General features: G+C 42.4%; 52 protein-coding genes and 1 other annotated feature (2 of these 53 running past the window's edge). Of the genes, 45 read left to right on the top strand and 7 right to left on the bottom strand.

What is annotated here, in order from left to right; all coding sequences use genetic code 11:
• The 13 genes from pnpS to mqnC form a co-directional block, all read left to right on the top strand.
• A protein-coding gene (gene pnpS, locus BK582_RS10930) for a two-component system histidine kinase PnpS (RefSeq protein ID WP_078595067.1) crosses the window boundary here: on the top strand, positions 1 to 1,547 show its 3' portion. It extends 226 nt beyond the left edge of the window; only the last 1,547 of its 1,773 coding nucleotides appear in the window; the start codon falls outside the window, past its left edge; its stop codon occupies positions 1,545 to 1,547.
• Positions 1,548 to 1,706: 159 nt separating this feature from the next.
• A complete protein-coding gene (gene polA / locus BK582_RS10935; RefSeq protein ID WP_420841226.1) occupies positions 1,707 to 4,343 on the top strand; it encodes a DNA polymerase I in 2,637 nt (878 codons plus the stop codon).
• 54 nt (positions 4,344 to 4,397) lie between these two features.
• Positions 4,398 to 5,225: a DNA-formamidopyrimidine glycosylase gene (mutM, locus tag BK582_RS10940; RefSeq protein ID WP_078595069.1), complete on the top strand. Its 828-nt coding sequence runs from the start codon at positions 4,398 to 4,400 to the stop codon at positions 5,223 to 5,225.
• 102 nt (positions 5,226 to 5,327) lie between these two features.
• The gene (ytaF, locus tag BK582_RS10945) at positions 5,328 to 5,966 is read left to right on the top strand and encodes a sporulation membrane protein YtaF (protein WP_078595070.1); all 639 of its coding nucleotides are present in this window, start codon (positions 5,328 to 5,330) and stop codon (positions 5,964 to 5,966) included.
• Between the two features lie 53 nt (positions 5,967 to 6,019).
• Complete coding sequence (gene coaE, locus BK582_RS10950) at positions 6,020 to 6,616, top strand: dephospho-CoA kinase (RefSeq protein WP_078595071.1); 597 nt, start codon at positions 6,020 to 6,022, stop codon at positions 6,614 to 6,616.
• A 77-nt stretch (positions 6,617 to 6,693) separates the two neighbouring features.
• Positions 6,694 to 6,951, top strand: a complete 258-nt coding sequence (locus BK582_RS10955; protein WP_078595072.1) for a hypothetical protein — start codon at positions 6,694 to 6,696, stop codon at positions 6,949 to 6,951.
• A 315-nt stretch (positions 6,952 to 7,266) separates the two neighbouring features.
• Complete coding sequence (locus BK582_RS10960; RefSeq protein WP_078595073.1) at positions 7,267 to 8,292, top strand: glyceraldehyde-3-phosphate dehydrogenase; 1,026 nt, start codon at positions 7,267 to 7,269, stop codon at positions 8,290 to 8,292.
• A gap of 445 nt (positions 8,293 to 8,737) precedes the next feature.
• Positions 8,738 to 9,124 carry an adenosylmethionine decarboxylase gene (speD, locus tag BK582_RS10965; protein WP_078595074.1) on the top strand — a complete coding sequence of 129 codons (387 nt, stop codon included), beginning with the start codon at positions 8,738 to 8,740 and terminating at the stop codon, positions 9,122 to 9,124.
• Positions 9,125 to 9,372: 248 nt separating this feature from the next.
• Positions 9,373 to 9,786: a DUF1499 domain-containing protein gene (locus BK582_RS10970; protein ID WP_078595075.1), complete on the top strand. Its 414-nt coding sequence runs from the start codon at positions 9,373 to 9,375 to the stop codon at positions 9,784 to 9,786.
• 32 nt (positions 9,787 to 9,818) lie between these two features.
• Positions 9,819 to 10,283, top strand: a complete 465-nt coding sequence (nrdR, locus tag BK582_RS10975) for a transcriptional regulator NrdR (protein WP_078595076.1) — start codon at positions 9,819 to 9,821, stop codon at positions 10,281 to 10,283.
• Between the two features lie 124 nt (positions 10,284 to 10,407).
• Positions 10,408 to 11,814, top strand: a complete 1,407-nt coding sequence (locus BK582_RS10980) for a DnaD domain protein (protein WP_078595077.1) — start codon at positions 10,408 to 10,410, stop codon at positions 11,812 to 11,814.
• Positions 11,815 to 11,817: 3 nt separating this feature from the next.
• A complete protein-coding gene (gene dnaI / locus BK582_RS10985; protein ID WP_078595078.1) occupies positions 11,818 to 12,753 on the top strand; it encodes a primosomal protein DnaI in 936 nt (311 codons plus the stop codon).
• A 148-nt stretch (positions 12,754 to 12,901) separates the two neighbouring features.
• Positions 12,902 to 14,011 carry a cyclic dehypoxanthinyl futalosine synthase gene (gene mqnC, locus BK582_RS10990; RefSeq protein ID WP_078595079.1) on the top strand — a complete coding sequence of 370 codons (1,110 nt, stop codon included), beginning with the start codon at positions 12,902 to 12,904 and terminating at the stop codon, positions 14,009 to 14,011.
• Positions 14,012 to 14,877: 866 nt separating this feature from the next.
• Here mqnC and BK582_RS10995 read toward each other — a convergent pair.
• Positions 14,878 to 15,426: a transposase gene (locus BK582_RS10995; protein WP_078595080.1), complete on the bottom strand. Its 549-nt coding sequence runs from the start codon at positions 15,424 to 15,426 to the stop codon at positions 14,878 to 14,880.
• Between the two features lie 607 nt (positions 15,427 to 16,033).
• On the opposite strand from BK582_RS10995, the gene BK582_RS11000 reads away from it, so the two are divergent.
• The 8 genes from BK582_RS11000 (at position 16,034) to BK582_RS11040 (ending at position 24,648) form a co-directional block, all read left to right on the top strand.
• Entirely contained in the window at positions 16,034 to 16,912 is an 879-nt protein-coding gene (locus tag BK582_RS11000; RefSeq protein ID WP_078595081.1) for a putative sporulation protein YtxC, read from the top strand.
• Between the two features lie 521 nt (positions 16,913 to 17,433).
• Positions 17,434 to 19,383, top strand: a complete 1,950-nt coding sequence (gene thrS, locus BK582_RS11010; protein WP_078595083.1) for a threonine--tRNA ligase — start codon at positions 17,434 to 17,436, stop codon at positions 19,381 to 19,383.
• A 323-nt stretch (positions 19,384 to 19,706) separates the two neighbouring features.
• Complete coding sequence (locus BK582_RS11015) at positions 19,707 to 21,857, top strand: sensor domain-containing protein (protein WP_078595084.1); 2,151 nt, start codon at positions 19,707 to 19,709, stop codon at positions 21,855 to 21,857.
• Between the two features lie 113 nt (positions 21,858 to 21,970).
• Positions 21,971 to 22,093, top strand: a sequence feature (ribosomal protein L20 leader region).
• Positions 22,094 to 22,270: 177 nt separating this feature from the next.
• Positions 22,271 to 22,774 (top strand): translation initiation factor IF-3, encoded by a 504-nt coding sequence (gene infC / locus BK582_RS11020; protein ID WP_078595085.1) that lies wholly within the window; start codon positions 22,271 to 22,273, stop codon positions 22,772 to 22,774.
• Between the two features lie 112 nt (positions 22,775 to 22,886).
• Positions 22,887 to 23,075: a 50S ribosomal protein L35 gene (gene rpmI / locus BK582_RS11025; protein WP_078595086.1), complete on the top strand. Its 189-nt coding sequence runs from the start codon at positions 22,887 to 22,889 to the stop codon at positions 23,073 to 23,075.
• A gap of 100 nt (positions 23,076 to 23,175) precedes the next feature.
• Complete coding sequence (gene rplT, locus BK582_RS11030) at positions 23,176 to 23,532, top strand: 50S ribosomal protein L20 (protein WP_078595087.1); 357 nt, start codon at positions 23,176 to 23,178, stop codon at positions 23,530 to 23,532.
• 136 nt (positions 23,533 to 23,668) lie between these two features.
• The gene (locus BK582_RS11035) at positions 23,669 to 23,941 is read left to right on the top strand and encodes a DUF1294 domain-containing protein (RefSeq protein ID WP_078595088.1); all 273 of its coding nucleotides are present in this window, start codon (positions 23,669 to 23,671) and stop codon (positions 23,939 to 23,941) included.
• A gap of 125 nt (positions 23,942 to 24,066) precedes the next feature.
• Complete coding sequence (locus BK582_RS11040; protein ID WP_078595089.1) at positions 24,067 to 24,648, top strand: TVP38/TMEM64 family protein; 582 nt, start codon at positions 24,067 to 24,069, stop codon at positions 24,646 to 24,648.
• 179 nt (positions 24,649 to 24,827) lie between these two features.
• Here the strand turns inward: BK582_RS11040 and ligD are convergent, their stop codons facing one another.
• The 4 genes from ligD to BK582_RS11060 form a co-directional block, all read right to left on the bottom strand.
• Positions 24,828 to 26,084, bottom strand: a complete 1,257-nt coding sequence (gene ligD / locus BK582_RS11045; RefSeq protein ID WP_078597959.1) for a DNA ligase D — start codon at positions 26,082 to 26,084, stop codon at positions 24,828 to 24,830.
• Positions 26,085 to 26,098: 14 nt separating this feature from the next.
• A complete protein-coding gene (locus BK582_RS11050) occupies positions 26,099 to 27,070 on the bottom strand; it encodes an ATP-dependent DNA ligase (protein WP_078597961.1) in 972 nt (323 codons plus the stop codon).
• 11 nt (positions 27,071 to 27,081) lie between these two features.
• On the bottom strand, positions 27,082 to 27,963 hold the full coding sequence (gene ku / locus BK582_RS11055; protein ID WP_078595090.1) for a non-homologous end joining protein Ku: 882 nt from the start codon (positions 27,961 to 27,963) through the stop codon (positions 27,082 to 27,084).
• Between the two features lie 431 nt (positions 27,964 to 28,394).
• Positions 28,395 to 28,790, bottom strand: a complete 396-nt coding sequence (locus tag BK582_RS11060; protein WP_078595091.1) for a sigma-w pathway protein ysdB — start codon at positions 28,788 to 28,790, stop codon at positions 28,395 to 28,397.
• Positions 28,791 to 29,095: 305 nt separating this feature from the next.
• Here BK582_RS11060 and BK582_RS11065 point away from each other — a divergent pair, with 305 nt between their 5' ends.
• Together BK582_RS11065 and BK582_RS11070 are read left to right on the top strand one after the other, a co-directional pair.
• Complete coding sequence (locus tag BK582_RS11065) at positions 29,096 to 29,596, top strand: dUTP diphosphatase (protein WP_078595092.1); 501 nt, start codon at positions 29,096 to 29,098, stop codon at positions 29,594 to 29,596.
• A 117-nt stretch (positions 29,597 to 29,713) separates the two neighbouring features.
• Positions 29,714 to 30,790, top strand: coding sequence for a M42 family metallopeptidase (locus tag BK582_RS11070; protein ID WP_078595093.1), 1,077 nt, complete (start codon positions 29,714 to 29,716; stop codon positions 30,788 to 30,790).
• Between the two features lie 516 nt (positions 30,791 to 31,306).
• On the opposite strand, the gene sspI is transcribed toward BK582_RS11070, so the two are convergent.
• Positions 31,307 to 31,513: a small acid-soluble spore protein SspI gene (sspI, locus tag BK582_RS11075; protein WP_078595094.1), complete on the bottom strand. Its 207-nt coding sequence runs from the start codon at positions 31,511 to 31,513 to the stop codon at positions 31,307 to 31,309.
• Between the two features lie 328 nt (positions 31,514 to 31,841).
• Here sspI and BK582_RS11080 point away from each other — a divergent pair, with 328 nt between their 5' ends.
• From BK582_RS11080 to BK582_RS11120, 10 genes are all read left to right on the top strand, one after another.
• Complete coding sequence (locus tag BK582_RS11080; protein WP_078597963.1) at positions 31,842 to 32,594, top strand: TrmH family RNA methyltransferase; 753 nt, start codon at positions 31,842 to 31,844, stop codon at positions 32,592 to 32,594.
• A 163-nt stretch (positions 32,595 to 32,757) separates the two neighbouring features.
• Entirely contained in the window at positions 32,758 to 32,919 is a 162-nt protein-coding gene (locus BK582_RS26950; protein ID WP_169910958.1) for a hypothetical protein, read from the top strand.
• Between the two features lie 197 nt (positions 32,920 to 33,116).
• Positions 33,117 to 34,151 (top strand): phenylalanine--tRNA ligase subunit alpha, encoded by a 1,035-nt coding sequence (pheS, locus tag BK582_RS11085; protein WP_078595095.1) that lies wholly within the window; start codon positions 33,117 to 33,119, stop codon positions 34,149 to 34,151.
• A gap of 36 nt (positions 34,152 to 34,187) precedes the next feature.
• Positions 34,188 to 36,608: a phenylalanine--tRNA ligase subunit beta gene (gene pheT / locus BK582_RS11090; protein WP_078595096.1), complete on the top strand. Its 2,421-nt coding sequence runs from the start codon at positions 34,188 to 34,190 to the stop codon at positions 36,606 to 36,608.
• A 115-nt stretch (positions 36,609 to 36,723) separates the two neighbouring features.
• Positions 36,724 to 36,960, top strand: coding sequence for a hypothetical protein (locus BK582_RS26955; RefSeq protein ID WP_169910959.1), 237 nt, complete (start codon positions 36,724 to 36,726; stop codon positions 36,958 to 36,960).
• A gap of 66 nt (positions 36,961 to 37,026) precedes the next feature.
• The gene (locus tag BK582_RS11100) at positions 37,027 to 37,308 is read left to right on the top strand and encodes a hypothetical protein (RefSeq protein WP_078595098.1); all 282 of its coding nucleotides are present in this window, start codon (positions 37,027 to 37,029) and stop codon (positions 37,306 to 37,308) included.
• 5 nt (positions 37,309 to 37,313) lie between these two features.
• Positions 37,314 to 38,960, top strand: coding sequence for a solute symporter family protein (locus tag BK582_RS11105; RefSeq protein ID WP_078595099.1), 1,647 nt, complete (start codon positions 37,314 to 37,316; stop codon positions 38,958 to 38,960).
• Between the two features lie 20 nt (positions 38,961 to 38,980).
• Positions 38,981 to 39,526: a hypothetical protein gene (locus BK582_RS11110; RefSeq protein ID WP_078595100.1), complete on the top strand. Its 546-nt coding sequence runs from the start codon at positions 38,981 to 38,983 to the stop codon at positions 39,524 to 39,526.
• Between the two features lie 298 nt (positions 39,527 to 39,824).
• Positions 39,825 to 40,910 carry a glutamate 5-kinase gene (gene proB, locus BK582_RS11115; RefSeq protein WP_078595101.1) on the top strand — a complete coding sequence of 362 codons (1,086 nt, stop codon included), beginning with the start codon at positions 39,825 to 39,827 and terminating at the stop codon, positions 40,908 to 40,910.
• A gap of 20 nt (positions 40,911 to 40,930) precedes the next feature.
• Complete coding sequence (locus tag BK582_RS11120) at positions 40,931 to 42,199, top strand: glutamate-5-semialdehyde dehydrogenase (RefSeq protein WP_078595102.1); 1,269 nt, start codon at positions 40,931 to 40,933, stop codon at positions 42,197 to 42,199.
• A 608-nt stretch (positions 42,200 to 42,807) separates the two neighbouring features.
• Here BK582_RS11120 and rnhC read toward each other — a convergent pair.
• Entirely contained in the window at positions 42,808 to 43,758 is a 951-nt protein-coding gene (rnhC, locus tag BK582_RS11125; RefSeq protein WP_078595103.1) for a ribonuclease HIII, read from the bottom strand.
• A gap of 225 nt (positions 43,759 to 43,983) precedes the next feature.
• Between rnhC and zapA the strand changes: the two genes are divergently transcribed.
• The 12 genes from zapA to BK582_RS11190 form a co-directional block, all read left to right on the top strand.
• Positions 43,984 to 44,238 (top strand): cell division protein ZapA, encoded by a 255-nt coding sequence (gene zapA / locus BK582_RS11130; protein ID WP_078595104.1) that lies wholly within the window; start codon positions 43,984 to 43,986, stop codon positions 44,236 to 44,238.
• 2 nt (positions 44,239 to 44,240) lie between these two features.
• Positions 44,241 to 44,771 carry a CvpA family protein gene (locus tag BK582_RS11135; RefSeq protein ID WP_078595105.1) on the top strand — a complete coding sequence of 177 codons (531 nt, stop codon included), beginning with the start codon at positions 44,241 to 44,243 and terminating at the stop codon, positions 44,769 to 44,771.
• 292 nt (positions 44,772 to 45,063) lie between these two features.
• Complete coding sequence (polX, locus tag BK582_RS11140) at positions 45,064 to 46,788, top strand: DNA polymerase/3'-5' exonuclease PolX (RefSeq protein ID WP_078595106.1); 1,725 nt, start codon at positions 45,064 to 45,066, stop codon at positions 46,786 to 46,788.
• Positions 46,789 to 46,808: 20 nt separating this feature from the next.
• Positions 46,809 to 49,172 carry an endonuclease MutS2 gene (locus BK582_RS11145; protein ID WP_078595107.1) on the top strand — a complete coding sequence of 788 codons (2,364 nt, stop codon included), beginning with the start codon at positions 46,809 to 46,811 and terminating at the stop codon, positions 49,170 to 49,172.
• 12 nt (positions 49,173 to 49,184) lie between these two features.
• Entirely contained in the window at positions 49,185 to 49,592 is a 408-nt protein-coding gene (locus BK582_RS11150) for a DUF350 domain-containing protein (RefSeq protein WP_078595108.1), read from the top strand.
• Positions 49,593 to 50,080: 488 nt separating this feature from the next.
• A complete protein-coding gene (locus BK582_RS11155) occupies positions 50,081 to 51,799 on the top strand; it encodes a long-chain-fatty-acid--CoA ligase (protein ID WP_078595109.1) in 1,719 nt (572 codons plus the stop codon).
• Between the two features lie 218 nt (positions 51,800 to 52,017).
• The gene (locus BK582_RS27645; protein WP_139368201.1) at positions 52,018 to 52,326 is read left to right on the top strand and encodes a helix-turn-helix domain-containing protein; all 309 of its coding nucleotides are present in this window, start codon (positions 52,018 to 52,020) and stop codon (positions 52,324 to 52,326) included.
• Positions 52,327 to 52,355: 29 nt separating this feature from the next.
• The gene (locus BK582_RS11165; protein WP_078592736.1) at positions 52,356 to 53,264 is read left to right on the top strand and encodes an IS3 family transposase; all 909 of its coding nucleotides are present in this window, start codon (positions 52,356 to 52,358) and stop codon (positions 53,262 to 53,264) included.
• A gap of 454 nt (positions 53,265 to 53,718) precedes the next feature.
• Positions 53,719 to 55,434, top strand: coding sequence for an AMP-binding protein (locus BK582_RS11170; protein ID WP_078595110.1), 1,716 nt, complete (start codon positions 53,719 to 53,721; stop codon positions 55,432 to 55,434).
• A 208-nt stretch (positions 55,435 to 55,642) separates the two neighbouring features.
• Positions 55,643 to 56,230, top strand: a complete 588-nt coding sequence (locus tag BK582_RS11175) for a TetR/AcrR family transcriptional regulator (protein ID WP_078595111.1) — start codon at positions 55,643 to 55,645, stop codon at positions 56,228 to 56,230.
• 142 nt (positions 56,231 to 56,372) lie between these two features.
• Positions 56,373 to 57,161 carry an enoyl-CoA hydratase gene (locus tag BK582_RS11180; protein WP_236939142.1) on the top strand — a complete coding sequence of 263 codons (789 nt, stop codon included), beginning with the start codon at positions 56,373 to 56,375 and terminating at the stop codon, positions 57,159 to 57,161.
• Positions 57,162 to 57,643: 482 nt separating this feature from the next.
• Positions 57,644 to 57,671: the start of an electron transfer flavoprotein subunit beta/FixA family protein gene (locus BK582_RS11190; protein ID WP_078595114.1), read on the top strand. The gene runs 743 nt beyond the window's last position; only the first 28 of its 771 coding nucleotides appear in the window; its start codon is at positions 57,644 to 57,646; the stop codon falls past the right edge of the window.

Genomic DNA, 57,671 nt, shown 5'->3' on the forward strand with positions numbered 1-57,671 from the left:
TTGATTTAAGAATAAGTGTCGTTGGCCTTGATGGGACTGTAGTTGCGGACAGCGAAGGCGAGCCTGGGCAAATGGAAAATCATCTGGACCGGCCTGAAATACAAAATGCTGCAGAGCATGGGTCAGGCTTTGAAATCCGATACAGCAATACGCTGAATAACGAACTTATTTATTACGCCGTCCCCTATGTTCAGCAAGGAGAAACAGTCGCCTATTTACGGTTTGCAATGTCCATTCAGGAGTTTAACCATGTTTACAGAAGCATTTGGGTTATTTTAGCGGTCTGCTTTTTTCTTGCCTTCCTGATCATTGTGTTCGTGGCTGCTAAACTGGCAAATCAGCTTACTGAACCAATTGACGATGCGAGAAAAACTGCTATTCAGCTCGCAAAGGGGAACTACGCAGCAAGAGCATATACAGGGAACAGTAAGGAAGCAGGCCAGCTAAACCAGTCACTGAATGTACTGGCTGAAAACCTTGACCAAATTACAAAAACATATGAAAATCAGCAGGAACGATTAAAGGCATTGATTGAAAACATGGGTAGCGGACTGCTGTTAATTGATGAAAAAGGGTATATTACTCTCGTAAATCAGTCCTGTAAAGATATATTCCGGGAGGACACGGACGAGTGGCTGAATAAATTATATTACCAGGCAGTAAAATACAAAGAAGTCATTAAGGTTGTACAGGAAATTCTTCTGACGGAAACAAAGACAAGGAAGCAGGCGGCATTACATATGGATATTGAAACGAGGCATGTTGATATTCATGCAGCTCCTGTTATAGGCCAGGATGATAAGTTAAAAGGTGTAGTGCTCGTTTTTCATGACATTACCGAACTCATAAAACTTGAGCAGACGAGAAAGGATTTCGTTGCAAATGTCTCTCACGAACTGAAGACACCTGTTACTTCAATTAAAGGTTTTACTGAGACATTGATTGACGGAGCGATGGAAGACCCAGCATTAAGAGAGCGATTTCTCACTATAATTGCAAAAGAAAGCGAACGGCTGGAAAGTCTTATTTACGACTTGTTCGAACTGTCTAAAATTGAACAGGAAAGATTCCTCCTGAACTGGGAGCCTGTAGAGCTTAGCGCACTGGCAGAAGACGTGATTTTTATGCTCAGCGAAAAAGCAGCACAGAAAAATATACAGCTCGAAAACAAGGTGAAAGGCAATACTCTTATTGAAGGGGATCCATTCCGCCTGAAACAAATCCTCATAAACTTAATAAATAACGCAATTACGTATACGCCTGACGGAGGAACCGTATGTGTCCAGACGAAGGAACAGGCTGAAACAGTTGTTTTGAAGGTGAAGGACACAGGGATTGGAATAAACAAAAAAGAGCTGCCCCGTATATTTGAAAGGTTTTACAGAGTTGACAGAGCCAGAAGCAGAAACTCTGGAGGAACCGGCCTTGGACTCGCGATTGTTAAGCATTTAGTTGACGCCCACAAAGGGAGAATTACCGTGGAAAGTAAAGCAGGGAAAGGATCTTCCTTTCAAATTTCCTTTTACAAAAACAAGCCGGAAGACTAAATATAGAAAAAAATGTTTTTGCCTGGGTACTGGAAAGGCTCAGAAAAGCCCGGAAAGATCCCGGGCTTTTTCTTTCATTTTTCCTGGCATGCGATTCATTTGTACATTAAATCATTCATGATAAAATAAGCTTATCTTATGAAAACGAGGTGTTTAGTTTTGAGTAAACTCGTACTTGTGGACGGTAACAGTATTGCATACCGCGCTTTTTTTGCACTGCCCCTGTTAAATAACGAAAAAGGGGTCTATACGAATGCGGTTTATGGTTTTACAACAATGCTTCTGAAAATACTCGAAGAAGAGAAGCCAACACATATGCTTGTAGCATTTGATGCGGGGAAAACAACTTTCCGGCATGATACTTATAAAAAATATAAAGGGACAAGGCAGAAGACTCCGCCGGAATTATCTGAGCAGCTGCCGGTGATCAGAGATCTTCTGAAAGCATTTAACATTCCCCATTATGAAGTGGAGAACTACGAAGCGGATGACATTATCGGTACTCTGTCGAAAAGAGCAGCTGAGGAAAATTGGAATGTGAAAATCTACAGCGGAGATAAAGACCTGCTTCAGCTTGTTACGGATAAAGTTCACGTAGCCTTAACGAGAAAAGGTATTACGAATGTAGAGACATACGATCTTGCTATGATTGACGAAAAGTATGGGATCAAACCTGAGCAGATTATCGATATGAAAGGCCTTATGGGAGACTCTTCTGACAACATTCCCGGCGTTCCGGGAGTTGGTGAGAAAACAGCGCTCAAGCTGCTCAAACAGTACGGGACGGTCGAAGCTTTGTATGAATCCCTTGATGGCGTTTCGGGGAAAAAACTCAAAGAAAAGCTGGAAGAAAATAAAGACGATGCATTTATGAGCAAGAAGCTTGCGACAATTGAAGTAAATTCTCCAGTTGATATAGAGGTTCAGAAGCTTGAACTCGGCGAACATGACAACGAAAAAATCATAAAGCTATTTAAAGAGCTGGAATTCAATTCTCTCCTCGACCGTTTTGATGGAGCTGATGAATCAGCTGTAGAGGAAGAGATGGAGGATCTTGATATTCAGATTATTGACGAAGCGAGTATGAATGAAGATATTTTTACAAGCCCGTCAGCTGTTGTGGTGGAAGTGCTTGCGGAAAACTACCATCAGGCAGAAATAGCTGGGATTTCTGTTGTGAATGAAACAGGAAATTATTTCATCTCTACAGAAACAGCAATGAAAAGCGAAGCCTTCCGCAGCTGGGCGGCGGACGAAAATAAAGAAAAATGGATTTTTGGCGCAAAGAAAGCCGTTGTTGCTCTCGGCTGGGAAGGTGTGGAATTGAACGGGATTGCATTTGACGCTCAAATTGCATCCTATCTTATCGATCCTTCCGCAAGTTCTCATGAAATGGCCGATATTGCTAAACGGAATAAAGGGATGGCTGTACAGTCTGATGAAGCAGTATATGGGAAAGGTAAGAAGCAGCAGATCCCTGAAGAATCTGTACTTGCTCAGCATCTTGTCCGAAAAGCTGCTGCTATCAGAGAATTAAAAACAAACCTTGAAAAGCAGCTCCAGGATAATGAACAATTTGATCTGTTTAATGATCTGGAAATGCCTTTGTCCGTTATATTAGGGAAAATGGAAATGAACGGTGTCAGTATTGATACAGAAGAACTGAAAGAAATGGGAAGCAGCCTTGGCGAAAAACTTGCTGAAATGGAACAGCAAATCCATGAGCTTGCAGGGGTTGAGTTTAATATCAATTCCCCTAAACAGCTTGGAGAAGTCCTGTTTGAAAAACTTAACCTTCCTGTCATTAAGAAAACAAAAACAGGCTATTCCACTTCGGCGGATGTACTTGAGAAGCTGCAGGACAAGCATGAAATTATTGAAAAAATTCTGCATTACCGCCAGTTAGGAAAATTGAATTCCACCTATATAGAAGGACTGCTTAAAGTTGTCCATAAAAAAACTGGTAAAATCCATACGATCTTTAATCAGGCGATTACCCAGACAGGAAGACTCAGTTCCACTGAGCCGAACCTTCAGAACATCCCTATTCGTCTGGAAGAAGGAAGAAAAATTCGTCATGCTTTCATCCCGGAGCAGGAGGGATCCGTTATTTTTGCAGCGGACTATTCTCAGATCGAGTTACGGGTACTGGCTCATATATCCGGTGATGAAAACCTTATAAAAGCATTTAATGAAGGAATGGATATTCATACGAAAACAGCAATGGACGTTTTCCATGTGGATGAGGATAATGTTACCTCTGATATGAGGCGGACGGCTAAAGCTGTAAACTTCGGTATTGTATACGGAATCAGTGATTATGGTCTTTCTCAAAGCCTCGGCATAACAAGGAAGGAAGCTCAGAAATTTATCGACAGATACCTTGACAGCTACCCTGGGGTAAAGGAATATATGGATCGCTCTATAGAAGACGCCAGGGAAAATGGGTACGTAACAACAATGCTGCACAGGAGAAGGTATCTCCCGGAAATAACAAGCAGAAACTTTAATTTACGCAGCTTTGCAGAACGAACAGCAATGAATACACCAATTCAGGGAAGTGCTGCGGATGTAATAAAGAAAGCAATGGTGAACATGGCTGAGGAAATGGATAAACGGGAAATGAAATCCCGCCTCCTGCTTCAGGTGCACGATGAACTGATTTTTGAAGTAGTGGAAGAAGAGCTTGAAGAAATGAAGAAGCTTGTTCCTCAGGTAATGGAAAATGCCATTGAAATTGCCGTTCCCCTTAAAGTAGATTACTCATACGGGGACACATGGTACGATGCGAAATAGTTTTCCCGGGAGATGTTACCGGAGGACGCACAAAGAAACAGAAGGTGAAAAGCTATGCCTGAACTGCCAGAAGTAGAAACAGTCAGAAGAACACTGAAAGAACTTATACTGGGCGAAAAAATTAAAGATGTAATCGTCACATGGCCGAAGATGGTTAAACATCCGGATGATGTGGAGGAATTCCGGCTTCGTTTGACAGGCCAATCTTTCCGGGACATAAACAGAAGAGGGAAATTCCTCATTTTTGAACTGGATGATGATGCTCTCGTCTCCCACTTGCGAATGGAGGGGCGGTACGGTCTGTTTCCTGCAGAGGAAGATCCTGACAAACATACACATGTCCGTTTTCTTTTTGAGAACGGAAAAGAGCTGAGATACCGTGATGTAAGGAAGTTTGGCACCATGCACTTATATCCAAAAGAAGAAGTATTTAACCATCTTCCTTTATCCCAGCTCGGGATTGAACCGTTTTCCGATGAGTTTACAGCCGGGAATCTCAGGACTGTGCTCGGAAAAACAACCCGGAAAGTTAAACCTGCTTTACTTGACCAGTGCCTTGTTGTAGGGTTAGGAAATATTTATGTGGACGAAGCATTGTTCCGTGCAGGTATACACCCGGAAAAAAAGAGTGACGAACTCTCTGAAAAAGAAATCACCCGGCTTCATAACAGTATTATTGAAACACTTACAGAAGCAGTGAAAATGGGTGGTTCCTCGATAAAAACGTACGTGAACGGACAGGGTGAGATGGGGATGTTCCAACAGACCCTGTTTGTATACGGAAGACAGGGAGAAGCCTGCAGAAGATGCGGTTCTGAGATAGTCCGTACAGTAGTTGGAGGCAGAGGAACTCATACATGCCCCGAATGTCAGGACAGCTGAGGCTTTCTGAACAAAATTAGGCATACAACCATAAATTACGTACATTGGCCGGGCCCCTCCCATATAATATCTTATCATCAAGAATGGAAGGGGCTCTTGCCTGTGGCAGCTATCTTTTCACTATTATTATTGGCGTTTGCTGTCAGTATGGACAGTTTTGGGGTCGGTTTGACTTATGGCCTGAGAAAGATGAAGCTACCGTTATATTCTCTGCTGTTAATTGCAGGCTTTTCAGCAATATCCATCTTAGTTGCAATGGGGCTTGGAAGTCTTATACTGAACTGGCTGCCTGCTTCAAATGCAGAAACATTCGGAGGAATTATTCTTATCGGAATTGGAAGCTGGGCAATCTACCAGGCATACAGACCAGCCAGAACAGAACCAAAAACGGTAAAGGAAAGGGGAACTATTTTAAATTTAGAAATCAAAAAACTTGGTATTATCATAAAAATTTTGAGAAAACCAATGGTGGCAGACCTTGACAATTCCGGAGCAATCACAGGTAAGGAGGCTTTTTTATTAGGCTTTGCCCTTTCCCTTGATGCGTTTGGCGCAGGGATCGGCGCTGCTTTAATTGGCTTTTCTCCTTTGCTTATGGCAGTCAGTGTAGGAGTAATGTGCGGCTTGTTTCTAACTCTTGGAATGAGAAGCGGATTATTTTTTTCGGACACAAAGTGGATAAAACATTTTTCGTTTATACCAGGTTTACTGCTGATATTAATCGGGGTGTGGAAATTATAATTCCGCACCTTATGCTTACATATATTCTGAAAAGTACAGGAGGAGGACGCTATATGATTATAGGTCTTACAGGCGGGATAGCAAGCGGGAAATCCACCGTGTCAGCAATGCTGAAGGAAAGAGGATACCCCGTAATTGATGCAGATATTATTGCCCGTGAGGCAGTGGACCCAGGCCAGGAGGCATACGAAAAAATAGTCCAGGCTTTCGGGGAAGAAATTCTTCATGAAGATAAATCCATCGACCGAAAAAAATTGGGCTCCGTTATATTTAATGATAAAGCTAAAAGACAAATCTTAAATGAGATTGTCCACCCCGCTGTCCGGAAAGAAATGAAAAGGCAGGCTCACGAATATAAAGAGTCAGGCTATCAGACAGTAATCATGGATATCCCCCTGCTTATTGAAAGTAATCTCCTGCATATGGTGGATAAAGTTCTCCTCGTATATGTTCCAAGATCCCTCCAGCTGGAGAGGCTGATGAAGAGGGACGGAAGCCAAAGGGAGGAAGCGGAAAGCAGGATAGCTTCCCAGCTTCCTATTGACGAGAAGAAAAGTTATGCGGACGCAATTATTTATAATGAAGGGACCATTGAAAAAACGGAGCAGCAGCTGGATGCTCTGCTCGTTCAGCTGGGGGCTTCAAAATAATTTCATGTTTGAACACAGCATGTATAAGGGCGGGGGTTTTAAGGCAAAGTAGCTGTAAAAGATAAGGAGGAGCTGCTTTGTTTAACGAAGAACTGGAAGCATATGTTAATGAAGTTAAGGAGACGATCCAGAACGCTCAGGAAGCATTGCTTGAAATAAAGATAACCAGGGAAAATGATCCATCACATTATAGTTTTGCAATGAAAGAACTTCTGAGGCTTGAAGCTAACTTTCCGGGATACTATGCTAAGGCAGGCCCGGATGAAAAAGAAATACTGCTGGAAGCAAAAGAACAACTGGAGTATACAAAAGACGTTATGGATAAAGGAATATGACATACTCAAGAAAGGACGTATAGTTCTTTCTTTTTTTGTGGGCATGTACAAGACAAAAGTTAATATTAAAGGCTATGATAAAGAGAAATGAATCCCTTAATTGCAGTGAAAGGGGCGGGCGGACTGCCCCGTTTCCTTCCGAATCTTGCGGTATTAAAGCAAACTTCCAAACATAAATCAGGATGATTTAATTAGTGTGAAAAAATTAATTAAAAAACACGAAGTTTTTTCACCTTATTAACATATTATATGTTATACTAAATGACAGATTAGGGTATATGAGTATAACATATATAGATGGAAGGGGTATCTTTAATGACTAAAATAGGTATTAATGGGTTCGGGAGAATAGGGCGAATGGTTTTCAGAAAGGCAATGAACGATCCGGAGCTTCAAATCGCTGCTATTAATGCGAGCTACCCTGCGGAAACATTAGCACATTTGATTAAATATGATACAATTCACGGACCGTTTTTCGGAGATGTCAAAGTAGAAGACGAGAAACTGATTGTGAATGGTAAAACAATTGAGCTCTTTCGAACAAGAGATCCTAAAGAGCTGCCTTGGGGAAAAATTGGCGTTGAAATCGTCGTGGAGGCGACAGGCAAGTTCAACTCCAGAGATAAAGCTGCTCTCCATCTGGAGTCGGGAGCTAAGAAAGTTGTTATTACTGCCCCTGGGAAAGACGAAGATATCACAGTTGTGTACGGAGTGAACGAACAGGAATACGACCCTGAAAAGCACCACGTCATTTCCAATGCATCATGTACTACGAACTGCCTTGCTCCAGTAGCAAAAGTTCTTAACGATAAATTCGGAATTGAATCAGGTCTCATGACTACAGTGCATTCTTATACAAACGACCAGAAAAACATAGACAACCCGCATAAAGACCTCCGCCGTGCAAGAGCATGCGGCCAGTCAATCATCCCAACTACCACGGGTGCCGCGAAAGCGCTGTCAAAAGTACTTCCGGAAATGGAAGGGAAGCTTAACGGTATGGCATTAAGGGTGCCGACTCCTAATGTTTCATTAGTTGACCTTGTAGTTGACCTTGAAAAGGATGTTACAGCTGAAGAGGTTAATGAAGTATTAAAGCAAGCGGCTGAAACTGAAATGGCCGGCATCCTGGCTTATACGGAGGAACCTCTTGTATCCATTGATTTCAACGGAAACGAAAATTCCTCCATTATTGATGGGCAGTCTACAATGGTGATTAATGACCGCCAGGTGAAAGTTCTGGCCTGGTATGACAATGAATGGGGATATTCCTGCCGTGTGGTAAACCTTATTCAGCTTGTGGCACAAAACTTAAGAAATGAATCTGGTGTCAGGGCATAACTAATCTTCAGGGAATACGCTTTGCCGAATATCAGATTTAAGAATAGATACACATTAAGACTAAAAATCATGAACGGAGGCTTTCTGTCTCCGTTTTTATTTTTTTATTCTGAAGTAACCGTTCGGTAGACTACGCCGCCAGCCATGAATAAGAGCGAAGGTGTTCAGGAGGGAAATTACAGCCGGCAGCATATTGATTAGTTCAGCTAACAATCAGCGGGGGAGGCGCCTCACTGATGGAAGTTTCACTTTATATGAAAAAAATATTGCAAAACGCCCATATAGGAAGTATACTAATTTTCGTGAACTTCGATTAAAAGCAAAAGTAGGGATAACCATTATGTAAAGGGTTAGGACCTCTCTGGACTAACTTTCCCCCAGTAATGACTATTCCTCCATGCTTTAGAAGGCATGAAATTTAATTGTGGTAAAGGGGGATTTTTTAATGGATACTATGGGACGTCACGTAATTGCCGAACTTTGGGATTGTGACATTGACAAACTAAACGACATGGAGTACATTGAGAGACTATTTGTGGATGCAGCACTTGAAGCAGGTGCCGAGGTGAGAGAAGTAGCTTTTCATAAATTCGCGCCTCATGGTGTAAGCGGAGTTGTAATTATCAGCGAATCACACTTAACAATCCATAGTTTTCCGGAGCACGGTTATGCAAGTATTGACGTGTATACGTGCGGAGACCGGATTGATCCGAATGTAGCTTCAAACTTTATAGCAAAAGCCCTTTGTGCTAAGAAAACCGAAATTGTGGAACTTCCAAGAGGAATGGGCCCAATCAAAGTTGGCCAAAGTAAAATACTGACAAACGCATAATAATAAATTCAAAGGAGGTGAAATTCACCTCCTTTTCTTAATGGTTATGTTAAAAATAATGTTGATTTTTATTGAAGACTGAATTGGTTGAAGCGAAAATCAACCTTGAATTAACATAACCATCCTAAGGGAAAATAATAATGTTTGAAGCCAGAAAGGAAACTATCGCCATTTTTGCAGAATCCGTTTTTTAGATTGAAGAAAATGCCGTTTCTTGCTATTCTTAATAGTGGTAAGGTGGGATGAAAATGGGATTTAAAGAGACAGTCCAGACAATTATCAGTAAACATACAGAAACAAAAGAAAATCATACAGATAAAGAATTACGGACGCATTATTATAAATCAACGAAAGATAAAGTAATTAAAGAAATAGAAAGCATGTTAAACCAGCGGCCTGGTTTTTCCGTATCATCCGTTTCTGAGGAACGGGGCGAAATAATAGTAAATATAAACAAAGGCAAAAAAGCGATGATGGTGGTTACTGTCATAATGGTACGGCCCTTCAGAACCGCGGTTGATTTTTCGATTGCAACTGATACAATGCTTTTTTCTGACTTTGGATACAGCCGCAAGCTCGCAGCTGAATTATATAAGGAGTTAAATAAGCGTTTAACCTTTGTAGGTACCGGTCTCGGGGACGAACTGACAAAGTCGTGGTAGCCTGCCAGAAATCCGAATGGAGATGATCGTAAATGATATGCCCAAACTGCCAGCATAACGGGACCAGAGTTTTAGATTCCAGGCCAAGCGATGAGGGGCGGTCCATTCGCCGTCGCCGTGAGTGTGAAGAATGCGGGTATCGTTTCACTACGTTCGAACGTGTAGAAAAAACACCGCTTATTGTTGTTAAAAAAGGCGGAAACCGTGAAGAATTCAGCAGAGAAAAACTTCTGCGGGGGATTATCCGTGCCTGCGAAAAAAGACCTGTGCCATTAGAAAAGCTGGAAAACATTGTCGAAACGGTGGAGAAAGATATCCGAAGCCAGGGAACTTCCGAAGTGGAAAGCCATGATATTGGGGAACAGGTAATGGAGCATCTTGCCAGCCTCGATGATGTTGCTTACGTTCGTTTTGCCTCTGTTTATCGTCAGTTTAAAGACCTTAACGTATTCGTTGATGAACTAAAAGAACTTCTTGACCGGGAAAATAAAAAATAATGATTATACATTGTAACGAAGTGGGGCGGTAACCGCTCCATTTTTCCATATAAAGTATTTTTACTACTGGCTCCATCGTGTCCTTGAGATGGGACAGCCAGACAGAAAGTATAGGTGAAAAGCATTGCACTGGAAAGAAATATTACCATCTGACCAATACATTGCGTATATGAACAGGCGGCTTCACGAAACCGACCGGGATGTACTCACATTACTGTACCAGCCGCTTATCGGTGCGACTGCTTACAGCCTCTATATGACATTGACGAGTGATGTGAGCCGTCAGCCTGGAAAACGTATTGAGCGTACACACAAAGCCTTAATGGCTTATACAGAAAAACACCTTGATGAAATTTTTAAAGAACGGAAAAAACTGGAGGCTATTGGGCTGCTGAAAGTGTTCAGAAAAAAACAAGGTGAAGAATATATCCATTATTATGAACTACAGTCTCCCTTATCTCCTGAAGAATTTTTTAACGATGACATGCTCAGTGTTTTCTTATACAACAGGCTGGGAAGCAGGGAACACTATTTGCAGTTAAGAAACACATTTAAACTTGAACGTGAGAATGGGAATGACAGGGAAAATATTACAAGATCCTTTGATGAAGTGTTCACATCAGTCCATCCTTCGGAGATTACCATTAATCCGGAAACAGAAGAAGTACTGCTGAATAAAGACAGGCTTGAGGGTGCAGCGGAAAGGGAGAGCGGCTACAAACTGGAAGGCCATGACTTTGATTTTGAATCAATGCTGGCATTTTTGCCGCCATTCGTACCGAAGGATGAAGTGAAGAAGAAGGAGAACAAGACTCTCATTCAGAGAATGGCGTTCCTCTACAAGCTTTCCCCTTCAGAAGTAAGTAAAATCATTCAGGATGCCATGATCCATACAGATGAATTAAACGGCAGTATTCTTCGTGAGCAGGCAAAGCGCCGCTACAGAATGAATGAAAGTGACCAGCCGCCTCGTCTCCATACGAAAGTTCAGCCTGAAAATCTGAGAGTACAGAAAACAGAGCCAGTAACAGAAGAAGAGATGCAGATTCACTATTTCGAAACTACTTCTCCGCTGGAATATTTGCAGGAGCAGGCTAACGGAGCAAAGGTGTATCCTGGTGATCTGGATATAATCGATCAGCTTATGTTCGAATACAAGTTAGAGCCAGGCGTCGTTAATGTTCTTCTGGAATATATTTTCATCATGCATGGAAAAAAACTGACGCGGAATTTCACCTTTAAAATTGCCAGCCACTGGAGCAGGGAAGGTATCAGGACTGTAAAAGAGGCCATGGACTTTACGAGAAAGCAATATGAGCAGACTGAGCAGAATAAACAACAAAAAGATACATCGAAGAGTACTAAAAAGGGCGCAGCAAGAAATCAGGCTGTCCGGCAGGAGCCTCTTCCTAAATGGATGGCTGATGAAGAATGGAATAAATCCGGGGAGAAGCCTGAAGATCTGGAAGAGGCTAGAAAGAAAGCAGCTCAGTTAAAAGAGATGCTGAAGAAGAAAAAACAGGGGGGATAAAAGGTGGATTCAATAGATAAGGTTCTCAAAAGCTGGACAAGTGGTAATCTGGAAGATCGTCTTGCTCTTATGACCAGAGAAATATTAAAAGATGACAGAATTCAAGCCATTTTATCCGCGCATCCTGAACTTACCCAGGAACAGCTCGAACGTGGAATGAACGAGCTTTACCAGTATAAAAAACAGATGAAAAATTGCGATCTCTGTCCGGGACTCGATGCCTGTCCTAATTTACTAAAGGGTTACGAGCCAAAGCTTTCCTTATACAGAAATGATTTTCAGCTTGGCTATCAGCCCTGCAGGCTGAAGCGGAAAGAAGAAGAGAGAAAACGTCATGCTTCACTGGTAAAAAGCCTTTATATTCCAAAGGAAATGACGGAAGCTAACTTCGATGGTTTCCACGAGGATAACACCTCCAGAATAAATGCGATGGCTAAGGCAATGGAATTTATCGTAAACGTGCAGCCAGGTGAAAATGGCAGGGGATTGTATATTTACGGGCCGTTCGGTGTGGGGAAAACCTATCTTATGGGGGCAATTGCCAATGAACTTGCTGACAGAAACATAGAAACGATGATTGTTTACACTCCTGACTTTTTCCGGGAACTGAAAAATGGTATATCAGACGGCACTTACCAGGCGAAACTGGAGGAGGTCAAGCGGGCTCCGGTTCTTATTCTGGACGACATTGGAGCGGAAACAATGTCAAACTGGGTTCGTGATGATATACTTGGTGCGTTGCTTCAGTTCAGGATGATGGAGAAACTGCCTACTTTATTTACTTCTAATTTTGACTTAGACGAGCTGGAGTACCATCTTTCCTACACGCAGAAAGGCGGAATCGAAAAGATCGACAGCCTTAAGGCGAAACGCATTATGGAAAGGATCCGTCATCTGAGCGCAACTATCGACATGAAAGGGGATAATAAGCGGGATTAACGGAATATCTTCCGCTAATCTGCCGGATTCCCATGTTTTTTACAAGCAAAATTATCTTCTTGTATGTTACGATAGAATAAGTTTAAGTTTATTAGTTGTAAGAGTCTGTAAGTTTTCCGATACTAGTTTCAAAAATGGGGGAGAGGCAATGAGTATTGATGCGATTTTAGACCGTGCCCTTAATGGAGAGCGAATCTCTGTAGAGGATGCCGTTCGTTTATATGAAAGTGATGAAATTGAAAAAATGGGTGCTGTGGCTAATGAAATCATGAAAAAATGGCATCCGGAACCAGTGACTACGTTTGTTATAGGCAGAAATGTAAACTACACAAACTTCTGCGATACATACTGTCGTTTCTGTGCTTTTTACCGGCCGCCGGGACATGAAGAAGGCTATGTACTTGATAATGAAGAGATTTTCAAGAAAATCCAGGAAACAATTGATATAGGCGGAACAGAAATTTTAATGCAGGGCGGCACAAACCCTGATCTGCCATTCAGCTACTATACTGATCTTCTCAAAGATATTAAAAAACGTTTTCCAAATATAACAATGCATTCATTTTCACCTGCAGAAATATATAAAATGGCAGAAGTTTCCGGCCTGCCGCTGGAAGAAGTACTTCGCCAGCTTCATGAAGCAGGTCTTGATTCCCTGCCAGGCGGTGGTGCCGAGATCCTCGACAACCGTACAAGAAAACGAATCAGCCGCCTCAAAGGCACGTGGGAAGAATGGATTGACTGCATGAAAACAGCTAAAAAAGTAGGCATGCATGGTACAGCCACGATGGTTATCGGCTTCGGAGAAACTTTCGAAGAGCGTGCCCTGCACTTGCAGCGTGTTCGTGATGCTCAAGATGAAACTGGCTGTTTCCTTGCATATATTTCCTGGCTCTTCCAGCCGGATAACACAAATATGAAAGCTGAAAAACTTACGCCGGAAGACTATTTGAAGAACGTTGCTATTTCCAGAATATTTCTTGATAATATTCCTAACTTCCAGTCTTCATGGGTAACAATGGGACCAGAAGTAGGCAAAAAATCCCTTTCCTTCGGCTGTAACGATTTCGGAAGCACCATGATTGAAGAAAACGTTGTTTCCGCTGCCGGGGCAACACACAAGGTTAACACCAACCTTATTCTTCGCCTGCTCCGTGAAGCTGGTAAGGTACCAGCCCAGCGTGATACAAAATACAACATCATCCGCAAATTCGAGGACGAAGAAACAGCAGAAAAAGACTTCATCATGCAAAACTAGTATTAATACAGTGAAGAACCCCCGTGCCCCCGTTGGAGGCAACGGGGGTTTTTATATACAGGTGGATGTTCGGGTGAATTTGGAAGCTTGGGTTTGGTTCATGGAACGGGGGTTCCTGGAACCGAGGTGCCAGGATAAAAAACGTAGGAAACGGAAGTAAAAAGGAGCCAGCCAACGTGGCACCCGTGAACCGGGTACGAATGAACCCGGTCCATCGGTGCCAGGTTAAGAGAGCGAGAATAAAAGAGAAAACGGGAGTAAAAAGGAGCCATCCAACGTGGCACTTGTGAACCGGGTCCAAGTGAACCCGGTCCATTGGTGCCAGGTTAAGAGCACGAGAATAAGCAAGAAAACAGGAGTAAAAAGGAGCCAGCCAACGTGGCACTTGTGAACCGGGTACGAATGAACCCGGTCCATTGGTGCCAGGTTAAGAGCACGAGAATAAACGAGAAAACGGGAGTAAAAAGGAGCCATCCAACGTGGCACCCGTGAACCGGGTACGAATGAACCCGGTCCATCGGTGCCAGGTTAAGAGCACGAGAATTAGCGAGAAAAAGGGAGTAAAAAGGAGCCAGTCAACGTGGCACTTGTGAACCGGGTACGAATGAACCCGGTCCATCAGTGCCAGGATAAGCGAGTGAGAATAAGCAAGAAAACAGGAGTAAAAAGGAGCCAGCCAACGTGGCACCCGTGAACCGGGTACGAATGAACCCGGTCCATCGGTGCCAGGTTAAGAGAATGAGAATTAGCGAGAAAAACTGAGAAAGCTGAAACATTTCAACCTGGCATTTCAATTAACCGCCCAGTATTAACCATCAACAAGTCTGCTATTTCTAATTATAAAAGAGACTTCCTGAGCTACCTTTTTAATACATACACCATTCAACATATTTTTGTTTTTTCTGGTTTTCAGACCCTGGAAAATAGTTGAGTACCGGATTCATATTCAAAAATGAAGGAGGCGGAGGTGAGTTGAAATGAAAATAATAAGAATAACTGCTCCAAGGGTAGTTTTCAGGTTTTTTTGTTATGTTAGCGTGGATTGGATTAAAGTGGATGTAGCGGCTTAAATGGAGCATGCTTCGTTGATCCGTAATAGGTTTGGCTGAAAAACGGTTTTCAAAAACTGGGCCACGAAGATTGTAAGTTTTATTAAAATGAACAGCATATAATCTGTTTAAAAAACTCATAAATTCGGTGATCAGTACTTCTTTAGACTGGAGTTGAAAGTGATAGTGGGTTTTCATGAGGCAATAGGAGGTAATGGTGACAGGGTATTTGAGTGAGGAACGTTCGACGAGCTGAATAAAAAACTGATAGTCTTCGGGTTTCCTGAATAAGCCTTCTTTTCTGTTTCCCCGGTTGTAAATGTGGTAATAGGTGTGGGGATTCCAGGATCTTTTAATTCTTCCCATGTGGTCACTCCTTTATATTTAATAAACTAAGTATTCCACATGTAATCATGAAACCCTTTATATAAAAAAAATTTTCCTGTAAAGAAGAATCTTATAAATAAAACCGTCCGTAAAATCCCGCCTCACCTCCGACCTCCCGCACCAGCTTACAGAACTTCAGTCCCCAGGGTCCCAGCCTTCGGAGCCTCAGCTCCCAGAGCCCCCACCCCCAGTACCTAACTCAAAAACTCCGCCTCACATCAAAGTGCATGCGAAGATATTCGGGCGGGGGGTGTGAATTTCATTACTCTCCCCACTGATCGTTACCTGAACCACCCCGGATATTAGCGCTTCTCCACTGATCGTTACCTGAACTACCCCGGATATTAGCACTTTCCCACTGATCTTTATCTGAACAACTCCCGGATGTCCCCCCCACTGAGCCTCATACGAACCAACTCAGATATTAACACCCCCAACCAACTGAACTTTCACTTTATTTTAATAGCTAATCATAAATGCACAGCTCATCCATATATATGTATTAGATGTTTGCAAAGAGTTGAAGCTTAAGAATCAAGTCTTGCCGAGACTCTCAACTCGACTGCACGATTGGGAGGGGCTGCCGTTGTTAGTTATAGAATTTAAAAATATTTCACTATGTGAGGCCTTCTATTGTCAATTGCTCCGTTCAATGGATACATACGAAGGCGTCAGGAAAAGTATATTTACGAAACAGGAAGATGGGGAGACCAGGCTTTTTATTAATATGAATGTGCTGGACGGGGATAAGCCAGATAAAATGAAGGAAGTTGCGCTTATTTTAACAAATGTAACGATAAAAAATGTACTGCCTCTCTGGATGGAAGAGCTTCTGAGGGAAAGGTTTTATTATGAAGAGCAGTATGAAATCGATGCTATTATGGGCCATGCAAGAGATCTTTTTTTTAACCCTCCGGAGGATGTGCCTCTGGAAACTTCATTTCTGGACTGGCAGAAGGAAATGTTTCAGCTCTATCATCAGTTTATTCAAGCTTCTATCTGCTTTTCCTTTGAGTCGTTTTTAATGTTCCGGTTCAGGAAAAACAAAGAGCAGCTTGGGGAAATTGTTGAAAAAGCAATTGATGAATACAAGATGGAGTATGATTATCAGATTATGCTTCAGACATGCCGGGAATTTTTAAAAGATACAGTACCGAGGGTGGATACAGTCCAATTATTTCTGGAGGAAGAAGTTAAATTAGTGGATGGAAACGGAAGGCTGATCTCCAGTCAGCAAATACTCCGATGGCTCAGTGAAGAGATGTACTTTGATTCCCATCTGCCTCTTGCCAGGAGAGTTATTGGTCCTCTCGTGAGTATTTCACCCCGGAGGCTGATTATTCACCCGCGGACACATCATGAAGGATTGCTGCATACGCTCTTATCTATTTTTGAGGAGAGGGTGGAGCTGAAGAAAGAATTGGCGGGGAACAGGGGCATTGATATTCTGGCAGAAAATAATTAGCGAAAAACCCCGGGGGATAATCTCAAATGAAATAAAAGCAATAATTTGAAAACGGACAACAGTTCGGTGAAAACCTTCGTAAAAGGAGTTTATTTAAGCAAAGGCTTGATTTTCATCCGGGGGATTATTATAATACTATCCATAAGGAAATCAAGTAACCAGTGATGATGAGGACATGAGCTTTTTTAACCGGCTTACAGAGAGGGAAGCCACCGGCTGAAAACTTCCCAGTACGAAAATTTGCTTACCGCCTCTAAACTTCAGTTCGGAATAGGGATAAACCCCTTTAGTATGTACTGACGGCCCCGCCGTTACCGGGTCAAACGAAGCTGAACAGCCGTCTGGCACTTCTTCTCCAGAAGGTCGATGTACGGAAAATCTGTTCAGGAATTAGGGTGGAACCACGTGTGACACACTCGTCCCTTGTATAAGGGACGGGTGTTTTTTAATGCCTTGAAACCCGCCCGGTAACTTATCATTACGGAAGGTTATTCGATAAAAAGAGAAAAGGAGTGTCGAAAATGGCAGAAGCTGCTGAAAAAATTCTGATTGCTTTTCCGGACGGTAATAAAAAGGAGTACAGCAAAGGAACGACCACAGAAGAAATAGCTGCTTCTATTTCTCCAGGGCTTAAAAAGAACGCCCTTGCAGGTAAATTAAACGGAGAGCTTATTGATCTTCGCAAATCAATAGACGCAGATGGAGATATAGAAATAATTACTTATGACTCTGATGAGGGGCTTGAGGTTCTCCGCCACAGTACTGCTCATCTGATGGCTCAGGCTGTAAAACGTCTCTATGAAGATGTGAAGCTGGGCGTAGGCCCGGTCATTGAAGGGGGCTTTTATTACGACATAGATATGCCTCATTCCCTGACTCCGGAAGACTTAGAGAAAATTGAAAAAGAAATGAAAAGAATAGTAGATGAAAACCTTGAAATTAACAGGGTGGAAGTGAGCAGGGAGGAAGCTGTTCAGCGCTATGATGAGATCGGTGATGAACTGAAACTTGAACTTCTGGAAGATATTCCTGCAGGAGAAACAATCAGCATTTACGAACAAGGCGAATTTTTTGACCTTTGCCGCGGGGTTCATGTCCCGTCAACAAGCAAAATTAAAAAGTTCAAGCTTATGACTGTAAATGGGGCCTACTGGAGAGGCGACAGCAAAAATAAAATGCTTCAGCGTATTTATGGGACTGCTTTTCCAAAGCAAAGCCAGCTGGATGACCACCTGAAAATGCTTGAGGAAGCGAAAGAGCGGGATCACCGTAAACTTGGGAAAGAGCTGGGTATTTTTACAATTAACCAGAAAGTGGGACAAGGCCTCCCGTTATGGCTTCCAAAAGGTGCGACAATCCGCCGTACTATTGAACGTTATATTGTGGATCTGGAAGAACGTCTCGGCTATGACCATGTTTATACTCCGGTGCTTGGAAGTGTGGAACTTTATAAAACGTCCGGACACTGGGACCACTATCAGGAGGACATGTTCCCGGCAATGGGAATGGATAACGAAGATCTCGTTCTTCGCCCGATGAACTGTCCGCACCATATGATGATTTATAAAAATCAGCTGCACAGCTACCGTAATCTTCCTGTGCGTATTGCTGAGCTCGGTATGATGCACAGGCATGAAATGTCTGGTGCTCTTGCAGGATTACAGCGGGTAAGAGCGATGACTCTTAATGACGCGCATATTTTCTGCCGTCCGGATCAGCTGAAAGATGAGTTTATCCGCGTAGTAGATCTCGTGCAGAATGTTTATAAAGATTTCGGCATTGAAGATTATTACTTCCGCCTCTCTTACCGTGATCCTGCAGATAAAGAGAAATATGTGGATAACGATGAAATGTGGGAAAAAGCTCAGGCAATGCTTAAGGAAGCAATGGACGACATGGAAGTGGAATATGTGGAAGCGGAAGGCGAAGCAGCATTCTATGGTCCTAAGCTCGATGTTCAGGTGAAAACAGCGCTTGGAAAAGACGAAACTCTCTCCACTGTCCAGCTTGACTTCCACCTGCCGAACCGTTTTGAGCTTACTTATGTTGGAGAAGACGGTAAAGAGCATCGCCCTGTAGTCATCCACCGTGGAGTAGTTTCCACTATGGAACGTTTTGTAGCCTTCCTACTGGAAGAATACAAAGGTGCTTTCCCAACATGGCTTGCTCCGGTACAGGTTCAGGCTATCCCGGTAAGCGACGTGCATATGGACTATGTCCGCAAAGTGGAAGATGAACTGAAGCAGGCAGGGGTTCGTGTTAACGTGGATGTCCGTGACGAAAAGCTTGGTTATAAAATTCGGGAAGCACAAATGCAGAAGATTCCTTATATCCTTGTCCTTGGAGATAAAGAAATCGAGTCAGAAAGTGTCAATGTCCGGCGATATGGCCAAAAAGAAACAGATGTAGTAACACTGCAGGACTTTAAAGCTCTGATAAAGGAAGAAATAGAAAATCGCTCATCTAATTAAAACACCGTTACGGATAAATGGCCGGCAGCTAATAGCTGCCGGCTTTTTCTATATGGGTTCGCATCAACTTCCCTGTAATTAGAGTATTTCCCATGTAATAGAGTTAACTGCTTTCTCCATAGAGAAAGAGTCCAGAAAGTACGAGGGAAAAGTCAGGTTGTTTAACGACAGGAAACAAAGTAAAATGGAGATATTATACTAATTCTGTTTTTTTCGCCAGTTTTCTACAATTCTTACAGTGAATGAGTTAGAAATTTGTTGAAACAGCACTTCCCGAAAACAGCTTTGACATCGTACAGACTGCAGATAAGGACGTGGATGAAATGTTGGAATCGATTGTTTCAGTACATAAATGGACGGAAGAGTTCCACCAGCGGCTGAGAGAAGAGTACGGCAGGCTGTCTGATAATGTGGAAAATATGATCATTCAGCTTCAGGAAATGATAGAAGCTTTTAATCAGGCGTGTATGGTCGTTGTGACAGAAACGAACGGAAAAGTCATTGAAGTAAATGATGCTTTCTGTGATGTTTCGGGATACAGGAGAGAAGAACTAATAGGAGCACACCATAATATTCTCAAATCCGGACATTCCTCCTCAACTTTTTATGAAAAGATCTGGAAAGAACTTCAGAATGGCACAACCTGGACCGGGGAATTAAAACATAAACGGAAAGACGGAACATACTACTGGGTGAAAACTTCTTTTTTTCCGATTCCAGGGGAAGACGGTGTGCCGGAAAAGTTTATTTCTATTGGTTCTGAAATCACGGCTTTAAAATCCGAGGAAGAATTACGAACTGCTATTGAGCAGGATTATTCTGCCCTTATTAAAAATCTTCATAACTTTGTCATTCGCACAATTCAGGGGGATACAAACGGGCCCATTATTACTTTACTGGAAGGAAGGCTCGCAGAAAAAATCGGCATAACTACAGAGACTGTTAAATGGAAGCCTGTTTCCACTGTAATTGGAGACGGGAACCAGCAGCCTCTTATCCGGCAGAATTTTAAGAAAGCATATGCCGGGCAGCCGGTTAAATTCGAGTATAAGCAGGGTAATGGCTTCTTTCATGCCACATTGTCTCCTGTTACAGACAGAGATGGAACAGTAAAAGAAGTAGTAGCTTCAGTGAGTGATATTACGGAGCTGAAGAATTCGGAGCTTGCTGTAAGGAATATGGCGTTTCACGATCCTTTAACAGGGCTGCCTAATCGCAGGATGCTTGAAGAAGACCTGGCATACAGGCTGACAGATGCAAAATCGGCGGATAAAAGAGCAGCTATCATTCTTATTGATCTGGATCAGTTCAAAAATATAAATGACACCCTTGGCCACTCTGTTGGCGACAGATTTATTATGATGGCCGCTGAGCGGCTTCAGCATTTAAACCTTGAAGGATATGCAGATGATTTTCAGCTTTACCATATAGGCGGCGACGAATTTGTATGGTTTATTTTCGGTTCTGATGAACTGGAGCTGCTAAGAATTGTTGAATCTTCTTTAAAGGTATTTAATGAAAGGTTTCAATACAAACAGACTGAAATCCCTCAGAAAGCGAGCATAGGTGTGGCAGTCTTCCCTGATTCTGCAGATCATCCGGAAGAGCTTATGAAACATGCAGATATGGCTTTACTGGATGCAAAACACTCAGGAGGGGGGACGTACCGTTTTTTCAGCGCAGATATGAAAGGGGCGTTTCTCTCGAGGATTCGGCTTGAAAGCGACCTGAGGCAGGCAGTAGAACAGGAGCAGTTCCGGCTCGTATACCAGCCGGTAGTCCGTGCTGATGATAAAAAAATTATTTCCTGTGAAGCTCTCGTGCGCTGGGTTCATCCTGAAAAAGGAATGATCTCCCCGGCTGAATTTATCCCTGCGGCAGAAGAATCAGGGCTCATTATCCCCATTGGAGATTTCGTAGTAAAGCAGGCGTGCAGGGACTTGAAGAAATGGGATGAACTCCTTGGAAATGAGGACCTGATCATATCTGTTAATATATCTGCATCACAGCTTCAGCAGGCCGGATTTGTAAGAAGGCTGAAAAGTATTGTACAGGAATATAATGTCCGTCCCGGCAGAATCCAGCTGGAACTAACAGAAAACAGCGTAATGGAGAATACAGTTGATTCTATTAACACGCTGCAGAAACTAAGAGATTCAGGATTTACGATCGCAATTGATGACTTTGGTACTGGTTACTCCTCCCTGAGTTATTTAAAACAATTTCCTGTGAACTGTTTAAAGGTTGACAGGTCGTTTGTTAAAGACCTTCCAGGAGACAGAGCGGACAGAGCCATTGTTTCATCTACTATTAAGCTTGGTAAAGACCTGGGACTTTTTATGGTAGCTGAAGGAGTGGAGTGCCAGGAAGCATACGAGTATCTGAACTCCATTGGCTGCCCGTACGTACAAGGCTTTTATTTCAGTAAGCCTGTTCCTGCTGATAAATTTATCGGTCTGTTAATAAATAATTAATCTTCTGCGGCTGTCTGCGCCCCTAATTGCTTAACAGATCGATATTTTTAAAAACTAATTTGACAGAGACGAAAGCATGTGTTAATCTATTCTAGTGAACATCATATTGGAAACAAAGCAAGAAGAAGCGCCCGCTTCTCACCTGATTGACGCTTAGGCAGTTGACAGGTTACTACTGAGAACATACAGACAGGTAGAAGTGTGGGCGATTTATGCACCCATACTTTTTTTATTGTCATCAATACTTCCTGGCAGGTTGTGCTGATTGTAGCGAAAGGTGCGAGACGCCTTCGGGAATCGTCCTGTAGCGAAAATTATAAAACCTGTTTTTATTAACGGAAGTTTGACGGTGTTACGATAACAGCTTGCTTTGATCCGTAAAATTATGGAGGTGGCTCAATATTAGTAAGGATATGATCATTAACGACGCCATTCGCGCTCGCGAAGTGCGCTTGGTCGGAGCTAACGGTGACCAGATTGGGGTTAAATCAAAACAAGAGGCACTAGAAATGGCGCAAAATGCCAACCTTGACCTTGTAATGGTTGCGCCAAACGCTAAACCGCCAGTATGCCGGATCATGGACTACGGAAAATTCCGCTACGAGCAGCAGAAGAAAGATAAAGAAGCTCGTAAAAAGCAGAAGGTTATTAACGTAAAAGAAGTCCGTTTAAGTCCGAATATTGAAGAGCATGACTTTAACACAAAACTTCGCAATGCAAGAAAGTTCTTAACTAAGGGTGACAAAGTGAAAGCTGCAATCCGTTTCCGCGGACGCGCCATCACTCACTCTCAAATAGGTAAAGATGTTCTCGAGCGCCTGGCAAAAGAATGCGAGGATATCGCTACTGTAGAACAAAAGCCTAAAATGGAAGGACGCAGCATGTTCCTCGTCCTTGCGCCACAAGCTGAAAAATAAGCCTTTTTTCTATAAGACAACAACAACCGGCCATAAATTGCAGATGCTCAGGCATTTGTTAAAAGATTCACCATAACAGACAACGAATATGCAGATAGGGAGGAAACCCAAGATGCCAAAAATGAAAACTCACAGCGGCGCTGCAAAGCGTTTTAAAAAGACAGGAAGCGGCAAATTGAAGCGTTCCCATGCTTACACTAGCCACTTAGCTGCTAATAAATCACAAAAGCAGAAAAGAAAGCTTCGTAAAGGTGCACTGGTAAGCAAGAGCGATCAGAAGCGCATTGGAGAAATGATCTAATTTCAGATTGACTTAACATCGGCTGAAGAATGAGGGATATTCCCTGTCGGACAGCACGGTATTTATACTACACAGAATTGATTGAGAAGGAGGGATTACGATGGCTAGAGTAAAAGGCGGATTTGTTTCCCGTCGTCGTCGTAAAAAAGTATTAAAGCTTGCAAAAGGTTATGTAGGTTCAAAGCATAGATTATTTAAAACAGCCCAGGGACAGGTAATGAAATCTCACCTGTACGCATACCGTGACCGCAGACAGAAAAAGCGTGATTTCCGCAAACTCTGGATTGCACGTATTAACGCTGCAGCACGTATGAACGGCCTTTCTTACAACCGTTTCATGTTCGGTCTTAAGCAGGCTGGCGTGGAAATGAACCGTAAAATGCTTGCAGATATCGCTATCCATGACGAAAAAGCATTCTCTGATCTTGCTTCAAAAGCAAAAGAGAACTTAAAATAATCAAACTGAAAAGGCCGCTCTCATCCGGGAGTGGCTTTTCTTTATGAAGCGGTCTGTAATGTCCTGAGGTGTATACTAAAAATGTTATTGAACACTAATTCAAAAACAGTGAATATAATTTAGGAAAGGACAGAGTATGCGACCTGATTTTCTGATATATTATTTATTAATAATAAACATAATTGCTTATATAATCATGGCTCTGGATAAAAAAAGAGCGGTTTTGGGCAATAGGAGGATTCCGGAAAAAACACTAATGAAATGGGCTCTGTTCGGAGGGGCCGCCGGGATGCTGATTTCCTCCAGAGTTTTCAGGCACAAAACAAAGAAAAGATTGTTCAGTGCCGGACTGCCGGCAATTATTTTTTTGCATATATTAATCATTTCAGCTGCCTTTATATACTTGTGATGCACATTCAAGCACAGGTAAAAAAAGATTGCATGCTTAAATATGGTTAGTAAACACAATACAGCATAAAGAATAGATTGTTTAAATTCACATAGACATGATAGGAGAGAGGAGGATTCAGCAACATGGACGTATTCAGCGAAGCAATTCCTCGTGTCATTGAAGAAGCTGGCTGGCTTGCACCGGTTATATTTATTATTATTCATTTGATCAGGCCGTTTTTATTTCTTCCTGTAATTGTTATTTGTATTGCAGGCGGCTATTTATTTGGGTTTCTTCATGGTACTCTCTATTCTGTAATTGGCCTGTCTCTGATGAGTTTTTTCTTTTATAAGGTCGTTGATATTTTTCCTTCATTGAGGAACAGAATCACGAAACTGAAAGAGAAGATATTTAAAGACAGAATACTAACTCTTGGACAAGTGATGATTTTAAGAATGATGCCCTTTGTCCATTTTCACTTGTTATCCCTTTACTTGATGGAGATGACAAATTCATTTAAAGAATATATGCGTTATTCAGTAATGGGAGTTATACTTCCATCTGCTATTTATACAGCATTTGGCCAGGCAATAACGGAAATGCCTCTCTATCTTTCCCTTCTGTTTCTTGTTATGTTAACCGCACTTTTTTCTTATCTCGGAAAAAAAGGTACAGCTACCTACAAATGGGATCGGTTTTTCCCGCGAAAGCTGCCTTCTGAATAGATAATTAAAGCATGCTTGTTATAAGCATGCTTTTTTGTACTATAAGTAAGTATAAAATTTTAGCAAAGTAGCCGTCTCGACGCTGATAAAATTTTAAGGATTATAGTATAAGTGCAACTAAGGCAATCCTTCGCCTCTTTTAAGGCTTGGCTTGCCAAGTTTTCTTTACGACTGAAAAATCATGGGCTTTGTTTTTTTAATGAATCAATGACAGCCTTTAAAGCGGTATTTTCCTCGCCGAAGTACTTTTTGAAAGGACAGGGCTGTTTTTTCAGGCGCTCCCTCACTGTAAAAACAGAATAGTTTTCAGGCAGGAGTTCGTCGTTTATTTCTTCCCAGTGCAGAGGGGCAGCGACGGTGGCTCCCTTTCTCCCTCTTGATGAGTAAGGGGCGATAATAGTTTTCCCTCTCCAGTGCTGTACATAATCAATGTAGAGTTTATTCCCGCGTTTTTTTTTCATCCGCTCAACTGTGAAATCGTCTGGAAATAACTCAGTGAGATATTTTGCAATAAATTCAGTGAATAGACGTGTTTCTTCATACGTATAAGGGGAACCGGCAACAGGTATATGAATTTGCAAACCTTTTCCGCCGGACAGTTTAGGAAAGCTTTTAACTGCGAATTTATCAAACAGTTTTTTCATCTCTCTGGCCGCCTTTATTGCCAGAGGAAAATAGTCTTTACCTGGAGGGTCCAGGTCGAATACTATTTCTGATGGATTGTTTTCTCCGATAAAATTAAATGGAACGTGGAGCTCCAGAGCAGCCTGGTTGCCAAGCCAGAGAAGCGAAGATAAATTATCACAGACGATATAGTTAATATCTTCATCAAAATAGGAATGAATAAAGTCCGGAGTGTAATCAGGACGATTTTTTTGGTAGAAAGCTTCTTTTGTTATGCCATCCGGATAGCGGATTACGGTAACTGTTCTATTCTCCAGAAACGGGAGTATATGTGGTGCCGCCTCAAAAAGGTATGCTATATATTCATCCTTTGAAACAGGCGGTTCATCCCAAATAATTTTGTCAGGGTTGGTAATATTAACTCCATCGTCCACCGCACTGTTACGCAGCATTAAGTTAGCCAGAGTGCAGTCTTTCCAGTTGTATTTAAACTGGAATTGCAGGAAAACGGGCTTCACGAGTTTTCCGTTCTTAATACTGCTGAATTCCAATTCAACACATATCCCTGGTTCAACGGCTAAGAACATATTATCCCCAGGATCCGATGTCTTCTTTAAAGTCTCAAGAAGCGCAGTTTTTTCTTCCGCAGTCATCCCCTGAGAAAAAGCCCCCACAGTAATGGCATCATTGTTTCTGATCAGACCGGCGGAAAAAGTTTTTTTCTTCAGATCTGCTCCTGTAATGAAGAAGATTCCTATGAAATTTTTTTGTCTTTTTTTAAAGAATAATATATCCTGAATAGTTGATGTCATTAGCTGAACATCCTTTACAGTTTCTGTTTCTCCGGAATTTGCTCCTCCGGCAAAATGCATTCTTCCGGCGGGATATTCATGAAGCTCTGAATGCTTGGCTGTCGTACGGATCTTCCTTGAGGCCATTCAATATACTGTATTTTAACGGTGAGTTCTGGTTTAAGCCACTGTGTCTGTTTAATTCTCTCCGGCTTGTTGGAAAAAGGGGAAGCTTCTCTTTTCAGAGGCTCCACCAGTTTAGTTAATGAGACCCACTCTCCCCGTTTTAATTTTCCTGTTCCGGCGTGGCCGATATAGATGAAATTCCCCTCAGTGTCATACATGCCGAGAAGCAATGAATTAACGACATTATTCCGGTAAGTAACGCCGCCGACTGCTGCTATAATGTCCTGCATATTCTTTACCTTCTGCCAGTTGTTGTCTTTCCCTTCGATTTTATACTTGCTGTGTAAGTTCTTGACTACTATGCCTTCCATCCCTTGGTCTCTGGTCACTTCAAATAATGTGTCACCGTCTCCTTTTGACGTTGTCAGCTGTATTTGTTTACTTGGAACGATAATCTCTTCTAATAAAGAGATTCTCTCCTTTAACGGGAGTTCGTTTACCCATTTGCCGTTACAGTACACAATGTCAAAAATCATATAGTAAACAGGGACAGAAGTTCTCATATGCTCCACCCGGTCAAGACGGCGCAGTGCATCCCGGCGCATAACCTGGCGAAAAGATGGCCGTCCGTTTTCACCAAGGGCGATGACTTCTCCATCAAGAATGACAGATTCTGCTTTGCAGTAGGAAGAGACATCTGCTATTTCAGGGAAATGATTCGTCCGTTCGTTTTTCCGGCGGTTATACAACTTTGTTTCCTTTCCGTCATAATATACAAGAATGCGCACGCCGTCCCATTTTATCTGGGAGATCCATTCTTCACCTTCGGGGATGGACTCTGTGCTGACTGGTTCAAAAGGTTTAATTGGCTTCAGAATCATATCCATGCACATTAGGCTTCTTTCGCTGTTTTCTTCGTTTTCTTAGGTGTTTTTACCTTTTCTCCTGCAGTCTTTCCAGTTTTCTTAGCTGCTGTTTCTTTGCTTTTCGCCGCCCGTTTTGTTTTCTTCGGTTTCGCTTTTTCGATGCTCTTTTCAAGTGCTTCCATTAAATCGATAACATTTGTCTGTTCCTGTCTTGTAACACCTTTATCTTCTTCTACTTTCCCGCGAATCAGTTCCAATAGTTCCAGCCTGTAATCATCCGTGTACTTTTCAGGATCAAACTCTGCTGTCAGGTGCTCAATTAATGTTTTAGCAGTCGCAAGTTCTTTTTCCTGAATCTTCGTTTCGTCAGGCACGTTTGGAACCCCCTTAGCATCTCTTACCTCATCAGGAAAATGAAGTGTTTCCATAACGATTGTGTCCCCATAAACTCTTATAGCTGCAAGACTTTCCTTAGCTCTGATCGTAATTTTGGCAAGGCCGATTTTGTCAGTGTCCTTTAATGCTTTTCTGAGCAGAGCGTATGCCTTGGATCCACCTTCATTAGGGCTCATATAATAGGTCCGGTCGAAATAGATGGGATCGATTTCTTCCAGCATCACAAAATCGATGATCTCGACAGACTTGTCCTCCTGCTCTTTTTTCAGCTTTTCAAGTTCGTCATCATCAAGCACTACGTATTTTCCTTCGGTGTACTCATAGGCCTTAACAATATCATCTCCGGAAACTTCCGCACCGCATTCGGAACAAGTACGCTCGTATTTTATCGGAGCGTGGCAGTCTTTATGAAGATTACGGAGTTTTACATCTTTATTCTCCGTAGCAGCATGGAGTTTTATCGGGATGTTAACAAGGCCGAAAGATATGGTCCCTTTCCAGATTGTGTGCATAATTGGCTCTCCTTTTTCCTTGTCAGTTTTACGTTAGTATGCCCCGGGACATCTGGAAAATAAGAAAACATTTCAACAAAGCGTGATCCGGTTGTTTTTGTTTTAGATATAAGGCTTTGTAAAAGACGAATATGGGTTATTAAAGCATGTTGATTGTAGATAAAAGTGCGAGACGCCTTCGGGAATAACATTCGGCGAAGATCCCGCAGGGACGAGCGGCACCTCATGAATCCGCTGCGAGTTGTCTCGACGGATACACTTCAAAGGGATGCTCGCAGAGGAAGAGACGCTCTTTTTCCCGAGGAAGCTGAGGCAATGCCCGAGGCAAGTGAGCGTCTTTTATCGGAAATCAACACAGTATAATTTAACAAAGGTTAGTAATGAAAATTCCAACAAAAGAAAAACCAGCAAGCGGGTGCTTTGCTGGTTCATTAGCTTTTATTCATTTTTCTCAAAAGTTCTTTAATCGGGCTTTTCCATTCGATAACAGCTTTAGGATAGTTAATTAAGATTTCTTTTTCAATGAAGTGAAAGTCTTTTTTACTTAATCCTTTCAGGCCGTCTGTTTCTTCTGTCCAAACCATAATAGAAGTGACCTCAAATGAATCCTCAGCAGGCCCCAGGAATTTTTCTCCTTCAAACATAACTTTGCGATAAGTAAACAATAGGTTTTTACGAACATTTTCCGGTTCATCCAGAAGGAAGAATTCCCCTTGATTATGGGCACGCTCCAGCTTACGTCGGGGATCCAGCAAGTATTTTATAATACTGTAAATGATGATTCCTACAGCTAATAGGAGGAACAAACGAAATACGATCACTGTCATGATCCAATCTCTCCTTCAATGCCATTCTGCTACACTTTTCCCCAGATCTATATCATTTAAGCGGAAAATGGCTGTTTACTTTAGTATTTAATTAAGTATACGAGTGAAATTAAGGAAGGTTTCAAAACAAACGTATTCCTTTGTTATAATATTTGTTGGAATGGTATGTTATATGGGAGTGGATTTGATGTTTTTACAGCTTACCTGGCAGAATACTGCAGCAGCAACTGTTTTGTCTGCTTAAAAAACAATAGTGAGCCGTAATACGGAAAGAAAAAAAGAAATTATGGAGAAGGTGTTGTTAATTGGATTTTTCAGAGCTTTTTACAATGCAGAAAAAACTGGATGACTATATTGAAACAAAACATGGGCTTCAAAATGAACAGCTGCTGGAGAGAAAACTTCTTGCTTTCCATGTGGAGCTTGCTGAACTGGCGAATGAAACGCGATGTTTCAAATTCTGGAGTGAAAAAGGTCCTTCACCTGAAGATGTAATTCTTGAGGAATATGTGGACGGTATACACTTTATTTTATCTGTCGGTCTCGAGCAAGGGTTTCAGGAAGAGAATAATTACAACTTTCCAATTATAGAGAAGAAAGAGGGTGCTGAGCTTGTCCAGTATTTTTACAAGGTAATTGATGCAGTGTCCCGCCATCAGAAAGAGGCAACACGGCTGAGTTTTCGGGAATTATTTGATGCTTACCTGCATACAGGTGCTGCGCTTGGTTTTACAGAGGAGCAGATTCTTGCTGCCTATTATAATAAAAATGAGGTGAATCACGAGCGGCAGAATCAGGGATATTAACATTGCGGCTATGGTGGAAACCAGCCTTTTCTTTGAGTGGGACCAATTTTTTAGGTATAATAGATGAAGTGACATAATTTTTTTACTTTTCTATAAACCAAGGAGGTACATACTTATATGGATGATATGTTACGTATGCTCAAAGAGCTTACCGATGCAAACGGCATCCCGGGAAACGAACGTGAAGCAAGAGAGGTTATGAAAAAGCATATTGAACCTTTCGCTGATGAGATTGAAACGGACAATCTTGGCAGTTTGATTGCAAAGAAGGTTGGCGAGGAAAACGGGCCAAAAATTATGGTCGCCGGTCACCTGGACGAGATCGGATTTATGGTTACTCATATAGATGAGCGCGGCTTTATTAAATTTCAGCCTGTAGGCGGCTGGTGGGAGCAGGTAATGCTGGCACAGCGGGTGACCATTATGACAAGAAAGGGAGATATCCCTGGAGTAATTGGTTCCAAACCGCCGCATATTCTTCCTCCGGAAGCAAGGAAAAAGCCTGTTGATAAGAAAGATATGTTTATTGATATTGGAGCATCAAGCAGAGAAGAAGCAGAGGAGTTTGGTGTCCGTCCTGGAGATTCCATTGTTCCTGTATGTGAATTCACAGTAATGAAAAATGAAAAGATGCTCATGGCTAAAGCGTGGGATAACCGTATTGGCTGTGCCATTGCTATCGAAGTTCTCCGACGCCTGAAAGACGAAAAGCATCCGAACATCGTATATGGTGTTGGGACTGTCCAGGAGGAGGTTGGGCTGAGAGGTGCGAGAACTTCTGCTCACCAAATTCAGCCTGATATTGGCTTTGGTGTGGATGTGGGAATCGCTGGAGATACTCCGGGAGTCACTCCTAAAGATGCCCTTGCAAAAATGGGAGAAGGCCCGCAGATCCTTGTGTATGATGCATCTATGATTTCCCATAAAGGACTCCGTGATTTCGTAACAGATACAGCTGATGAAAAGGAAATTCCTTATCAGTTTGATTCCGTAGCTGCAGGAGGAACCGATTCCGGTGCAATCCACCTGACTGCAAACGGGGTTCCGGCACTGTCAATTACAATTGCTACACGCTATATTCACACACATGCTGCGATCCTTCACCGTGATGACTTTGAAAATGCGGTTAAACTGATCGTTGAAGTTATTAAGAAATTGGACAGCAAGACTGTAGAGGATATTACTTACCGTTAAGCTGATTTATGCCTCCCTGAGAAAGCCCGATTTTCCGGTTTAACCGGCAGATCAGGGATACCTCAGGGAGGCTTTTTTGCAGTTGCTGCAATGTGTTTCATTCCTTTTCCTCCTCTGCTTTATAACTCCCATCATTGCAAAACGTAATTTTGGGATTATCAGGGAGGAGAGTTGCGTTAACCCAACTGTCACTATGACATGTGTCATAGTGACATCAGGTGAATTTATAAAAAATAAAAGACGGAAGTGTTGGCCCGAAAGGCTTTATGGAGTGTTGCCCTAACGCAACTGTCACTATGACGCAACAACAAGAAAAGCTCCGGAAAGAAAATTCTTTTCGAAGCTTTCGGGGGTGAGAATCGTTTATCCCGATGTAACCGTCCGTAATACTCCCACCTCAAAACATGAGTTGAACCGGTGATGTTTAGGCGGGAGATAACGGACGCTAACATCCCGATTGGTTCAACTAACCATCAGTGGGGGATGAACAAAACCCCCACTGATTGAAGGTTCACTTTATTGCAGGCCCTGGGAAATTTGATTAATCATTTCCTTTTTGTCCTGTTCGCTTGCATTTTGCCAGTAGACTTCAAATAAAACTCCTAATCCAGGCAGCATTTTTTCCTCGCCGCTCTGCATAGCATCTGTAATAGTTGCTTCCACATCTTCAGCACTGCTGCCGGAGATATTGTCCATAATAGCTCCACGAAGATTAAAACTCATGCTGATCCATCCCTTCTTCACATTGTTTTTATTAAGAAAGAGCCAGTCTCCAGGTTTGTCTGGCAATTGATTCTGTTATAGTATGAGTGAGACAGGGTATGAATATGTGAAAAGGACAAAAAAACTTACAATAATATTAAGTGAAACTTCAATCAATGGATTCATCCCCCATTGATTGTTAGTTGAACTAATCGTGATGTTAGCGTCCGTTATCTCCCACCTAAACATCATCTTAGCCTCTCCACATGTTCTGAGGCGGGAGTTATACGGACGGTTGTATCGGGATAAAAAAGACAAGCAGATAAATATTCGGAAGAAGGGAAGACGTATGGAAATAATTGAATCCGTTAATAATCCTAAAGTAAAGGCGTGGAAAAAACTTCATTCCAGAAAAGGCAGGGAAAAATCCGGCCTGTTTTTTATCGAGGGAATTCATTTAATCGAGGAAGCTCTTAAGGGCGAACTGATGATTAATGAAATTATTGCTCAGGAAGACAGAGAAATACCTGCAGAATGGAGAGTAACGGACGTATCAACCGTTCATGTAACAAGCAAAGTAATGAATGAAATTTGTGAAACTGAAACTCCCCAGGGATTTGCGGCGGTTTGCAAACTTCCTGATAATGAAAATCTCCCGCTTGAGGAAGGAAAATTTTTATTTATAGATGAAGTTCAGGATCCTGGAAACCTGGGTGCTATGATCCGGACAGCGGATGCAGCGGGTATGACGGGGGTGATTATTGGAGAAGGTACAGTGGATCCTTATAATGGTAAGGTAATCCGTTCAGCGCAGGGATCATTATTCCATATACCTGTCCAGAAAATGGATCTCGAGGAAGCGCTGGAAATCTGCCAGGAAAACGGTGTTCCAGTATTTGGAACTTCATTAAAAGGTAGCACATATACAGCTATTGAGCCGCAGGAAAACTTTGCCTTGATAGCCGGAAATGAAGGGAATGGGGTAAAAGAATTTCTTTTGAACAAATGTGACCAGAATCTGTACATTCCCATATATGGAAAAGCAGAGTCGCTGAACGTAAGTATTGCATCGGGCATTTTGATGTATCACTTGCGAGGGTAGCATGTGCGGATTGGAAGTTGTCATGATTTCTTTAATAAACAAAGAATGCATTTGCGAAAAAAATCAATTGCTTATATAATGATGTAGATAATAACAAGCAATGAAATAATTTAAAGACTGTGAAGGAGAGTAGTACGCTGGGAAGTTCTCATGCAGGGAGGAAATGCCGCAGACTGAAAGCATTTCTATGCAGAACGCAGCCGAATTCACTCCGGAGTCGACACCGGACCACAAGTATACATATCTAAACCAGCTTGTGAAGGTGCTCCGGCGAAAAGGCCGTTACCTTTTTATGAGTGAATGCCTGTATTTTTTCGGGCATTAACAAGGGTGGTACCGCGAGCTTTCGTCCCTTACCGGGAAGAAGGCTTTTTTTGTTTGTCCCGTTTCTTTCGGACCGATACGTTTTTAGTTCACGGTTTAAACAATGTCCGTCCAGCTTATTAAATGGTTATCAGACTCCTGAGCAGAAGCAAGTATGGAGGTCAGGAAACGAATAGAATTTAAAGGAGGAAAATATTTATGTTAGATCGCCTGCAGGAATTGAAAGAAGAAGCACTGAAAAAAGCAGAGGAAGCATCTTCTCTGAAAGAATTGAGAGAACTGAAGGTGGCTTACTTAGGTAAAAAAGGGCCAATAACAGAAGTACTAAAGGGGATGGGGAAACTCTCCAAGGAAGAGCGGCCTAAGGTAGGCCAGATGGCAAACGAAGTTCGTGAGGCTGTAAGCACGAGAATTGAGGAAAAAGAGGGCAGGCTTGAAGCAGAGGCTATGGAGGCCAAGCTTAAAGAAGAGAGCATTGATGTTACGCTCCCAGGAAGAGGGATTAATAAAGGGAGCCGCCATCCGCTGACTTCAGTAATAGAAACTATCGAAGATGTATTTATCGGCATGGGCTTCTCAGTTGCCGAGGGTCCTGAAGTAGAAACGGATTATTATAACTTTGAGTCCCTGAACCTTCCGAAGCATCATCCGGCCCGGGATATGCAGGATACATTCTTTGTCACACAGGACTTGCTCCTTCGTACGCAAACATCTCCTGTTCAGACACGGACTATGGAAAAGCATAAAGGAAAAGGCCCGGTAAAAATAATCGTTCCCGGGAAAGTATACAGACGGGATGAAGATGACGCTACTCACTCGCACCAATTCATGCAAATTGAAGGGCTAATGGTAGACGAAGGAATCCGAATGAGTGATTTGAAAGGTATTTTTGAAGTATTTGTAAAACAGTATTTTGGCGAAGACAGAGAAATACGACTACGTCCAAGCTTTTTCCCGTTTACGGAACCTTCTGCAGAGCTGGACATTTCCTGTGCGTTATGTGAAGGAAAAGGCTGCCGCACATGTAAGCATACAGGCTGGATAGAGGTGCTGGGTTCCGGGATGGTTCACCCGAATGTTCTCCGTATGGGAGGATTCGACCCGGAGAAATATTCCGGATTTGCGTTTGGTATGGGAGTGGAGCGCTTTGCCATGCTGAAATACGGTGTTGATGACATCCGCCATTTCTATGCTAACGACGTTCGTTTTCTGTCCCAGTTCAATCGCGTATAACTGAAAGCTACTGTTAAATATAAAGGAGGAATCACTGTGCTTGTATCATATCAATGGTTAAAACAATATATAGACATAGATGATCTTACACCGCAGGAAATAGCGGAAAAGCTTACACGAAGCGGTGTGGAGGTGGATATTGTCCACTCTATGAATAAAGGTGTTAAAAACCTTGTAACAGGAAAGGTTCTGGCGTGTGAGAAACACCCTGAAGCGGATAAACTTAATTTGTGCCAGGTTGATATAGGGGAAGAGGAACCAGTGCAAATTGTCTGTGGAGCCGCAAACGTAGGAAAAGGCCAATATGTAGCTGTTGCGAAGGTAGGCGCAAGACTGCCGGGAGGAATGAAAATAAAACGGGCGAAACTGAGAGGACAGGTATCTGAGGGAATGATTTGCTCATTGCAGGAACTGGGGTTTGAAGGAAAGATCGTTTCCAAAGAGTACGCTGAAGGGATCTATAACTTCCCTGTTGAAGTGCCTCCAGGGAATGATGCTGCAGAGCAATTAGGTTTAAATGATGAAGTGCTCGAGCTTGATTTAACACCAAACCGTGCCGACTGCCTCAGCATGCTTGGAGTTGCCTATGAAGTTGGCGCTATCCTTGGAAGAGATGTAAAGCTACCGGATACAGAGATGGAAACAGACGCTGAAAATGCATCTGACTACATAACAGTAAATGTAGATGCAAAAGAAGATAACCCATATTACGGAGCGTTTATTATTAAAGACGTGAAAATCGGACCGTCGCCCCTCTGGCTGCAAAACACGTTAATGGCTTCTGGAATCCGTCCTGTCAATAACGTAGTTGACGTAACGAACTATGTTCTACTGGAGTATGGACAGCCGCTTCATGCCTTTGATTACGACCGGTTTGGCTCAAAAGAAGTGCTTGTAAGAAAAGCGCAGGAAGGGGAAAAAATAGTTACGCTGGATAACACAGAGCGCACACTAACAGCAGACCACCTTGTGATAACTAATGGATCTGAACCAGTAGCTCTTGCTGGTGTAATGGGAGGCGCCACTTCTGAAGTTGAAAACGACACGACAAATATTCTTCTTGAAGCTGCTTACTTTACTCCTGGTACTGTGAGAAAAGCTTCCCGTGACCATGGTCTGAGAAGTGATGCAAGTACTCGTTACGAAAAAGGTGTGGATCCAAATCGCGTAAGGGAAGCAGGAGAGCGTGCTGCCAAACTTATTGCAGAACTTGCTGGGGGAACTATCCTGTCAGGTGTGCAGGAATTCGATCAGCTGGACAGAGAGCCTAAAAAAGTTACTATAACATTGGAAAAAATAAATAACGTACTGGGGACTTCTATTGACACTGAAGAAGTTAACGGTATTTTTGACCGGCTGAAATTCCCTTCTGAAGAAGACAGCGGTACATTTATTATCAGTGCTCCTACGAGAAGGCAGGATATCCAGATTGAAGCGGATATTGTAGAAGAAGTGGCGAGAATGTACGGGTATGATAATATTCCAGTTACTCTTCCAAGCACTCCTGCAACACCAGGGGGGCTGACAGCAATACAGAAGAAAAAGCGGAAAGTCAGGAGATTCCTTGAGAATGCGGGTATCAACGAGGCAATCAGCTATTCCTTAACGACTGCTCAGAAAGAATCGCATTTCACAGAAGAAGACCGTCTCCGAGTAAATGTTGCCCTGCCTATGAGTGAAGAAAGAAGTACTTTGCGTACTACCCTCCTTCCTCATCTCCTGGATGCGGTAAGCCATAATAAAAACAGAAGCAGCCTTAACGTGCAACTTTATGAAATTGGCTCTGTTTTCCGTACAGAGGAAGAAAACGTAACAAAGCAGCCTGAGGAAACAACGTTCCTTGCAGCAGCATTTATGGGACTGTGGCATGAGCATCTCTGGCAGGGAGAAAAGAAGCCAGTGGACTTCTTTGTTGTAAAAGGCGTATTGGAAGGTATTCTTGAAGAATTAAATGTTACCGGTGAAATTGAATTTGTCCAGACTGAAAAACCAGGCTTCCACCCTGGCAGAACGGCAATACTGAAAGTAAATGGAGAAGAGGCTGCTGTTCTTGGACAGCTTCATCCAGCTACGGCGAAAGAATGGTCTCTCCCTGAAACATACTTGCTGGAGGCGGATCTGCAAAAGCTGATGGAGCTTGAGACAGAAGAGCTTCGATATACTCCGATTCCTCGTTATCCAGCTGTCGACCGTGATATAGCCCTCGTTGTTGACGAGTCTGTACAGGCAGGAGAAGTGGAAAAGGCAATTAGAGAACTTGGCGGGGAACTTCTGAAGCATACGGGTTTGTTTGATGTTTACCAGGGTGAACATCTGGAAGCAGGCAAGAAATCCCTCGCGTTTTCTATCCGTTACCAGGATCCTGAAAAGACATTAACAGATGAAGAAGTTGCTAAGGTCCATGACAAAGTTGTCTCCGGGCTGGAAGAAAAGTTAGGCGCGTACCTTCGAGTGTAACTGCAGGTATGAAATAGCCGCAGGTATGTAAAGTTAAATGAACGAAAACCGGTCATATTGGCCGGTTTTTTTAAATACTCAAAAAAAATAAGACTAATCGTGTTAGCGATTGTTTTTGGCACTCGTTAAATTTCCTGTTGTCACAAGAAGTGACATAGTGCAAGAGGCCCTGAAAAAAAGGCGTCTGCGAAATAATATAGGGCTAATAAACCAAAGTTTTATAAATATTCCTAATTTTTTAAAAACTATATTGACACCTTTTATTGGAAGCGGTTACAATCTTGAAATATCAGAGATTCTTTCAGGTGAAAAAACGGGAGATAAAGGCCCTCTATTTCAAAAAATATGGTGACTTCTCTGAAAGGATTACCGACTGAGCAATCAGTCAGAAAAATCTTAAACAAAGAGGAGAGAGATTATGAAAGCTTACAAATTTGAAGTGCGGATCACTATTTTATTAACAGTTTTATTTTTGCTTGCCGGAAATGTCGCATTAATATTTTCTATTTTTCCTGTAGAAGGATATCTGTTTGGTTTCCCGATTATGTACATCGTTCCTATTCTTTCCGGCTGGTTCGGGATATTTATTCTGACCATTGTAGCAAGCAGGCTCGGTAACAGAATCGACGAGGAAATTGAGAAAGAAAACAAACACCAGAAAACTCTCGGAAAAGAGAAAAACAGCGAGGAAGGGGCGTAAGGAAAATGGGAGAAGAAGCATGGCAGTTATCGAATCCTCTGTTAGGAATCGCGGCAATAGTAGTTACCTTTCTTTTATTTTACGTAGTAGGATACATATCCAACCGGAAAAGCACCTCTGTAACTGATCTGTATGTAGCAGGGGCAAGTATCGGCCCATTGACAAATGGTCTGGCTATGGCGGCGACTTATATGAGTCTTGCAACGTTTCTTGGTATTACGGCATTGATTTTACAGCTTCAAGTTCCGTTTATTATGCTCTGGATACAGCTTATCTTATCTATTCCTCTCATCACAATTATTTACGGGACAAGCTTAAGGCGTATGGGAGCATTCTCTCCGACTCATTTTATAAGGGAAAGATACGGATTAAGTGCTTCAATTATTGCTGCGCTGTTTATGATTCTCGTTTCTATCATGTATTCCCTTGGCCAGATGATCGGGATTGCTCTTGCTTTTGAAACTGTTCTGGGAATTCCTTACCTGACCGGCCTTATAGCGGGAGGGTTAATAATAGTAGGTTATATTACTATCGGGGGAATGGCTGGTGCATCAAATAACGCAGCTATTCAGATGGTTATTATAGCTTTAATGTTTATCGTGCCTTTAGGCGCTATTATGAAAGCCGTAGGCGGCAGTGGATGGTTTTTTCCTCCTCTGCTGTATGCCGATATGGTCCCGGCTATGCTTGAGGCTATGCCTAATTTCTTTGATTATCAGTTCTCGCCGAAATGGTATGTGTCGCTTATTGGATTAACTATCGGGTCACTCGGGCTGCCCCATCTTGCCATGCGGATATATACAGCATCCAGCTTAAAGAGTGCCCGTTCGGCAATGGTCTGGTTTGCTTTTATTATCGGTCTTGTATTTTCTGCAACGTATGCAATGGGTTTCGTTGGTGTTTATGCTACAGAAACACAAGGTGTGGCGATCTCACCGGGAGATGCTGATAAGCTCACTTTAATACTGAACCTTGTTTATAACCCTGAATGGGTAACCGCTCTTGTAATTGCAGGGGCTATCTCGGCAGGTCTTTCTACATTAAGTGGAAATCTGCTAGCTATCGGCGCTCTCCTGTCCCAGGATATTGTTACTACATTAAAGCCGGGGCTTAAGCAGAAAACCAAAATGAAGCTTGGATATGCTGCTATCTTTGCAGGAGGTATTATTAGTATCCTGCTTGCCATTAATCCTCCAGCCTTCCTGGTTGTTAGTATACTATGGGCATTCGGCCTTGCAGGGGTAACAAATGCTCCTTTGATTATCGTAGGGGTATGGTGGAAAGAAGCCAACAAATTTGGCGCAATTGCAGCTTCTGTTATTGGCGGAGCAGTATATATTATTGTATCGCCGTTTGTGTTCCCGAATATAGTACTTACAGGCCACAGTGTGACGGATGGAATGGGCCTCTCCGGTGCAATGCTTGCCATTCCGCTGAGCTTCATATTGCTAATTATAGTTTCGTATATAACGAACAGAATACCGCAGCTTTCTGCGAAGCTGACAACCAAAGAAGACCATGCCCTTATTGAAAGGATTCATGGATGGAAAGATATTCATCCTAAACGGTACAACAGTACGGCGGGCGCAGCAATCACAGTGATCTTCTTTGCTGTCATTGCAATATGGGCGATTATGCCCTGGAATATGTAGGCATGAAGGAGGTCTTCCTGGTGATTGGAAAAATGATTTGTCTTCGATCTTCCTCCTACACGGAGTTTCTGGCTGAAAAAAAGGCGCCGCTTTACAGCAGAATGATTGTAATTATGGCGGGAGTAATATATGGAATAATGGGGATTTATGCAAATGCAGGTTTTATTGCAAGCTTTGAATCGGAGTTACTGCGCAATGTTGCTGTACCATTTATATTTATCTTATTTGGTTTATTTTCAGTCTGGCTGACAAGGCTGGGTCTGACAATACTGCTCTGGGCGGGAGCAAGAGGGTTTGGGGGGCCGGGGAATATCGGTGACCTTAACCGGGGGGCTGCTGTAGCGCTGATTCCAGGACTGCTGGCTATACCTGGGCTAACAGGTGCCGGTGGCGGGCTGCTCACGTGGGCCGGTATAATAGCGGCGTTAATCTGGATGTATTTTATCTGTGTAAAAATACATGAGACCACTCAAGGCTTTCGAGGATGGAAAGCATACACCTCAGTATTTGCTGTGTTTGTCTTTTTTGCCAGCATCTATTATATCCTCGCCCCCCCTGGACTATAAAGTGAACCTTCAATCAGTGGTCAGTTATCTCCCACCTAAACATCACCGGTTCAACTCATGTTTTGAGGTGGGAGTTTTACGGACGATTTCATCTGATAAAAATAAATAACCAAGAAGAGAACCTGTCGGAAATATCCGGCAGGTTTTTTCTATCAGTTTGAAAATAAAAGGTAAGAAATACTGTTGACAGAATATTTATTCATGTATAATAATAAATATACGGTAATGATGATACAATCAATCGGAATAATTCAGTCCGGATATTTTTCCTGCATTACAAGAGAAGGAGGCTGTACGTGTGAAGAAACAAAGGCTGGTAATAAAAATTGGCAGCAGTTCACTAACGAAAGAAGACGGAAGTTTAAGTTTTGAAAAGTTAATCGATCATGTGCAGGCTATTTCGGAATTAGTTCATCAAGGGCACGAAGTGATTTTTATTTCCTCTGGTGCTGTAGCAGCAGGGTTTAAAGAAATAGGGTATCCAGTCCGGCCCAATACACTGGAAGGAAGACAGGCTTCCGCCGCGGTAGGGCAGGGGATGCTGATGCAGGCTTATGCAGAAGCATTCCGGTTCCACAGCATTAAGACAGGTCAGATGCTGCTTACAAGGCAGAATTTCTCAGCCCATGAAGATTATAAAAACGTTCATGCGGTTTTAGAGGAATTGCTTAAAAGACAAGTACTTCCGATTATTAATGAAAATGATTCTGTTTCTGTTAAGGGGCTGACGTTTGGTGATAATGATATGCTGTCTGCTCTTGTAAGCGGTATGGTACATGCAGATCTTCTGATTATGCTCACTGATATTAACGGTTTATATGCCACTAATCCGGTACTTGATCCTCTCGCAAAGAAGTATGATCTCCTGAGTGACATAGACGATGAGCTTTTATCTACTGTACCTGCCTCCACCTCCAAGTTTGGCACCGGTGGAATGCATTCGAAGCTCCAGGCTGCAAAAACAGCTTTATCACTAGGTGTACGCGTTTTTGTGGGGAATGGGAGCGGAAGGGATAAATTAACTAAAATTATCGAGGGATATGGAGATGGCACATATATCGGCACAGATAAACCGCCGGTCATGAAGTGTAAAAAACAATGGATTAATCTTCATTCCAGCTGTGCGGGAGTAATTACTATAGATGATGGGGCAAAGGAAGCCCTTCTTGACAAAGGCAGAAGCCTTCTGGCAGCCGGCATTACGAAGATAGAAGGAACATTCTCTGCAAAAGAAGTTGTGGAAGTGCATGGCCTTTCAGGAGAGAACTTAGGAAAAGGCCAGGTAAACTACAGTCATTCTGAATTAACGTCCCTTTCAGTTCCACCGCAGCAATCTTTAACAGTCATACACCGGGACAACTGGGTGGCTCTTGCAAAAAAGTAATCAGAGGGGTGAAGGCAAAAATGAGTGAAGTTAAGCTAAAGGCATCTGAAGTCAGTGTAAAGGCAGCAATTGCCAGGGAAATATCGGCTTTCCTTGGGGGATTATCAGCAAACGAGAAAAATAATGCGCTGCACCAGATAAAAAACGAGCTGTTAGAGAACTGTGATTACCTGTTGGAGGAAAATAAGAAGGATATTAGCAAGGGGGAAGAAAAAGGTCTTTCGAAGGCTGTTCTGGACAGAATAATTTTGACTGAAGAAAGAATAAAGGGGATGGCTGAAGGAATCAGTCAACTAACGGAAATGGACGATCCTGTCGGGAAAATAACGGAGAAATGGGAGCGGCCAAATGGGCTTGTTATCAAGAAAATAAAGGTTCCCCTTGGAGTTATTGGCTTGATATATGAAGCAAGGCCGAATGTTACTGTGGATGCTTCAACACTCTGTCTGAAAACGGGAAACGCTGTTATTTTACGAGGAAGCTCTTCAGCGCTGCATTCTAATATAGCTCTTGTAAAAGTTATACAGAATGCATTAAAGAGCTCAGGGTTACCGGAAAAATCTGTCCAGCTGATTGAAGATACAAGTTATGAAGCTGCGGAAGAACTATTTAAAATGAAAGAGCATATAGACGTATTAATCCCCCGGGGCGGAAAAGAGCTCATTAAGACTGTAGTAGAAAAAGCAACCGTGCCTGTTCTGGAAACCGGCGCCGGGAACTGCCATATATATATTGATAAATCTGCTGACCCTGATACAGCTGTTAAGATTGCTGTAAATGCAAAGACTCAGCGTCCCTCCGTCTGTAATGCAGCTGAATCGATATTAATTCATTCAGAATTTCCAAGGGAGCAGGTGGCCCGCCTTATTACCTCACTCCAGAACAAAGGGGTGGAAGTAAGAGGAGATGAAAAAGTTTCTGCAGCAGTTCCGTCTGTCGTTCCTGCAACAGAGGAGGATTGGGCGAAGGAATACCTGGATTTAGTTGTTTCAGTAAAAATAAGTGAAAGTATAGATGAAGCTATTGAACATATTCAAACATATGGTTCCAGGCATTCTGAAGCAATAATCTCGGAGGACGATAGTCAGGTTCAGAAATTTTTTACTTTTGTTGATGCTTCAGCTTTATACCATAATGCTTCTACCCGTTTCACAGATGGTTTTGAATTCGGTTTCGGAGCTGAAATTGGAATAAGCACACAAAAACTTCATGCCCGCGGCCCCATGGGGCTGGACGCCCTGACTTCTGAAAAGTACATTATCCTGGGGAATGGGCAAATTAAAGAATAGCCTTGCAGCAGCAAGTTGTTAGATCGGAACCTAAAACGAGCTTGATTAGCTTCTTGACGGCATTAATAAAGAGCTTACTGCATTTTTCTAAAGGGTACGGTTATGGGGTGCTTCCTTATTAAAGAGACAAGAATTGACGTATGGATTAACATGCGTCTTTTTCTTTATTAATCAAGTTTTTCTGGAAATCCCATTAACTTTGGCAGAGCAATTGACATTTATTATTACTATTACTAGGAGGGACAATAAGTGTTTTCCTTTTAAGGATCAAGAGGGTATGCACTAGTGGTTTGGGGCTCAGGTTAAGCAGCCGATAAAATAAATAGACGGAAAAATTCCGCTTCATTCGTAATTATTATTAAATAACACTGGAATAGACGGAGAGGTTCCGCCTATTAACTGGAAAATTCCAAAAATAGTTGATTTTGCTTCGCATAACCGGAGAACCTTCCCTTATATTCACTAAAATGAGCTCCAATCTGCAAATAAACGGAGAATCTCCGTTTATTTTTTCTTCGCTGATTACCCTTTGAAGCCAAGACATCTTCTAGATATTAAACTCCTAATGAAGAACCTCGCCAATCACTCTGGCGAGGTTTGAAATAATATTATTTAAATGCTTTACCTGTGTTTGCGAAGTGCCATTTTGTGCAGCTGTAAAGAGTGTCTTGTCCTTTTTCTTTAAGTATTCTTCGGGCAGCTGCGTCAACTCCCGGGCCAGCGCCCTTTGGTAATGGAAGTCCGATTTTCTTCTCCAGTTCAGCCATTTGCTTCAGAAACGAATAACGGGCAAGAACGGAGGCCGCAGCTACAGCAGGATGAAGATTTTCCGCTTTTGTTGCAAAATAAAGCGGCTTTTCAGAAGACCACATTTGGTTTCTTGATTTTAAATAGTCAAAATACCGTGCCGGCTGAACGAACTGATCAATTAAAACTCCATCATAATCCAGACCTTCAGCGGCACATTTTTTCATCACATTTGTAATAGCCTGATGATGGAGGAGTGCTTTCATCTGCCCCTGATTCATCCCTTTTTCCTGAAGATCGTTGTATTTTTCGTTATGCAGTACAAGCAGGCTGTATGTACATTCTTTCGAAAGCTTAGGGGCAATTTCCCGGATCGTTGTATCATTTATCATTTTTGAATCACGAATACCCCAGCTTTCCACGGTTTTCAGCTGCTCTTTACTCAGATGAGCACAAACGACTGTCATCGGGCCGAAATAATCACCTGTCCCTGTTTCATCACTGCCAAGAAGAACGAGGCCAGGTAGGTTTGCCGGAGGCTGATACGAATGGTTGTCCACCGCCTTCCTGGAAGCTGGCTTGGCGGTCTTTTTTGCAGATGAGACGGCACCCTTCTGCCATTTTCCTGCTTCTGCAGCGGCATCTTTCCCCTGGAACAGAATTTTGCCGGATTTATATGCAGTAATTGTACAGCCGCTCGTTTTAGCAGAGAACACAGCACCCTGCGGCGGATTTTCTTTTAAAGAGGATATATAATGGTACTTTATTTTTTCAAGAGTTCCTTTATTTACCTGAATGACTTCATAACTCAATGTCACATCATTCCTTTCTGATAAGTTTTGCCTCCCGCGCCGCTTCTTTTACCAATACAGGTAAACTTACTGCCTCTTTTCTTTATACCTAAGCTTTCCTAAGTATAGTCAACCTTTTGTTTAACGTCACCATTTTTTTGGGTAATAAATACTTTATATTTTCATCAACATATCAACATGTTATGATATAAACTAGGATTTCTATTGACGAATGGAGGCTTATGAGTGGAACAGGGACACGAAAAGCGTCGAACTAATGTTAGTATTTACGGGCAGCAATACAAGATCGTCGGCTCGGAAAATCCGGACCATATCAGACAGGTAGCCTCATTAGTTGATAAAAAAATGAGGGAAATAAAAGGGAAGAACCCTTATTTAGACTCCAGTCAGCTAGCTGTTTTAACAGCTGTAAATATAGGGAATGATTATTTAAGCCTGATTAAAAAACTGGATAATGATCAGAAAGATGGGGATTCGTAAAGATGCTGAGTTTTATATTGTTTTTAGTATTAATCATTAGTTTTTTCGTAGGATTCAGGCGTGGATTAGTCCTTCAGGTCATCCATCTGCTTGGTCTCGCGGCCGCTTTTATAGTTGCTTATTTATATTATCAGGATGTAGCTCATTACATAAGATTATGGATTCCATTTCCACAGCTTTCCTCTGATTTTTCTCTGCTGGTTGATGCATTCCGTCTCGAGAATGTTTACTATAATGGTATCGCATTTGCCATCCTCTTTTTTGCTGTGAAAATACTGATGCAGATCATTGGCTCGATGTTTGATTTCCTTGCCCATCTGCCAATATTGAATATTATAAACCGCTGGCTTGGCGGCATCCTGGGCTTTCTCGAAGCACTGATAGTAATCGTGGTGTTCCTTCATTTAGCCGCGCTCATTCAGATTGAACTTGTACAGGAGATTCTTCAAGGTTCTTCATTTGCACAGATGATTTTTGATTATACTCCGGTATTGTCAAACCAGATTAAAGAATGGTGGCTGGATACTCAGTGATATTCACTGCTCTCTGGCAAATGAAAGGGCCTGTTCCAGCCAGGATAGCTTTCCGTTAAAAGCGGGAAGCTATTTTTACAATATAAGAAAGTATAAATCCCAACGAAAGCTGTCTAGCTCCAGCGCCTACGAGCTCGAGGTCACTTCAGGCCTTTCCGGTAGCCGGAGAGCGGCTTCCGAAAAGGCCTTCCAGTGCTTGCTCCTGCGGTTACTCGTCGCAAGTAAAGAGTGTCACTCGTGACCAAGGTGCTTCCGCTTTTCTTTATACAAAATTACCTTATGGGGTGATAACATGTCAGAAGTGAACAAAAAAGATGTAATAAAAACTCTTGAAACGATAGCCGTGTATCTGGAAATTAAAGGGGAGAATACCTTTAAAGTATCTGCCTACCGCAAAGCAGCCGGTGCACTAGAGCGGGACGAACGGACGATGGAGGAAATAGATGACCCGGCGAGCCTCCAGGGGATTGGCAAAGGGACAGCCTCCGTTATTACAGAGCTGATGGAGACGGGGGAATCGTCCCTTCTCAATGAACTTTTAGAGGAACTGCCGGCAGGATTAATACCTCTCCTGAAGCTACCTGGACTGGGCGGCAAAAAAATAGGTAAACTTTATCAGGAGCTGAACGTTATTGACGTGGATTCTCTCAGAAAAGCCTGTGAAGACAAGAAAGTTCAGAAGCTTCCGGGGTTTGGGGAGAAAACGGAAGAGAAAATTCTTGATGCACTGAAAGACTTTGGGAAGCGCCCTGAAAGGCTTACGATTGCGGAAGTTATGCCTGCAGCGGAATTAATTAAAGAGCAGCTGGAGGAAATGGATGGTGTAAATCGCTTTGAACTTGCGGGAAGCTACCGAAGAGGCAGGGAAACGATTAAGGATCTGGATTTTATTATTTCCACTGAGGATCCTGCTAAAGTGGGGGAACAAATAGTTTCTCTGAAAAATATTACAGAAATCGTTGCCCATGGCGAGACGAAGATAAGCCTTGAGCTCGAATTCGGAGATTTGATCGTCCCTGTGGACTTCAGAATGATTAAAGACGAGGCTTTTGCTTCGACTCTTCATCACTTTACCGGCTCTAAAGACCATAATGTCATGATGAGGCAGCTTGCGAAGGAAAACGGGGAAAAAATTAGTGAGTACGGTATTGAAAATGAAGAAACAGGCGAAATAAAAACATTTGAATCCGAAGAAGAATTTTTCGCCCACTTCGGTTTTTCCTATATTCCTCCAGAAGTGAGAGAAGGCAAAAAGGAACTGGAAGTATATAAAAATGAATATCCTCTGATAAGGTATGATGATATAAAAGGGGATCTTCACATGCACACCACCTGGAGTGATGGGGCTCATTCCCTTGAAGAGATGGTGGAGGCCTGCCGTGAGCGGGGTTACAGCTTCATTGCTATAACAGACCATTCAAAGTTCCTCCGTGTTGCAAACGGGTTAACTGTGGAGAGGCTGAAACGCCAGCATGAGGAAGTACGTACATTAAATGAGAAGTATAAGGATTTTACTATTTTTACAGGTACGGAAATGGATATACTTCCGGACGGATCCCTCGACTTTGAAGATGACGTACTTGAAAACGTGGACTTTGTCATCGCGTCGATCCACTCAGCCTTCAGCCAGGATGAAGAAACTATTATGAAGCGACTGAAGACGGCAATGGAGAACCCACATGTCAATATGATTGCCCACCCTACCGGAAGAGTTATCGGCAGACGGGAAGGCTATCCTGTCGATTTCGAAAAACTGATAGAGATGGCTGTGGAGACAGGAACGATTCTGGAGTTAAATGCAAATCCGAACCGTCTTGATCTTTCTGCAGAATGGGTAAGGAAAGCCCAGGAAGCAGGGGCGAAAATAGCTGTGAATACAGATGCCCACAGGTGGGAAATGCTGGATCACATGCTTGTGGGGGTCAAGACAGCGAGAAGAGGCTGGCTTAAGAAAGAGACGGTTGTCAATACGTGGTCAGCAGAAGAAGTTACAAAGTACCTTAACAGGAACAGGTAAAATACATGGAGGTGGCCCTTGTGTCAGACAGGGTTAGTCGCATATTAGAGTATGACAAGATGAAGGAGCAGCTGATAAAGCATGCCAGCAGTTCTTTAGGAAAACAGCGTGTGGAAGAGCTTACTCCTTCTTACGATATAAATGAAATTCAAAGGAATCAGGACAGTACCTTTGAGGGCACTAAAGTTATAAGGCTAAAGGGACAGGCTCCCCTTGGAGGAATCAGGGATATTCGTGCAGCAGTTAAACGTGCAGCGATTGGCGGCATGCTGAATGAGATGGAGCTCCTTGATATTTCTTCTACAATTTATGGGAGCCGCCGGTTTAAAAGCTTCATAGAAGATATGGTGGAAGATGAGGTTGAACTTACTATTCTCCCTGAACTTGCTGGAAGAATGGTTCCTCTTACAGATTTGGAAAGAGAGATTAAACAGGCCATTGATGAAAACGGCGATGTCCTTGATTCAGCATCCCCTGCTCTTCGTTCCGTCCGCCAGCAGATCCGTTCCCATGAATCAGGGATTAGATCTAAACTTGAGAGTATTACCAGATCTTCAAGCGGAAGAAAAATGCTATCAGATGCGATTATTACGATAAGGAATGACCGGTATGTTATCCCGGTAAAGCAGGAATACAGAGGGCATTTTGGCGGAATGGTCCATGACCAGTCAGCGTCAGGAGCCACGTTATTTATCGAGCCAGGCTCTGTCGTTCAGATTAATAACCAGCTTCGGGAAGCAAGGATGAAAGAAAAACAGGAAATCAACAGAATTCTTCAGGAGTTATCTGCCCGAACTGCGGAAGATGCGGATGAACTTTTAATCGTGGTGGAAGTGATGGCAGAGGCCGACTTTATTTTTGCAAAAGCCCTGTACAGTGGTGAACTCAAAGGGACACAGCCGAAGCTTAACGAAGAAGGCTTTATAGAAATGGCTAAAGCGAGACATCCGCTGATTAATGAGGACGAGGTAGTGCCAATCGATATTGAGATTGGCAGAGAGTATTCTTCCCTTGTGATTACCGGGCCGAACACAGGAGGAAAGACGGTAACTTTAAAAACGGTTGGTCTCCTCACACTTATGGTACAGTCTGGTCTGCAGATACCTTGTGAGGAAGGATCCAATGCAGCTGTCTTCCAGAACATTTTCGCCGATATTGGTGATGAACAGTCTATCGAGCAATCATTAAGTACATTCTCCTCTCATATGACAAATATAGTAGATATACTGGAGAAGGTTGACCACCAGTCCCTTGTTCTGTTCGATGAGCTAGGAGCAGGGACTGACCCTACGGAAGGGGCGGCTCTCGCGATAGCTATTCTGGACTATGTTTATAATGCAGGAGCTAAAGTTATTGCCACAACTCATTACAGCGAACTGAAAGGCTATGCATACAACAGAGATGGTGTAATGAATGCAAGTGTGGAATTCGATGTAGAGACATTAAGGCCTACCTACCGGTTGTTAATAGGGGTGCCAGGGCGGAGTAATGCTTTCGCCATCAGCAGCAGATTAGGCCTGGATGAATCGATCATCAACGATGCAAAAAGCCAGATCGGCGCCGATACAAATAAAATTGAAAATATGATTGCATCTCTGGAGGACAGCAGAAAACAGGCCGAAAAGGAGATGGATGCTGCTGAAGAGCATCGCCAGGAAGCTGAGCGTCTCCACAGGGAACTGGAGAAAGAATTCAGCACCCTTGAAAGTGAAAAAGAAAAGATTTTGAAAGAGGCGGAAGATAAAGCAGCTGCTGCGCTAAGTAAAGCGAGAAAAGAAGCTGAAAATATTATCGCCGAACTAAGAGAAGTTCAGAAAAACAACCCTAATATAAAGGATCATGAGCTCATTGATGCAAGGAAGCGCCTTGAACAGGCGGAACCTGAGCTGGTGGATAAACGTAAAGATAAACAACAGGAAAAATCAAATATTAAAAAGCAGAAGCTGCTGCCTGGCGATGAAGTGAAAGTGATCAGTTTTAATCAAAAGGGCCATATAGTGGAGCAAGTAAACGATAAAGAATATTTTGTTCAGCTTGGGATGATGAAGATGAAGGTGAAATCCGGTGATCTTCTTTATATAGACCGTCCGAAGCAAGTGGAAAAAAGTCCACTGTCTACGGTCCGGGGAAAGGATTCCCACGTAAAAACCGAGCTGGACCTTCGTGGTGAGCGTTTTGAAGACGCCATGCTGGAAGTGGAAAAATATCTCGATGACGCTGTCCTTGCAGGATATAATCAAGTCTCCATAATCCATGGTAAAGGTACCGGGGCATTGAGAAAAGGTGTCCAGGAATTGTTAAAGACCCACAGGAACGTAAAAGGTGTGAGGATGGGCGGTATGAATGAAGGCGGATCAGGCGTTACAGTAGTTTCTTTAAAATAGGAGGACAAGCTGATGGATGGCTTTTTCCAGCACGAGTATATTTATACGGCGGGGCTTTACAGTATAGTGGTGGTTGCTATTGTAGTGTCTCTGGCCGTTTTCGAACTCGTTACTAAATACAGTACCTGGACAGAAATAAAAAAAGGGAATATTGCAGTAGCACTTGCTACCGGGGGAAAGATCTTTGGCGTGGCGAATATTTTCCGTTATTCTATTCTGGAAAATCATTCTGTAATAAGTATGCTCGGCTGGGGAATCTATGGTTTTGTTCTTCTTATCTTTGTTTATTTTATCTTTGAGTTTTTAACTCCAGGTTTTAAAGTGGACGAAGAACTAAGGCGGGATAACCGGGCTGTTGGTTTAATTTCGTTTATACTGTCTGTTGCTCTTTCTTATATTATCGGTGCGAGCATAATTTAACATTATTTACTCCATATGCAGACAGTGGTTCATTATTAGGCGTCTGCAGGCGGATAAAAAATATTAAAAGGTGATACAATGTATGGAAACTCTGGCTAAAGTTCTTATTGTTTTTTGTGCTGTGTTCATTATCGGCGGGCTGTTATATTGGTTTTTTGCCTGAAAACCTTCAGATAAAAGAAAAAATATGCATTATTCCCTGGGTAAAGCTTCCAGGGAATTTTTTATTTAAATTTCCGTTTTCACAGTGTTTCCGGGACTTAGGAAGGGGAAACAAGAGAATAAATAACTGAAATTATAGTAAAAAATTCTAAAAATTATAACAAATTACTTTTATTTTGTATGCGTTTTCAATACAATAGAATATAGAGAGGGGAATGCCTATCGATGCAAAGGGCACTCATTCTGAACAAGCGTTCATGATGGGTACACTTTTCATCGAAGAATCTTTTAAAAAGGAGAGATCATTTTAAAAGGGAGGAGAAAGTATGGAAACAGTAACAGCGAAACCGTGGTTCAAACATTATCCCGAGGAAATTCCTAAGTCTGTTGAGTATGAAACAGAGACATTACAATATTACCTGAAGAGGGCGGCGGAAAGATTTCCGGATAAATCCGCACTAAATTTCATGGGGAAAGAAATGACTTATAGTGAAGTATACGAAGCTTCTTTAAAGCTTGCTAATCAGCTTCGTTCACTCGGGGTGGAAGAAGGGGACAGAGTAGCTATTATGCTTGCAAACTCACCCCAGTCGGTAGTGTCTTATTACGCAGCCCTGTTTGCCGGCGCTATTGTCGTGCAGACGAATCCCTTGTATGTGGAAAGGGAAATAGAACATCAGATGAATGATTCCGGGGCGAAAGTAATGATTTGTCTTGACCTGGTTTATCCACGGGTGGCTAAAGTTAAGGAAAAAACACCGCTTGAGCACATCATCGTAACAGGTATTAAAGACTTTTTACCTTTCCCTAAAAATCTGATCTATCCTTTTATCCAGAAGAAAAACACAGGAATTTCGGTCAATCTTCAGTATGGCGCGAAGCTTCATTCTTTTGTTGAATTGCTCCAGAAGGGCAGTGCGGAGGAAATTGTTCTCAAGCACGAAATTGACCCTAAAGAAGATCTCGCACTTCTGCAATACACGGGAGGAACAACAGGTCCTGCAAAAGGAGTTATGCTTACACATTATAACCTGGTCGTTAACACCCAGCAGTGTGAACAGTGGATGTATAAATTAAAACCAGGAGAAGAAGTTGTTCTTGCGGCACTTCCGTTTTTCCACGTGTACGGCATGACTACCGTAATGAACCTGTCAATCAGAATGGGCTTTAAAATGATCATTATGCCTAAATTTGAACCGAAGGATATTTTGAAGGCTATTGAAAAACATAAAGCCACCTTATATCCAGGGGCGCCTACTATGTATATCGGCCTTCTGAACCATCCGAATATTAAGAATCACGACCTGTCCTCCATTAAGGCGTGTATCAGCGGGTCAGCCCCGCTTCCGGTAGAGGTGCAGACGAAGTTTGAAGAAGTTACTAATGGCCGGCTTGTGGAAGGCTATGGTTTGACGGAAACGTCGCCTGTAGCAGTAGCAAATCTGCTTTGGGAGCACAGAAAAACAGGAAGTATCGGCCTTCCATGGCCTGATACAGACGTGGCGATTCTTTCTGCGGAAACTGGAGAACCGGCTGGTCCTAATGAGATTGGTGAAATTATGATTAAAGGACCTCAGGTAATGAAAGGCTACTGGAACCGCCCTGAGGAAACACAGGCAGTCTTTAAAGATGACTGGTTCCTTTCAGGTGATATGGGCTATATGGATGAAGATGGCTTCTTCTATATAGTGGACCGTAAAAAAGATATGATTATTGCCGGCGGATTTAACATTTATCCTAGGGAAATCGAAGAAGTCCTTTATGAACATGAAGATGTACAGGAAGTATGTGTAATTGGAGTTCCTGACCCTTACCGTGGGGAGACGGTAAAAGCATTTATTGTTCCTAAAGAAGGACGGAAGATTGACGAAAAGGATCTTGAAGAGTTTTCACGTGAACATCTGGCCTCGTATAAGATTCCGAGAATTTATGAGTTCAGAAATGAACTGCCGAAAACTATGGTAGGAAAAATCCTTCGCCGGGTATTAGTTGAGGAAGAAAAGAAGAAAATTAAAGAATCAGCAATACCTAAAGATGAGCAATAAAAAGAAGGCATCCCCGGATGCCTTCTTTTTTTTGATTATCACGCAAATAATAAACTTTGTGGGCATAGCTTTTTTGGCTGTTCGCCAATAAACTGCTGAGTTTAGCCAATAAAAATAAAATTCCTTTTAAGCCCCCTTAATCATTTAGACACCATATACAGGTTATGAAAACACCTAGATGATGGCAAAAATGATTTAAAAAAGGGAGAAAGTACAGAATGGCTAAGAGAATTGATGTTATTGAAGATGTAAAAAAGAAATACGTTCGCATGGCCTTGGAGACTGGGAATTATACCTCTATCGCCAGAAAGGCTGGAATATCCAGAGAAACTCTTAGGAATTGGTTCAAACTTTACGAAGATGAAGTTCGTGACGTGATGGAAACCGAAGGATCAACGGGTTTATCCGATAACCCCACAAAGGAGGAACTTCAAAAGAAATATGAGCAGGCGATGCTTCTATTAGGCGAAAAAGAGTTGGAAGTTGCCATGCTCAAGAATGTTATAAAAAAAAACGAGTTCCTCTAATCCTCCTGCTAAAAGAAATCGAGGAGTGGGTGAAAGACGGTTTTCCAGTAACTAGAACTACAAGAGCATTAAACGTGGAACGTTCGTTGTATTATTACCATCAAAAAAATAAACAGGTCACAGAAGAGTCCTTCCAGGGCCGGCCAGTACCAGGATTTTCCTTGGCTCAGACTGGTATAAAAATATCTGATGAGCAGATTGAAGAATTCCTAATGGAAGCTGTAGAGGGTGAGGAAGGTATCTACGGATACCGAAAACTCACCAACTACCTTAAAGACCAACATAAGTTGGTAATAAACCCTAAAAAGGTCTATCGCCTCTGTGAAAAGTTAAATATTCTGTTACCTCAGCGAAGAAAATCTAAGTATCCTCGAAGGTTGGCGAAGCAGCACACGATAACAGCTTCTAACCAGCTTTGGCAAGTGGATATAAAGTATGGCTCGATTGAAGGTAGTGGACGATTCGTTTTTCTAGCTAGTGCTATTGATGTATATGACCGGTGTATCGTTGGATACTATCGCGGTCCAGAATGTAAAGCAACAAACATTACGAAAATGCTTCAAGGGGCGTTATTGAGACGCGGTATTCACTATGAAAGTGAGACTTCTTCGAAGTTGATTATTCGTACAGATAACGGCCCACAATTTGTCAGTGAACATTTTGGCAGATTTTGTGAGCATCAACACCTATATCATGAACGCATACCAAGCAAATCACCGGATTTAAACGCCTATATTGAATCGTTCCATAGCGTCATCGAAAGGGAGTGTTACCAACGTTACCGTTTTGAATGCTTCGAAGAAGCCTATTACAGGATTGATGAGTATATGGATTTTTATAATAACCGGCGCTACCATGGAAGCCTAAAATATTTATCGCCGGCAAAGTTCTATAAATTATATAGCAAAGGAAACTGTCCACAAATAATTAACTTATAGAACCAAGGGGAGTGATTTTCCTCTTCTTCACCTAACTACCCAGCAGTTGATTAAGCGTAAGGGTCAAGCGGTGTTGGCTTGATGCTTGCGCGCAATCAACTATCCTTCGAAAGGTGAAGAAGTGACTACCTAAAAGTGAGCAGTAGGTGTCTAAATTGAAGGGGCCAAACCGATTCCGCCAATATAATCTCGATTAAGCCAATAAAATGATTTTTTCGCCAATATATTAAACTGCAGGGAAATAAAAGGCCAAATCTCTAGTAAAATCAATAAAAAATGAGCATGTAAAGGGATTGCGAGGTACAAAACTGCCAAAAAAGTTTTGTGTAAAAAGAAAAAAATTTAAAAAATTGTCACTAAACCATTTATTTTTGTAATCGGTTTCATTACAATGGAAAAGAGAGAGGGTTGAATGCTTCACCGGAAAGAAAGGAGAAGCAAAGGAGGACGTTTCATGGAGGAGAAATTACAAAGACCTTGGCTTGCTCACTACCCTGAAGATATTCCGAAAACTATAAATTATGAGGAAAAACCTCTGCAGCACTATCTTGCAGCAGGTGCAAAAGAAGAGCCGGAGAAGACATTACTTCATTTCATGGGGAAAGAAATGACGTTTAAAGAAGTCTATGATTCCGCACTTCGTTTTGCAAACAGCCTCAGAGATCTGGGAATTCAAAAAGGGGATCGAGTCGCCATTATGCTGGCAAACACTCCGCAATCAGTAATATCCTATTATGGTGCGCTGCTGGCAGGAGCGGTTGTAGTTCAGACAAACCCTTTGTATGTGGAAAGGGAACTGGAGCATCAAATGGTTGATTCAGGTGCTAAGGTAATTGTCTGTTTAGATCTGGTCTATCCTCGCGTCATGAATGTCATTAATAAAACAAAGCTTGAGCACGTTATTGTTACTGGAATAAAGGATTATCTTCCTTTTCCGAAGAACCTGATTTATCCGTTCATTCAAAAGAAAAACACAGGCGTTAAGGTTGAAGTTACATACAGCTCTAAGGTTCATTCCTTCACAGAACTGCTGAAATCATCCGAGCCTGCAGAAATTCCGCTTGAAGTAAATACTAAGGAAGACTTAGCTCTGCTTCAGTATACCGGTGGAACAACAGGTGTCGCGAAAGGGGTTAAACTGACGCACTATAACCTGGTGGCAAACACTACCCAGTGTATAAAATGGATGCATAAAATTGACCATGGAAACGAAGTTATTTTATGTGCACTGCCATTTTTCCACGTATACGGAATGACGGTAGGTATGAATTTCGCTGTAATGGACCGGTCAAAAATGGTTATTCTGCCTAAGTTTGATACGAAACAGACATTAAAAACTATCGAGAAACAAAAAGCAACCATTTTTCCTGGAGCGCCAACGATGTATATCGGCCTGATCAACGATCCCGATGTGAAAAAATACAACCTTACCTCTATTGAAGTTTGTATAAGTGGTTCCGCACCGCTGCCAGTGGAAGTACAGCAAAGGTTTGAAACCTTGACAGGGGGAAAGCTGTCAGAAGGATTCGGCCTGACAGAGGCATCTCCGGTAACACACTTCAATTTGATGTGGGGTAAGCGTCCATCCGGAAGTATTGGACTTCCCTGGCCGGACACTGATGTGGCGATTCTTTCGGCGGAAACCGGCGAACCAGCCCAGCCAGGCGAGGTAGGAGAATTAATTATCCGCGGCCCGCAGGTAATGAAAGGTTACTGGAACAGACCTGAGGAAACAGACGCCGTCTTCCATGAAGGGGAATGGCTGCTGACAGGCGATATGGGCTATATGGATGAAGAAGGCTTCTTCTATATTGTTGACCGCAAGAAAGATATGATAATTGCAGGAGGATTTAATATTTATCCTCGTGAGATTGAAGAAGTTCTGTACGAGCATGAAGCTGTTCAGGAAGCTGTTGCTGTCGGCGTTCCTGATCCATACCGTGGTGAAACAGTCAAAGCCTTTATTGTACTGAAAGACGGAGCTCAGGCAACAGAAGAAGAGCTGAACAAGTACTGCCGTAAACATTTATCGGCATATAAAGCTCCACGTCTCTTTGAATTCCGTGATGAGCTGCCAAAAACAATGGTAGGTAAAGTTCTCCGGCGTGCACTTCTGGAGGAAGAAAAACAGAAACAGCAGGAGAACAAGGCGAAAGAAAAATCGAGCTGATCATTCTAGCACTGCTAGAATGATTTTTTCTGAAATGCAGACGGGAAATCCTGTTCTTGTGACTAAATTAGTTGCCTGCCGGGAAAATATATAATAACCTGTTTACGGTGAGAAAATTTCCTGTTTGACAGAAAAGAAAAGATCATCTAAAATTAATACATGAATGAATGGTCATTCATTTTTATGGAAGTGTTGAGGAAGTGATGAAATGGCAAAAAAAAGAGGGCAAAAATACGATCAGATAATCGATGCCGCAGTAAAAGTTATTGCTGAGAACGGCTACCATAATTCCCAGGTATCCAAGATCGCCAGAGAAGCGGGAGTTGCTGACGGAACCATATATTTATACTTCAAAAATAAAGAGGATATCCTTATCTCTTTATTTGAAAAGAAGATGGGGCATTTCGTCCAGAATAGCAAAGAGCGCCTTTCTGAAGAAACATCTATAGAAAAAAAGCTTTTGCTGTTAATCGAAATGCATCTTAAGCAATTTGTAGCTGATTACGACCTGGCCATTGTCACTCAGCTTGAGCTTCGGCAATCGAATATTGTCCTTCGCTACAGAATTAACGAAATATTAAAAGGATACTTGGATTTAATCGACTCCATATTAGCAGAAGGTGTGGAGGCTGGATACTTTCATCAGGACCTCGACCGCCGTATTGCCCGTCAGGTGATTTTTGGCGCTATTGATGAAGTAGTCACAAACTGGGTGATGAAAGACCATAAATATGACCTCGTTTCGCTGGCTGTCCCGGTACATAAAATGCTGCTTAATGGACTTAAAACAAATTAAAGCAGTAAAATAAAGGGGTACATGACTTAAAGTGAAGCCGCCGGCCATACGTTTTCCTCCAGACTGGGAGACAGCTCATGGCCGGAAATAACCAGGACAGTTTTTTCAAAAAACTCTCAGCCTAATGAAAGGAGTGAATGCTTTGTCTGAAAATAAGTTGGTACAGTTAAAGAAAGAGGGCTCAATCGCTTATGTGACTTTAGCTTCTCCGCCAGCAAACGCATTATCACAACATCTCATTCAGGAAATCGGCGGAATTTTTAAAGGTTTGAAAGAGGACACCTCTGTAAAAGTTGTGCTGCTTCATGGCGAAGGACGTTTTTTTGCAGCCGGAGCAGATATTAAAGAGTTTACCAGAGTTGAAGATGGAAAAGCATTTTCGAAACTGGCAAGGCAGGGACAGCTTGTTTTTAATGAGATCGAGTCTTTTCCTAAACCAGTTATTGCGGCAATTCATGGCGCTGCTCTGGGGGGCGGACTTGAACTTGCAATGGCCTGCCACATCAGAATCGCAGCTGAAAATGCGAAGCTTGGACTGCCGGAACTGCAATTAGGCCTGATCCCTGGCTTTGCAGGAACACTCAGGCTGCCTGCTCTCGTAGGAAAAGCTAAAGCAGCTGAAATGCTGCTGACTTCAGAGCCGGTAACCGGAACTGAAGCAGCGTCCCTCGGGCTGGTGAATTATGCTGTACCTGAGGAAAATGTACTGGCTGAAGCTGAGAAACTAGCAGGTAAAATTGCTAAAAAAGGTGCTGTATCTGTCCGGCATGCCCTTCAGCTTCTGCATTTTAATACAAGTGAAAATCTTGGAACCGATGCAGGTCAAGTGAAGGAAGCTAATTCTTTTGGAGAAGTTTTTGAATCAGAAGATGCAAAAGAAGGAATCCAGGCTTTTCTGGAAAAAAGAAAGCCTGAATTCAAAGACCGCTGATTCCGTTTAGGTAATTAAACCTTTTATTTTTGTTTAAAATAATCGGAACATTCCAAAGAACGGTAACAGTCTTTATTTTTGGCTTTGTTAAACTTTGTTGTTGATTTTCGCTCAAAGAAGCTCTTGTCCTGTGGGCATTGCCTCAGCTTCCTCGGGGAAAAAAGATGTGTCTCTTCCTCTGCGAGCCTCTCTTCGAAGTGTATACGTCGAGACAACTCGCAGCGGTTTCATGAGGTAATCGCTCGTCCCTGCGGGATCTTCGGCTAATGCTATTCCCGCAGGCAAGAGCATATGCTTCGCCGAAAAATCATCGATTTGTCTCGACGGATAATCTGCGAAGCTAAGCTGGCAGAGGAAGAGACAGTCTCGCTCGCATCTTTCGCGTAAATCAAAAATATAATCAGAAATTAACATCAGCCTTTAAGATTCCTGTTTTTTAAGAAGCACTTATTAATCTTTCTAAAATATTGGGAGGGAAATTCATGAACATCTATGTTATTTTGAAGCGCA

Origin of the sequence: Evansella clarkii (genome assembly GCF_002019695.1) — a bacterium.
Taxonomy (GTDB): domain Bacteria; phylum Bacillota; class Bacilli; order Bacillales; family Salisediminibacteriaceae; genus Evansella; species Evansella clarkii.

What these genes read in the sequence shown, in the direction of transcription:
- mutM (WP_078595069.1), top strand. Translation starts at nt 4,398, where the DNA reads ATGCCTGAACTGCCAGAAGTAGAAACAGTCAGAAGAACACTGAAAGAA.
- coaE (WP_078595071.1), top strand. Translation starts at nt 6,020, where the DNA reads ATGATTATAGGTCTTACAGGCGGGATAGCAAGCGGGAAATCCACCGTG.
- BK582_RS10960 (WP_078595073.1), top strand. Translation starts at nt 7,267, where the DNA reads ATGACTAAAATAGGTATTAATGGGTTCGGGAGAATAGGGCGAATGGTT.
- speD (WP_078595074.1), top strand. Translation starts at nt 8,738, where the DNA reads ATGGATACTATGGGACGTCACGTAATTGCCGAACTTTGGGATTGTGAC.
- BK582_RS10970 (WP_078595075.1), top strand. Translation starts at nt 9,373, where the DNA reads ATGGGATTTAAAGAGACAGTCCAGACAATTATCAGTAAACATACAGAA.
- nrdR (WP_078595076.1), top strand. Translation starts at nt 9,819, where the DNA reads ATGATATGCCCAAACTGCCAGCATAACGGGACCAGAGTTTTAGATTCC.
- mqnC (WP_078595079.1), top strand. Translation starts at nt 12,902, where the DNA reads ATGAGTATTGATGCGATTTTAGACCGTGCCCTTAATGGAGAGCGAATC.
- BK582_RS10995 (WP_078595080.1), bottom strand. Translation starts at nt 15,426, where the DNA reads ATGGGAAGAATTAAAAGATCCTGGAATCCCCACACCTATTACCACATT.
- thrS (WP_078595083.1), top strand. Translation starts at nt 17,434, where the DNA reads ATGGCAGAAGCTGCTGAAAAAATTCTGATTGCTTTTCCGGACGGTAAT.
- BK582_RS11015 (WP_078595084.1), top strand. Translation starts at nt 19,707, where the DNA reads ATGTTGGAATCGATTGTTTCAGTACATAAATGGACGGAAGAGTTCCAC.
- infC (WP_078595085.1), top strand. Translation starts at nt 22,271, where the DNA reads ATGATCATTAACGACGCCATTCGCGCTCGCGAAGTGCGCTTGGTCGGA.
- rpmI (WP_078595086.1), top strand. Translation starts at nt 22,887, where the DNA reads ATGCCAAAAATGAAAACTCACAGCGGCGCTGCAAAGCGTTTTAAAAAG.
- rplT (WP_078595087.1), top strand. Translation starts at nt 23,176, where the DNA reads ATGGCTAGAGTAAAAGGCGGATTTGTTTCCCGTCGTCGTCGTAAAAAA.
- BK582_RS11035 (WP_078595088.1), top strand. Translation starts at nt 23,669, where the DNA reads ATGCGACCTGATTTTCTGATATATTATTTATTAATAATAAACATAATT.
- BK582_RS11040 (WP_078595089.1), top strand. Translation starts at nt 24,067, where the DNA reads ATGGACGTATTCAGCGAAGCAATTCCTCGTGTCATTGAAGAAGCTGGC.
- ligD (WP_078597959.1), bottom strand. Translation starts at nt 26,084, where the DNA reads ATGACATCAACTATTCAGGATATATTATTCTTTAAAAAAAGACAAAAA.
- BK582_RS11050 (WP_078597961.1), bottom strand. Translation starts at nt 27,070, where the DNA reads ATGATTCTGAAGCCAATTAAACCTTTTGAACCAGTCAGCACAGAGTCC.
- ku (WP_078595090.1), bottom strand. Translation starts at nt 27,963, where the DNA reads ATGCACACAATCTGGAAAGGGACCATATCTTTCGGCCTTGTTAACATC.
- BK582_RS11060 (WP_078595091.1), bottom strand. Translation starts at nt 28,790, where the DNA reads ATGACAGTGATCGTATTTCGTTTGTTCCTCCTATTAGCTGTAGGAATC.
- BK582_RS11070 (WP_078595093.1), top strand. Translation starts at nt 29,714, where the DNA reads ATGGATGATATGTTACGTATGCTCAAAGAGCTTACCGATGCAAACGGC.
- sspI (WP_078595094.1), bottom strand. Translation starts at nt 31,513, where the DNA reads ATGAGTTTTAATCTTCGTGGAGCTATTATGGACAATATCTCCGGCAGC.
- BK582_RS11080 (WP_078597963.1), top strand. Translation starts at nt 31,842, where the DNA reads ATGGAAATAATTGAATCCGTTAATAATCCTAAAGTAAAGGCGTGGAAA.
- BK582_RS26950 (WP_169910958.1), top strand. Translation starts at nt 32,758, where the DNA reads ATGCCGCAGACTGAAAGCATTTCTATGCAGAACGCAGCCGAATTCACT.
- pheS (WP_078595095.1), top strand. Translation starts at nt 33,117, where the DNA reads ATGTTAGATCGCCTGCAGGAATTGAAAGAAGAAGCACTGAAAAAAGCA.
- BK582_RS11100 (WP_078595098.1), top strand. Translation starts at nt 37,027, where the DNA reads ATGAAAGCTTACAAATTTGAAGTGCGGATCACTATTTTATTAACAGTT.
- BK582_RS11105 (WP_078595099.1), top strand. Translation starts at nt 37,314, where the DNA reads ATGGGAGAAGAAGCATGGCAGTTATCGAATCCTCTGTTAGGAATCGCG.
- BK582_RS11120 (WP_078595102.1), top strand. Translation starts at nt 40,931, where the DNA reads ATGAGTGAAGTTAAGCTAAAGGCATCTGAAGTCAGTGTAAAGGCAGCA.
- BK582_RS11135 (WP_078595105.1), top strand. Translation starts at nt 44,241, where the DNA reads ATGCTGAGTTTTATATTGTTTTTAGTATTAATCATTAGTTTTTTCGTA.
- polX (WP_078595106.1), top strand. Translation starts at nt 45,064, where the DNA reads ATGTCAGAAGTGAACAAAAAAGATGTAATAAAAACTCTTGAAACGATA.
- BK582_RS11150 (WP_078595108.1), top strand. Translation starts at nt 49,185, where the DNA reads ATGGATGGCTTTTTCCAGCACGAGTATATTTATACGGCGGGGCTTTAC.
- BK582_RS11155 (WP_078595109.1), top strand. Translation starts at nt 50,081, where the DNA reads ATGGAAACAGTAACAGCGAAACCGTGGTTCAAACATTATCCCGAGGAA.
- BK582_RS27645 (WP_139368201.1), top strand. Translation starts at nt 52,018, where the DNA reads ATGGCTAAGAGAATTGATGTTATTGAAGATGTAAAAAAGAAATACGTT.
- BK582_RS11170 (WP_078595110.1), top strand. Translation starts at nt 53,719, where the DNA reads ATGGAGGAGAAATTACAAAGACCTTGGCTTGCTCACTACCCTGAAGAT.
- BK582_RS11175 (WP_078595111.1), top strand. Translation starts at nt 55,643, where the DNA reads ATGGCAAAAAAAAGAGGGCAAAAATACGATCAGATAATCGATGCCGCA.